Below are 55,376 nucleotides of genomic sequence, written 5' to 3'. Positions count from 1 at the left end.
GACGACGGGGTCGGCGGCGGAGCCGGAACCGGGTGCGGGGCGCGGGGCGACATCCTGTGACTGCACGTTCAGCAGAACGAGCGAATCGTTGGTTGGTCACCGCCGCCCGGACGAATCAGGCCTCCGGTTCGACCAGGGCGCGCGCGTAGTTGGCCATCGACCGCTGGTAGCGCGGCAGATGGGGGGCGAGCGCGCCCAGGACCAGGGAGAGCCCCTCGCGGTCCCGGCCGAGGCTGGACAGGCACAGCGCGAGCGTGGCGCGTACCGCGTCGTCCAACTCGTCGGACGGGCCGTCCAGTTCGGGCGTGAGCAGTTTGACGCCCTCCTCCGCCTGCCCGATGTTCCGCAGGGAGCTCGACAGTTGGATCTTGGCGCGCCGCCCCTTGTACCCGTGCAGCCCCTTCGCGAGCGCCTCCCGGTACAGCGGGACCGCCTTGTCGGAGTGCCCGGTCGAGTCCCAGGCGCAGGCCCGCTCGAAGGGGCCGTCCGGGCTGTCGTCCGGCAGCTCGGCCACGAGCGCGTCGATCACGGCGCGGAACTCGGCCGCCCGCTCCTCGGGATATTCGTCGAAGGTCGCCCAGGCGGCGTCGACCCGCTTCTCCCAGTCATCGTTCACCGGCACACTTTCGCACAGCCGTACCCGTGATGACACGAGGATTTGAGCGTCCCGGGCCCCGCAGCCGTATGGGGGGAGACGGACCCCCGCCGGGGCCCGTCCGACGTGACCCCGTGACCGGAGGAACAGATGAGGTTGACCCGACCGATGCTCGCGCTGACCGGCGCGGCCGCGGTGCTGGCGCTGGCGGGCTGCGGATCCGGCGGTGACGCGAAGGCCGCCGCGGTGCCGCCGGCGGCCACCGGCAGCCTGGAGCACCTGGCGGCCGAGGTGAAGTGCACGCCCGACATCCAGATCGACGCCGACGAACTGCGTCAGGCCGTGTGCAAGAAGGCCAAGGACGCCGACGGCAAGTTCATCCTCGCCACCTTCGCCACCGACCGCGGCCAGCGCGAGTGGATCAACGGCGCCAAGGACTACGGCGGTCACTTCCTGGTCGGCCGCAAGTGGGTCGCCGTCGGTGACACCACCCAGACGGTGACCGTGCTGCGCAAGACGCTGGGCGGGGACATCGAGGAGGGCACGGACCACTCGAAGATGGGTGCCACGCACTCGGCCCACTGAGGACGCGGACACACGAAAGCCGGCGGTGAGCATTGCTCACCGCCGGCTTTCTCAGTGCGTCACTGGCAGCGCTTGCCGGTGTTGATGCAGTTGACCATCTTGTTCATCGTGTTCTGGGAGAAGAAGTTGATGAAGTCGTTGTGGTCGGTGATCGGCTTGTGCAGGTTCTCCGGGAAGGTGTCCACCGCGTAGGGGTTGACGACCGTGCCGTTCTGCAGCTTCGGGGCCGGGACGTTGTAGACGAGCCGGACCTGGAGCTGGGGGATCGCCTTGAAGCCGTTGGCGCAGGTGCCGTCCGCCTGGACGAAGGACACGTGGGTGCGGTGGTTGGCGCTGTCGATGTTCTGACCGTCCCAGCAGCTCTGGAAGTTGGTCGTGCGCACCACCTGGCTGCCCTGCGGGCAGATCGGGTACTTGTCGTGCAGCTGCACCTTGTTCTCGAAGCCGGTGCAGGACCAGTTCACGTTGGCGTTGGCGTTGCCGTTGACGAAGGCCTTCGCGTCACCGGTGATGATGCGCAGGGCGGTCGGCATCGCGACGACGTTGCCCTTCTTGTTGCCGACGAACTTCAGCTGGGCCTGGGCCGGCTGGAGGATCTTGCCGACGTTGCCCTCCTTGCCGCCGCCGTCGTTGTTCTGGTCGAAGTCCTGCTGACCGTTCTGCAGACGCAGCACCGGCCAGAAGTACGAGGACTTGTCGCCCTGGTTCTGGCAGGTGGTCGAGGCTCCCGCCAGCTCCTGGTCGCTGGCGAAGGCGTCGTTGTTCTGGTTGCCGACGTAGTCGTGCAGATGGTGGGCGCCGTTGGCGACACCCGGGGCCACGATCACGTTGTCCGTGTTGTGGTTGTCGTTCCCGTTGGTGCCGCACTTGGTGGTGAAGGTGCCCCGCGAGCCCGAGTTGCCGTTGGCCTTCAGGCCGTTCTGGCCCACGCCGAGCTGGGCGTTGCCCTGGACCTTGGTGATGTCCACGAAGTCGGCCGCGACCGGGCCGTTGCCGCCCTGTCCGCCGTTGCCCTGCTGCTGGCCGCCGTTCTGCTGGCCGCCCTGCTGCTGGCCGCCCTGCTGCTGACCGCCCTGCTGCTGACCGCCCTGCTGCTGACCGCCGTTCTGCTGCTGGCCGCCCTGCTGTTGACCACCTTGCTGCTGGCCGCCCTGCTGCTGGCCACCGGCCTGACCGGCGTTCGTCTGCGCGGTCTGCGTCGTGCAGGCGGCCAGCTGGCTGAGCGAGGTGTTGAACTGGCCCCCGACCCGCTGGATGTCGATGCGGATCCGGTCGATCGTGGCCGCCCGCTTCTCCTTCAGGGGACCGACGATGGCGTTCTGGACGAAGCCGGAGTCGTTCGCCTGGGCCTGTCGCGTCGAGGCGAGCCGGGCGTAGGCCTCGGTGATCTGCTTGTCGAGGTTGGCCAGTTCCGTGGCCACCCCCTGACGCGCGTTCTGAGGCACGTTCGTCAGCTTCTGACCGACGTCGGGGCACGAGATGGTGGCCACCTGCGCCGCGGCGGCCTTGGTCTGGTTCTGCGACCAGCCGTTGTTGTTGGACTCGTGCGCCGAAGCGTAGAAGTTCGCCCAGATAAGCCCGCCCCCGCCGAGCGCTAGGGCCGCCGACGCGGCTATGGCCTTCGTGGCCATCGACGAGCGGCGTTTACGTGTATTGCGTCCCATGGAACTCCTCTGACTTCCTTTTTCGGGGCTATCGAGGCGCCCGACAGGAGTGAAGCGGCGCCATTCCATACGCATGGCGCCCCACGGGTGTTCAGCCGTCCCACAAACAAATCAGAGGTTTGCCGTGACCTTGGGCAGCAACAGCCCGCTGAGCAGCGGGAGTTACAGAAAATAAGGGTCCGCTCACCGGCCCCGGTCCAGGAACGCGAGCACCGCCAGAACGCGGCGATTGTCGTCGTCCGACACCTCAAGGCCCAGTTTGGCGAAGATGTTGGCGGTGTGCTTGGCGATCGCCCGTTCCGTGACGACGAGCTTGGCGGCGATCGCCGCGTTCGACCGCCCCTGCGCCATCAGTTCGAGCACCTCCCGCTCCCGGGGCGTGATCCGGGCGAGCGGCTGGTCGTCGGCCGCCCGCCGGGCCAGCAGCTGCTGGATCACCTGCGGGTCCATCGCCGTACCGCCCGCCGCGACGCGCCGCACGGCGTCCACGAACTGCTCGGCGTCGAACACCCGGTCCTTGAGCAGATACCCCACCCCGCCACTGCCGTCGGCGAGCAGCTCGCGCGCGTACAACTGCTCCACGTGCTGCGAGAGCACCAGCACCGGCAGCCCGGGTCTGTCCCGCCGGGCGTGCAGCGCGCACTGGAGCCCCTCGTCGGTGTGCGTCGGCGGCAGCCGTACGTCGACCACGGCGACGTCCGGTTCCAGCTCGGCCAGCGCCCGGGTCAGTTCGGGCCCGCTCTCGACGGCCGCGGCGATCTCGAAGCCGTGGGCCTCCAGCAGCCGTACGAGACCGTCGCGCAGGAGGAAGAGGTCTTCGGCGAGGACTACGCGCAAGGGATCTCCATGGTCACCATGGTGGGGCCGCCCACGGGTGAGCTGACGGCCAGGACGCCGTCGAATGTACCCAGCCGCCGCTCCACCCCGGCCAGCCCCGAACCGGCCCCGATCACCGCGCCGCCCCGGCCGTTGTCGGTGACGCTGATCCGCAGCGTCCCCGTCCCTTCCTTCACGTGGTGCAGGTCGATCCAGATCCGGTCGGCGCCCGAGTGCTTGACCGCGTTGGTGAGCGCCTCGCTGACGGCGAAGTAGGCGGCGGACTCCACCGGGGCGTCCGCACGGCCCGGCAGGTCCACGCTCACCTCCGTCGGGACCGGCATCCGCAGCGCCAACGCCCGCACCGCGTCGCCCAGTCCGCGCTCGGCGAGCACCGGCGGGTGGATGCCGCGCACCAGGTCGCGCAGTTCGGTGAGCGCGTCCATGGAGGACTGGCGGGCCTGCGCGAGGAGCCGTCTGGCCTGCTCGGGGTCCTTGTCGAGGAGCATCTCGACGGTGCCCAGATCCATGCCCATGGCGACCAGACGGGCCTGCGCCCCGTCGTGCAGGTCCCGCTCGATACGGCGCAGTTCGGCCGCGGAGGTGTCCACCGCGTCCCGCCGGCTCTCGGTGAGGACGCGGACGCGCTCGGCCAACTCGCCCTGGCCGGCGCCGAGTACGGTCCGGGTGAGCCGGAAGTGGAGGGTCAGCAGACGGGGCGCGAGCGGGGCGAGGGCCAGCAGGGCGACGGCCAGGGCGCCGGCGGCGAGCGCGGAGCTCTGGTCGGCGACGCGCACGAATCCGTACCAGTAGCCGCCCGACGAGGCGAGCGGGCGCCACAGACCGGCCGCGATCGCGAGCCCCTCCAGCGGGTACAGGACGAGCACCGCCGGCAGCAGGGCGGTCACGAACCCCGCCGTCATGTCCACCGGCAGCCACCGCAGATCCCGCCAGGTCGCCGGATCGCGCAGCATCCCGAAGGTGCGCGTCCAGGGGTTGGCGCCGCGCGGCACCGGCCGGTACGCCGACGGGATCCGTACCCCGCCCCACCGGGCCGCGAGCACTCGCCGCCAGTCCGCGAAGGCGCGTACCCCGGTCAGTACCCACGGGGTCGTGACCAGCCCGATCCCGATCGGCACCAGCGCGAGGGACACCACGGCGAGGACGAAGCCGACCACCGCCCCCGGCAGCGTCACCAGCGCCAGCCCGAACCCCCGCACGGCCGCGAGCCCGACGGCCCGTGCCCTCGTACCGATACTGCCGCTGCGCGTCCCGATGCTCATGCCGTCAGTCTGGTCGAGGGGGCGCCGGGGGTCACGGGGCCTGACCGGCCGGCCGGGGGTGGTGCCGGATACACCCTTTGCATACGAGGCGCGCGCCGCACGGACGCCGTGTCTCCCTGTCGACTTTCACCCCGCCCGTCGCGCTCACACAGTGAATCGCGCCACAGCATCACCAGGTAACACGGGGTTCACATTCGAGCAATGACCGGGAAATCGCCTGTTGACAGGCTCGCGGGCACCAGGAGGCGGCGTTTCAGTGCCGCAGCGCCGCAGCACCCGCAGTGCGTAGACACATCCCCGAAGGAAGTGGCCCGTGACCTTCAAGGCTGAGTACATCTGGATCGACGGCACCCAGCCGACGGCCAAGCTCCGTTCCAAGACGAAGATCCTGGCAGACTCAGAAAAGGGTGCCAAGGGTGCGGAGCTTCCGATCTGGGGCTTCGACGGGTCCTCCACGAACCAGGCCGAGGGCCACTCCTCGGACCGTGTCCTCAAGCCGGTCTTCTCCTGCCCCGACCCGATCCGCGGCGGCGACGACATCCTCGTCCTGTGCGAGGTCCTCAACATCGACATGACGCCGCACGAGTCCAACACCCGTGCCGCGCTGACCGAGGTCGCGGAGAAGTTCGCCGCCCAGGAGCCGATCTTCGGCATCGAGCAGGAGTACACGTTCTTCAAGGACGGCTACCCGCTCGGCTTCCCCAAGGGCGGCTTCCCGGCCCCGCAGGGCGGCTACTACTGCGGTGTCGGCGCGGACGAGATCTTCGGCCGTGACGTCGTCGAGGCGCACCTGGAGAACTGCCTGAAGGCGGGCCTCGCGATCTCCGGCATCAACGCCGAGGTCATGCCCGGCCAGTGGGAGTTCCAGGTCGGCCCGGTCTCCCCGCTGGAGGTCTCCGACCACCTGTGGGTGGCCCGCTGGCTGCTCTACCGCACCGCCGAGGACTTCGGCATCGCCGCGACCCTGGACCCGAAGCCGGTGAAGGGCGACTGGAACGGCGCGGGCGCGCACACCAACTTCTCCACCAAGGCGATGCGCGAGAACTACGACGCGATCATCACCGCCGCCGAGTCGCTGGGCGAGGGCTCCAAGCCGCTCGACCACGTCAAGAACTACGGCGCCGGCATCGACGACCGCCTGACCGGCCTGCACGAGACCGCCCCGTGGAACGAGTACTCCTACGGCGTCTCCAACCGCGGCGCCTCGGTCCGCATCCCGTGGCAGGTCGAGAAGGACGGCAAGGGCTACATCGAGGACCGCCGCCCCAACGCCAACGTCGACCCGTACGTGGTGACGCGGCTGCTCGTCGACACCTGCTGCTCCGCGCTGGAGAAGGCCGGCCAGGTCTGATCCCCCGCACTGCTCCCCGAGGGGCGTCCACCGGCCACGGTGGACGCCCCTCGGCGCTGTGTCACACCGATTTCACGCCACGGAAGCGTCCGACCGGTGAGAGGAGACTGCTGCCGCGGCCCGGTGTCTGCTTCAATGGGCTCATGGCCAGCTACCAGAAGATCACCGCGACGGGTCGCCATGACCTCGAGCCCTTCTGGCCCTCCCGTCAGCACCACGACTTCGACCGGGTGTGTTGCCGCGCGACGAACGCGCCGGCCCTCTAAAGCCGTACACCCCGGCCTTCGGCCAGCGCGCAGACGTACGTCTCCCGACGCCCCTCTCGCGCGAAAGAGCTGACCTCATGGCGACCACTCGTTCCCTCTCCACCGCCACCCTGCCCGCCCCGTCCGAGAACGGCGCACGCCACCGCCTGCGAGCCGTCGGCCCGGACGAGGTCCCGCACGTGGCGGAGTTCCTCCCCCCGGGCGCCACCTGGCTGCCCGCACCCCAGCACACCCTGCCCACCCTGCCGGGCCAGCCCCCGATGATCGGCTACCTGGTGCTCGTCCCGGCCGACCAGCACCCGCCCTTCGCACCGGAACCGAAGGCCGCGGACGCCGGCGACGCCCTCGTGCGGATCGACACCGTGCAGCGCACCGCCGAAGTGAGCGGCAGGCAACTCGACCTCACCTACCTGGAGTTCGAGCTCCTCGCCCATCTGGTCCAGCACCCCCACCGGGTGCACACCCGCGACCAGCTGGTCACCACGGTCTGGGGCTACGGCCATGTCGGCGACGGCCGTACCGTCGACGTGCACATCGCCCGGCTGCGCCGCAAGCTGGGCGCGGAGTTCCGGGGTGCGATCCAGACCGTGCGGCGGGTCGGCTACAAGTACACGCCGCCGACCGCCGACTGACCGTCTGCCCTCGGCAGATCCGCCTTCCCCGGCGGCGCCCGGGCGGGCACAGTCACCGGCATGAGACTTCTCCTGCTGGGTGGTACGCAGTTCGTCGGCCGGGCCGTCGCCGAGGCGGCCCTGGCCCACGGCTGGGATGTGACCGTCTTCCACCGGGGACGGCACGCGCCGGTGGCCGGGGTGCGGTCGCTGCACGGCGACCGCACCGCGCCCGACGGGCTCACGGCGCTGGCCGCGGGCGGCCCGTGGGACCTGGTGGTCGACACCTGGTCGGCCGCGCCCCGAGCGGTCCGGGACACGGCACGGCTGCTGCGGGACCGGGCCGACCGGTACGCGTACGTGTCGAGCTGCTCGGTGTACGCCTGGCCGCAGCCGGCCGGGTACACCGAGGACGCGCCCGTGGTCGAGGGCGCCTCGGCCGACGCCGGCCGGACGGACTACGCCCGGGACAAGCGAGGCGGTGAACTGGCCGTCCTGGACGCGTTCGGCACCGAACGCTCCCTCCTGGCCCGGGCGGGGCTGATCCTCGGTCCGTACGAGAACATCGGCCGCCTGCCGTGGTGGCTGGGTCGTGTCGCCCGCGGCGGCCCGGTCCTCGCGCCCGGCCCACGGGACCTGCCCCTCCAGTACGTCGACGTCCGCGATCTGGCCCGGTGGGTCCTGGAGGCTTCCGCGGCGGGGCGCCACGGCCCCTACAACCTGGCCGGCGCACCGGGCCACACCACGACGGGCGAACTCCTCGACGCCTGCGTGGCCGTGACCGGCTCGCACGCCGAACTGCGCTGGACCGACCCGGACGTCGTCCTCGGGGCGGGCATCGCCCCCTGGACCGGTCTGCCGGTGTGGGTGCCGCCGGGCACCGACCTGCACAGCACCCTGCACGGCGCCGACACCTCCCGGGCCGCCGACGCGGGCCTGCGCTCCCGTCCGGTCACCGCGACGGTGGCCGACACCTGGAACTGGCTGCGGGACATCGGCGGGAAGGCACCGCAACGCCCGGACCGGCCGGTGGTGGGCATCGACCCGGAGACGGAGGCGAAGGCCCTGGCGGCCGGAACGCACGGCTGAGCGACGGGAGTTCAGCCGGGCGGGGCGGCCACCCCGGTGGCTGCCCCGCCCGTTCCCGCCGGGGCCTCGACGCCGACCGTGGCCCCCCTACGGTCGCCGTCCCGCCCCCCGCCGGATGCGCCGCCTGTTCCTCCTGGACCCGGCCCCCGCGCCGGGTTCAAGGCGGCGTATCGGCCGGTCCTGCCGCCCGTGGCCGCGGGCAGCAGGACCTGTGACACGTACGAGTCGATGTTCCGAACGGCCTCACCCCACCTTCTCGATCACGGCCCGGCGGATGAGGAACTTGCCGGGCTCCCGTACCTGTTCGAAGGCCGCGTTGTTGAGCAGGGCACAGCTGCCGGAGACCGAAGTGACCTCCACTGTCGTGGACTTGTTGTTGTCCAGGTTGGTGACCTTCAGCTTCGTGCCGAGCGGGAACTGGTTGCTGGACGCGGCGGGCGCGCCGCCCTCGCCGGACAGCGTGACGGTCGAGCCGTTGCACACCTGCTGTCCGGAGGCGGCGTTCCCCGCGGGCGGGGCCTGGGACGCGGCGGGCGCCGACGGGGACGCGGCGGGCGCGGACGGGGGAGCGGCCGGTGAGGCCTGCCCGGTGGCGGCCTGGGAGCCCTGAGCCGACTCCCCGACCACGCAACCGGACGCCTCCTGCTGCACCTTGATCTGCGCGATCACCGCTTCCCGGTTGGCGATCCTGGCCGCCGACTGCGCGTCGGGTGCGGCCCGTTGGCCCTCGATGAACCGCTGGTTGTTGCCGAGCGCGGTGGCGAGGCCCTGGCAGACCGTCGACTCCGCCGCCGTCTGCGGGCTCTGCGAGGCGTTCGAGGTGCCGGCCATCGCGAAGGCCCCGCCTCCCGCCACCGCCGCCGCGCTCACCAGCAGCGCGACCTTCTTCTTCGTACCGAGCGTTCTCCTGCGCGACATCCGCGCCTCCTGAGAGGTAGGGGAGCGTACGCCGCTATGTACGAGATACCGAACGAACTTGCTCAGCGGTCACGGGAGTCAAGTGACGTAACCTGCGTCACACCTGGCTATTTCCTGGACAGGGCGTCCTGCACGGCGTCGTCGGTGCGGGCGACCAGCGCCGAGCCGTCGTCCGCGGTGATGATGGGCCGCTGGATGAGCTTGGGGCGGGCGGCGAGCGCGGCGATCCAGCGCTCACGCGAACTGTCGTCCCGCGCCCACTCCTTGAGGCCGAGCTCTTTGGCGTCGGCCTCCTGGGTGCGGGTGATGTCCCACGGTTCGAGGCCGAGCCGGTCCAGCACCTCGCGGATCTCGTCCTCGCTCGGAACGTCCTCCAGATAACGGCGGACGGTGTACTCGGCACCCTCCGCGTCGAGCAGGCCGATCGCACTGCGGCACTTCGAACAGGCCGGGTTGATCCAGATCTCCATGGCACTCACGGTACGCGAAAACCCGTCTTCCACCTGCGTCCCAGCACCCCCGAAAGCCCTTGTGGCCAGGGGCTTTTGTCAGTGGCGGGCGGTAGAATAAAACCAGTGTTCGAGGGCGTCGCCGGGTCCCCGGTGACCGTCCTTACCGCGACAGGAGGATGCCTGTGCCCGCTGCCGCACTGAAGCCGAAGCCGTTGCCGACCCAGTCCACCGCGAAACACCCCGTGCTGCTCGACCTGCCGTACGCCCCCGTGGAGAAGCGCCCGTTGCCGCCGGGCCGTCCCCGCGAGTGGTATGTCACCCACAACCGCCGCCTCAAGGCGATGCGGCTCGCGATCGCCCTGCTCGACTCCGGCGTCTACATGCCGAACCAGGCCCGCAACGAGACGATCCGGGACACGGCGGAGACGATCGGCGTCCACCCGCCGTCGGACACCACGTGCCACATGGTGCGGGCGCTGATGCGGTACTCGCGGTAGACCGCGGCGCCGGGCGCCCCTCGCACGAGGGGCGCCCGGTGTCCGGTCAGCCCGCCGGTTCGGCCAGTTCCTTCTCCAGCGGTGTCCGGAACCGCGGCCGCACCCGGGTCGCACCCACCCAGCCCCGCAACCGGGCGGCCTCCGCCGCGATGGCCGCCTCCGCCTCGCGCCCCACACCCTCGGTGTCCAGCAGCCGCCAGACGATCTCCCCGTCCGGCCGCTGCCCCCAACCGCCCACCACCCGGCCGTTCCACCACACCGTCGGCCCCACGTTGCCGCTGCGGTCGAACAGGGCGGGCCTGAGGGCGGGCGCCAGATACCAGTCCCGCTGCTGCCAGCCCATCGCCGTCGGATCGAGCCCGGGAAGCAGCGCGGCCCACGGCTCCACGGCCTCCGCGACCGGGGCTTCGTCGCCCTCGACCACATGGGCCCGGCCCTCGTCGACGGACACCGCGACCGCCCGGATCGCCGTCAGCGCGCGGCGCACGTCGGTCACCTTCCAGCCCGTCCACCACTTCAGGTCCGCCTCCGTGGCCGGCCCGCACACCGCGAGCCAGCGCCGCAGCAACTCCGCCTGCGCCTCGGCCACATCCAGCTCGGGATGCGGCGGCGCCACCGCCCAGCGGAACTGCGAGGACATCCAGGTGCCGAGCGGCCGGCCCCGGACCACCTTGCCCTCCACCCCGAGCACCCTCAGCAGACGACTCGAGACGGTGTGGACGCCCTCGTAGCTCTTCCCGGCCGCGTACGCGAACTGCTCCCGCAGCCGCGGCTCGTCCTCGGCGAGCTCCGTCGCCGTGGCCTGCCCGCGCCGGGCGAGCGCGGCCAGTGCCGACTCCTCGACCTCCTTCAGCCAGGTCGCGTCCGGGGCGCCGGCCCTCGCCATGTCCTTGATGAGCGAGGCCCGTTCGCGTGCGGCCACCGTGAGGCCGGTCGAGGCGTGCACGACCGCGGTGAGCTCGGCCGGGAACGCGAACACCGTGTGCCGCATCCCGTGCATCCGCACCAGGGAGCGGTCCTCGTACAACGCCCGCTCGGTCTCGGCGACGGTCCCGGTGGGATCCGTGAGCCGCGCGCCGACGGCCAGATACACGGTCGCGGGGTCGGACCCGTGCAGCGCGACCAGTGCGCCGGCCACCTCCTCGGGACTGCCCACCCGCGCCCCGACCGCCAGCTGCTGCCGCAGCGCCAGCCGAGCCCGCCGCTCATCCACCCCGATGTACCGCTCCCCAGCACCCATGGGCCCATCTTGACGCAGGCCACTGACAACGCCCCACAGGGACGCGGGACTGCCTCGATGCCCGGCTCCACCGCGGGCGGCGATGTGTCGTCGCCGTGCATGTCACCCGATCGCCGTACCCGGCATGCGCGCCCTGCCCCTGCGGCCCTTCACTGCGAAGAGGAGGTGAAGGGCACCGGCGACCAGGAGGCGGGCGTGACGCAGAGACACCGCTCATGAACACCGCCGGCACTCCACAGGACCGCGGACGCGCGGCCCGCAGCCGCGTCGCCCGCTCCGCCCACGGCGGCTGGATCCCCTCCGCCGACCGCCCCGACCCCGTCGCCGTACTGGAACGACAGGGCCGCGACCGTCTCACGGAGCTGCTGCCGATCCGGTACGGCAGGATGTCGGCCTCCCCCCTCGCCTTCCTGCGCGGCGCGGCCGCGGTGATGGCCGCCGATCTCGCCGCCCAGCCCCACACCGGCCTCACCGTGCAGCTCTGCGGCGACGCCCACCTGCTCAACTTCGGTCTCTACGCCTCCCCGGAGGGCTCCCTGCTCTTCGGCCTCGACGACTTCGACGAGACCTTCCCCGGCCCCTTCGAGTGGGACGTCAAACGGCTCGCCGCGAGCGTCGCCGTGGCCGCCCGCGAGAACGGGCACAGCGAGCCCAAGGCCCACCGGGCCGCGGGGGAGGCGGTCACCGCGTACCGCACGGCCATGCGCCGGCTGGCGGGCATGGGCGAGCTGGAGGTCTGGTACGCGGGCGTCGACGCCGACAGCCTGCTGCCCCTCGTCCACTCGTCCGGCCACCGCCGGCGCGTGGAGTCCAGCCTCAGCCGGGCCCGCCGCCGCACCAGCCTCCAGGCGCTCGGCAAGCTCACGGAGGTCGTCGACGGGCGCCGCCGCATCATCCACGACCCGCCGCTCCTCCAACCGGCCGGCAACCCCGACACGGCCGGTCTGCGCAAGATCTTCAGCGACTACCGCTCCACGCTCTCCGAAGAACGCCGACTGCTCCTGGACCGCTACCGCTTCGTCGACGCGGCCCGCAAGGTCGTCGGCGTCGGCAGTGTCGGCCTGCGCTGCTTCATCGTGCTGCTGGCCGGGCGGGACGCCGACGACCTGCTGTTCCTGCAGATCAAGGAGGCGCGGACGGCCGTACTGGAGGAGCACCTGCCGCACGGCCCGTACGTCCATCCCGGCCGCCGTGTGGTCGTGGGCCAGCGGCTGCTCCAGGCGGAGAGCGACATCTTCCTGGGCTGGATGAGCGGGCCGCAGGGGAGGGCCTACTACTGGCGCCGGCTGCGGGACACGAAGGGGGCCGTGGACGTCGCCGGCATGTCCCCGGCGGACCTCAGGGCCTACGCCCGCCTGTGCGGCACCACGCTGGCCCGCGCCCACGCCCGCTCCGGCGACCGGATCGCCATCGCCGCGTACCTGGGCGGCGCGGACACCTTCGACCGGGCGGTCGCCGACTTCGCCCTCGCCTACGCCGCCCGGACCACGTCCGACCACACGGCCCTGTGCGCCGCGATCGCCGCGGGCGTGATCACGGCGGCGCCGGGCGAGTGAACCCGGGCGCCTCTCACCCGCCCCGCTCCGTCAACTCCTCTGCCTACGACTCCAGTCACCCGCTCAGCACCTGCGACGTCAGCCCGGTCCTCCCGGGTTCGTACCACGAGCCGGCGTCCGCCGTGCGCCTCGTACCGCTGCCGGAGTCTCCGTCCGGTCGACCACACCACCCATCCGCAACCCGTGACCCGCCCGCTCCGAGAGACCGCCGCCGCACCCGCAGCACAGGCGCTCACCGGCGTATCCCTGCGTCAAATGCCCGGGCGTCCGTGAACCACAGGCGGGGCGAAAAGCCGCGCGCAGGGCTGGCATCAGCACGCCTGTCCGGGGCTAGTCTTCTACACCACACCCACGCACACGGAGGCCCGTCATGGGCACCATTGTCCTTTCCGGGACCGTCGTCCTGGTGATCCTGGGGTTCGGGAACCACACCTGGTGGCTTCTCGCCGTAGCCCTGCTCTTCGTGTACATGCAGTACGGCCGGGGCGGTGCCTCGGCGTCCTCCTCGGGCGGTTCGTCGGGCGGTTCGTCCGGCGGTGGTTCGGGTGCCGTGCCCGGCAGCTACCGGGCCTACCGCGACCGCCGGGACAAGCAGGCCAAGTGGGACCGCCGTTACCGCCGCGAGCGTCCTCTGGAGTCCCGTCGGCAGGCGCGGGAGAGAAAGGGCTAGGGCTCAGAGACCGGGGGCGCCCCACAGGGGGAACCAGCGGTTCAGGTCCTGCTCGATCCGCAGGTCGTTCGTGAGCGCGGCCTTCACCCGCAGTTCCAGCGCGTTGTCGCGCCGCTGTTCCGCGCCGGGCAGCGGAGCGAAGGGGTAGAAGGTGCCGCGCTTGTAGAGGTACACCAGCGCGAGGGAACGGCCCTCGGGGTCCCGGAACCCGGCGAGCGAGCACAGCAGTTGCGGCCCGAAGCCGTTGACCTCCATCGAACTGTTCACCGCGTGCAGGTCGTTGACCAGTTGCGGCAGCTGCTCCGGGACCCGCTCGGAGACCAGCCAGGAGTAGCCGAAGCCGTCCCTGACGAGTTCCACGGGCGGGCCGTCCCGGTCGGCGTCCGCGTCCAGCAGGGCCTGGACCTCCCGGTGCGTCTGCTCGAAGGCCGCGCCCTCGACCGTGGCCAAGCACACCGCACCGCGGCCGGTCGGCGTGAAGGAGACGGCCGCCTCCAGGGTGACGGCCGCCGACGGCAGCGCGAAGAGCTGGTCGAGATCGGGCGCGACGGGCTTCGTGCGCCCGAGCAGGATGTCCAGCAGCCCCATCCTCAGCCCGCCTTCCCGGGCTCCGCGGGCTCACCCAACTCCGTGGAGATCCGCCCCAGTTGCTCCAGCCGCTGGTCCAGGGACGGGTGGGTGGAGAAGAACCGCTCGATGCCGGGCTCCTTGCCGGTGGCGGGGGTGAAGTAGAAGGCGTTGAAGGCCTGGGCGGCGCGCAGGTCCTTGGTGGGGATGCGGGCGATCTCCCCGGAGACCTTGGTGAGCGCGGAGGCCAGGGCCGAGGGCCGGCCGGTGAGGAGGGCCGCGGCCCGGTCCGCCGCCAGCTCACGGTACCGGGACAGTGCCCTGATCAGCACGAAGCTGAGCGCGTACACGGCCGCCGAGACACCCATCACGGCGGCGAAGACCACGACGGTGTTCTGGTCCTTCCGCCCGCCGAACAGCTGGCTGTAGAACGCGAACCGCACGATCAGCCCGGCGATCACCCCGAGGAAGGACGCGATGGTGATCACGGCGACGTCCTTGTGCGCCACGTGCGACAACTCGTGCGCCAGCACGCCCTCCAGCTCGGCGGGCTCCAGCCGGTCGAGCAGCCCGGTCGTCACGCACACCACGGCGTTGTCCGGGTTGCGGCCGGTGGCGAACGCGTTCGGCATGCCCATCGTGGAGACCGCGACCACGGGCTTGGGCATGTCCGCGAGGGCGCACAACCGGTCGACCACGGCATGCAGTTCGGGATACTCCTCGGGCCCCACGACCCGCCCGCGCATCGCGAACATCGCGATCTTGTCGGAGAACCAGAACTGCGCCACGAACATCACGGCGAGCAGCCCCACCACCAGCACCCAGGACTTCAGCACCACGATCAACGCGACGACGAACGCCACGTACAGCAGCCCGAGCAGGAACATCGTGACCGTCATCCGCACGGTCAGGCGCCGGTCGCTCCGGAAACGACTCCGCATCTCCACCACCCCGCAGTCAGGCACTCGCCCCACCTTCAGTGTGCACCCGCCCCCACCCATGAGGCGGCCCCGATCGGCCCTAGGACCAGCAAAACTCAGGCCTTGATCCCGGCCTCCCACTTGAGCCGTTTCAGCGTGGACGTGGGGAAGAGGCGTGCCCGTTCCAGCAGCTCCCCGACCTCCGCGGACCCTCGCGGCACATCGGCCGTGGGACGCCAACGCTCCACGGACTGCCGGGCCCAGTACCGCAGCCGGTCGTCCGGCTCGTCGAGCAGCGCGACCGCCGCCCGCAGCCGTACGAGCCCTTCATGCGCGTTGAGCAGCCGGAACGCCGAGACCCGAACCTGTCGGGGCTGCTCCGCGGCCAGCCGCCGCATCAGCCACCGCTCGTCCAGCATCCGGGCGGACGGCAGCAGCGCGAGGGCCGCCTCACGTACGACACCGGGCGCGGGGTCGTCGAGCAGCTCCCGCATCCGCGCCACGTCCGTCGCGTCCAGCGCCCGCAGCCCGCCCACGGCCCGGGCCCGCACCGCCGCCACCGCATGCGAGGTGAGCGCCCACAACAGTCCGGCATCGGCCCGTACCCCGCACTCCGCGAGCCCGCTCACCGCCCCGGCCGGCAGCGCGAGATCACCCCTCCCGCAACGCTCCCGGTACCAGGCGTGCGGATCGCCTCCAGCCTGCCGCAGGACATACCGGGCACAGGCCCGCACCACCCCGGCCCGGTCGCCGAGAAAGCCTTCCGCCTCCGCACTCCGCCCGGCCCGCCGCAACGCGGTGACCCCAGCGGCCCGGGGCTGCGCCCCGCGGGCACCGAGCAGCGGTGCGAGTACGCCGTCGCGGGCGGGGCCGGCCTGCCCGTCCGCGTCCAGCTGCGCGAGCCCCGCGAGGGCCGCGTCCGCGCACAGGGACTGGATGACCGTGTCGGTCTCCCGGGCGGCGGCGCGGGCGAGTTCGGCTGGGGACAGGTACCCCTCCTCGACGGCCAGGCGGTAGGCGTACCGCCGGGTGGTCCGGTCGGGGTCGGTGTACAGCGGCGCGAATGTCTCCCGGGGCGCGGCGAGCAGCAGGCGGGTGGCCAGATCGGTGACGAAGTCCCCCCGGCCCCGGCGCCCGACGCGGAGGATCAGTGTCATCAGCCGTACCGCGGACTCGGCGTCGAGCCGCTCCACCAGCAGCCGCCGGGCACGCTCACGCACCGGCGGTGCCCAGTCGGAGCACCGCACGACCATCAGCGGGAGCAGCTCGGGACGCGCGGCGGCCTGCTCCAGCGCCGCCGCCCGGATCCTGCCCTGCCGGTGGCACAGACCCAGCGCGAGCCACCCCTCGGTGAGCGGCCGGGCCCCGGAGTCGCCGGTGAGGGCCTCCGCCAGTGCCCGTCCGGCCTCGGCCTCCCAAGCCGGCAGCCACTGGTATCCGTCCGTACTCCAGGCCGCCTCCCGTACCCCGGCGTCCAGCGCGGTCCAGGCGGCCGGGTCGGCCGTGTCCATCACCTCCCGCAGCGCTGCCCCTTCAGCGAGGCGCACCGCCGCCGCTGCCCCGTTCCCGCTGTCCCCGCCCATGCCCGCTCCCGGCCTCGATGTGTCCGGAGATCTTAGGTGCAACCAGGGGAAGGGCCCCGCGATTTAGCTGCTCGACCCTTAGGGGCCGGAGCTAGTAAGACGCCCGGAAGTTCACGTACCCGAGCAGCACGATGATCACCGCCACGCTCCCGAGCACGATCGCCGTCGAGCGCCAGGAGGAGCGGCGGGGTGTCCTCGGCTCGGGGTCGGCGCGGAAGGGCTGGGGTCGCGGGGGGTTCTCCTTCCAGCGGGCGGCGAGCATACGGGCCCGCGCCGAGGGCTCCTTGTGCACCGCCCCGTCGGCCCACTTGATGTCGAACTCCCGCTCGGTGTCGTCCTGTTCGGACATCCCCACAGCCCCCAGCCCGTCTCCTCGAACAGTCGTGCCAGAAACGATACGACGACGACGCGTCGATCACACGTCGAAGGAGGGGAGGGGCGGCACCGCAGCCGTGCCGGGGGCGGCGTTCATCGGCGCGGGCCGTCCTGTGCCGCAGCTCCCTTGTGACCGACTTCCAGCCGTGGGGCCCGGACGCGGCGTGCCAGCCTCCGTCCCCACGCCTGCCCCGGTGCCTCCACACACCGGTAGGTCAGCACGCTGACGGGCAGCAGCACGGCGTAGAACACGATCTCCAGCACGAGGTTGTCCCGCTCCCAGCGCCCGAGCGTGCCGTCGGACACCGCGGCAGCACCGGGTGCACCAGGTACACGGAGTAGCTGATCGTTCCCAGTCCGATCAGCCACCACGGCAGCCGCCGGTGCCGGACCGCCAGCCCGACGCCGAACGTGGCGACGGCCAGCAGGAACGCCACGATCCAACCGCGCCGGGTGAAGTGGGAGCCCCCGCCGTACTGATACGCGCTTCCCACGGCACAGACCACCACCACGGCGGCGGCGCCGGCCGCGCTCCGCCAGCTGCTCTCACCGCGTTCGGCCCGGTAGACGGCGGTACCGAGGAACATCACGGCAAGGATCGTGAGCCCCTCCCACACGGGGACCGTCCCGTTGCACATGACCAGGACCAGCGCCAGCAGACCGCCCAGTACCGCTCCGCACACCCGGACCGCGGGTGATCCCGCGCTCGCGCAGCCGATGGCGGCGGCCATGGTGAGCGCGGCCACGGCCACCAGCGGGGCGACTCCCACGGCCCCGGACAGAGCGGAGACGGGCAGCGCGACCCCGGCCGCCACGCTGACGGCGCCGAGCGCCGCCAAGCCCACGGCGTAGGTGGCCGACCACTGGTGGCGGCGGACCGAGAACAGGGCGACGACCAGCAGGTAGAAGGCCATCTCGTACGAGAGCGTCCACAGGACGAGGAGGAGGTTGGGCGTGCCCAGCAATTCCTGGAACAACGTGACATGGGCGACGGCGACCGCGGTGACGCTCTCCCCGCCGAAGTCACGGATCTGTGCGATGCCCAGCAGGTGGGCCACGAGGAGGGCCACGACCACGGTCGCCCACAGCGGGTAGATGCGGAAGATCCGCCCGATCCAGAAACCCCGGATGCTTCCCCGACGTTCGAGCGAGGCGGGGATGATGTAGCCGCTCACCAGGAAGAACACCATGATGCCGTACCGGCTGGTGTTGAACTCCCACATCAGCTCCTGCCGGAACTCGGCCATGAAGGAGTACGAGGAGTGGTCGAAGACCACGACGAGCGCCGCGATGCCGCGCAGTGCGTCCAGCCACCCCAGGCGTGAGGGACGAACGGACCCGGCAGCCGTGAGCGACTGCGAAGGCGCGGAGGGTGCTCGCACCTCTGCCGGAGAGGTCGGGGCCACTGCCTAACAGGCCGACGGCCGTGTCCTTCCGGTGAGGAAGGGCACGGCCGTCGGACCGCTCTCGGCCCAGGCGAGCGGAAAACCGCTCTGACCTGGGGCGATGTCACACGTCGAAGTACAGCTCGAACTCGTGCGGGTGCGGACGCAGCTGCAGCGGGGCGATCTCGTTCGTCCGCTTGAAGTCGATCCACGTCTCGATCAGGTCCGGCGTGAAGACGTCGCCCTGGAGGAGGAACTCGTGGTCCGCCTCGAGGGAGTCGAGGACCGCCGGGAGCGAGGTCGGGACCTGGGCGACGTTCGCGTGCTCCTCGGGAGCCAGCTCGTACAGGTCCTTGTCGATCGGCTCGGCCGGCTCGATCTTGTTCTTGATGCCGTCGAGGCCCGCCAGGAGGAGCGCGGAGAAGGCCAGGTACGGGTTGCCGGAGGAGTCGGGCGCACGGAACTCGACGCGCTTGGCCTTCGGGTTGGAGCCCGTGATCGGGATACGCATGGCCGCGGAGCGGTTGCGCTGCGAGTAGACGAGGTTGATCGGCGCCTCGAAGCCCGGCACCAGACGGTGGTAGGAGTTCACCGTCGGGTTGGTGAAGGCCAGCAGCGACGGGGCGTGCTTGAGGATGCCGCCGATGTAGTAGCGGGCGGTGTCCGACAGGCCCGCGTAACCGGCCTCGTCGTAGAAGAGCGGGGAGCCGCCGGCCCACAGGGACTGGTGGACGTGCATGCCCGAGCCGTTGTCACCGAAGATCGGCTTCGGCATGAAGGTCGCGGTCTTGCCGTTGCGCCAGGCCACGTTCTTCACGATGTACTTGAAGAGCTGGAGGTCGTCGGCCGCGGCGAGCAGCGTGTTGAACTTGTAGTTGATCTCGGCCTGGCCGGCGGTGCCCACCTCGTGGTGCTGGCGCTCGACCTGGAGGCCGGACTTGGCCAGCTCCAGGGAGATCTCGGCACGCAGGTCGGCGAAGTGGTCGACCGGCGGGACCGGGAAGTAGCCGCCCTTGTAGCGGACCTTGTAACCGCGGTTGTCCTCCAGTGCACCGGTGTTCCAGGCGCCCGCCTCGGAGTCGATGTGGTAGAAGGACTCGTTCGACGAGGTGGCGAAGCGCACCGAGTCGAAGACGTAGAACTCCGCCTCGGGGCCGAAGTAGGCGGTGTCGGCGATGCCCGTCGACGCGAGGTAGGCCTCGGCCTTCTTCGCCACGTTCCGCGGGTCACGGCTGTACTGCTCGCCGGTGATCGGGTCGTGGATGAAGAAGTTGATGTTCAGCGTCTTGTCGCGGCGGAAGGGGTCGACCCGGGCGGTCGACAGGTCCGCGCGCAGCGCCATGTCGGACTCGTGGATGGCCTGGAAGCCGCGGATCGACGAGCCGTCGAAGGCGAGCTCCTCGTCCGGGTCGAACGCCTCGACGGGCAGCGTGAAGTGCTGCATGACGCCCGGCAGGTCGCAGAAACGGACGTCGACGAACTTGACGTCCTCGTCCGCGATGAACTTCTTGGCCTCGTCGGCGTTCTGGAACATCCAGCTCCTCCTACTCCCGACCGTTCCTGGACCGGGGTGGTAGTTCGTTCGTGCGGCCAGTGCGGTGGCACACGCTGTCCTCGACCCTAGGGACGGGTGGTTTCTCGGGCGTGACCCATTTGTTTCGCACAAGTTAACCGGACATCGTGGGTCCGCCCCCACCTGTCCGTATCCCGAAACGCTGGCAGTACCGTGGACGCGTGGACAAGAGGGATGCAATCGGATCGTGGCTCTCCGGCCCCCGCGCGGCCGCCGAGGATGCCGGTGTCGACTTCGGATACCGCGGACAGCAGCTCGGTCTGCCCGAGGAGGGACCGGGCTCGATCGCGCGCCCCGGACGGCGGCTGGGCGCACTCGCCGTGGACTGGGCGATGAGCGTCCTGATTGCATCCCAGCTCATCACGCAGAGCTATGGCGACCCCGCGACCTCGAACTGGGCCCTGCTGGTGTTCTTCCTGATGGGCGCCCTCACCGTCGGCACCATCGGCTTTACCCCGGGCAAGCGTCTGTTCGGCCTGCGCGTGGTCACCCTCGAGACGGGCCGCGTCAGCCCCCTGCGCGCCCTGCTGCGCACGGTCCTGCTCTGCCTCGCCGTCCCGGCCCTGATCTGGGACCGCGACGGCCGGGGCCTGCACGACCGGCTGGCGAAGACCGTGGAAGTCCGCATCTGACGAGGCCCCTCGTCCTTGTCGGGTCCCTGGGGTGACGGCCACGTCGTCTCCTGGCCCGGCGACCGGTTCGCGGGCAGAGCGGCCCGGAGCGACTGCTGAGGCCGCATGTCCCCCACGACGACGAGGGCGCCCGGAGTGATCCGGGCGCCCTCGTCGTCGTGGAGGAGAAGTCAGCGGGCCTTGCCGCCGCCCTTCGGCAGCTTCATGCCCTTCGGCATCGGGCCCTTCGGCAACGGCATGTTGCTCATCAGGTCGCCCATCGCCCGCAGCCGGTCGTTGGTGGCGGTCACCTGGGGGCCGGTCAGCACGCGGGGCAGCTTCAGCATCGTGGTCCGCACCTTCTTCAGGGGGACCTGGCCCTCGCCCGTGCCGACGACGATGTCGTGCACCGGCACGTCCGCGACGATCCGGTTCATCTTCCGCTTCTCGGCGGCCAGCAGGCCCTTGACCCGGTTCGGGTTGCCCTCGGCGACCAGGACGATGCCGGCCTTGCCGACGGCCCGGTGCACCACGTCCTGGCTGCGGTTCATCGCCACCGCGGGGGTCGTCGTCCAGCCCCGGCCGATGTTGTCCAGTACGGCCGCGGCGGCACCCGGCTGTCCTTCCATCTGCCCGAACGCGGCCCGCTCGGCCCGGCGCCCGAACACGATCGCCGTCCCGAGGAAGGCGAGCAGGAAGCCCAGGATGCCGAGGTAGACCGGGTGGCCGATCAGGAAACCGATGGCGAGAAAGACGCCGAGGATGAGGAGGAAGACACCCGCGAGTACCAGGCCGATCTTCTTGTCGGCCTTGCGGGTCATCTTGTACGTCAGGGCGATCTGCTTCAGTCGCCCGGTGTTCGCGGCATCCGCCGCACTGTCACTTCTCGCCATGCCCAGAAGTCTACGTGGCGCCGAAGGAGCCGACGACGGCAGTGCCCGCCCCGTGAAGGGGAGGCCTCAGGAGCTGACGGTGAAGGTCTGGTCCAGGACGCGCTGCGCCTCGACCCGGTCCTTGGCGCGGCGGCGGTCCTCCAGGACGGAGGTCCAGGCGTTGCGGCGGGCGGTGCGCTGACCGCCGCTCAGGAGCACGGACTCGACGGCACGGAGTGCATCGGTGAACGACGGGATCGCGGTGGCGCGAACGGGCGCGGCCTGCATGATGAGGTCCCCCCTCGGGAGCGGCGGCTCTGGTGAATGGTGCACGGGCTGTACAGCCAGGGTCACTGAATGGTGTTACCAGGGCGTGACCGACCGGTCAAACGCCCATGAAGCCTCGGTGCTTCGCCCCGAAACGCAGTCGCGGCCCCGATCACCCCCCTATCTGCGGGGATGTCCGGGACCGCGTCAATCGGCCACTACCGAGCGGTAGTTGCTTGTGCTGGGATTCACACGTTTAGCGTGACACTCCGTGCCATCCGAGGGTGGTCACACGGCCTGCGAGGCGACGTACGCGCCACGCTTCTCGACGGCCATCTGGTAGAGCCGGCCCGCCCGGTAGGACGACCGGACCAGGGGTCCGGACATCACGCCGGAGAAGCCGATCTGCTCGGCCTCCTCCTTGAGCTCCACGAACTCCTGCGGCTTGACCCAGCGCTCCACGGGGTGGTGCCGCACCGACGGCCGCAGGTACTGGGTGATGGTGACGAGCTCGCAGCCGGCGTCGTGCAGCTGCTGGAGCGCTTCGCTGACCTCCTCGCGGGTCTCGCCCATGCCGAGGATCAGGTTGGACTTGGTCACCAGGCCGAAGTCGCGGGCGTCGGTGATGACCTTCAGGGAGCGCTCGTAGCGGAAGCCGGGACGGATGCGCTTGAAGATCCGCGGGACCGTCTCGACGTTGTGCGCGAAGACCTCGGGGCGGGACTCGAAGACCTGCTGGAGCAGCTCCGGCACGGCGTTGAAGTCGGGGGCCAGCAGCTCGACCTTGGTGCGGCCGGCCTCACGGGAGGACGTCTGCTCGTGGATCTGGCGGACCGTCTCGGCGTACAGCCAGGCGCCGCCGTCCTCCAGGTCGTCGCGGGCGACGCCGGTGATGGTGGCGTAGTTCAGGTCCATGGTGACCACGGACTCGCCGACGCGGCGCGGCTCGTCGCGGTCGAGCGCCTCGGGCTTGCCGGTGTCGATCTGGCAGAAGTCGCAGCGCCGGGTGCACTGGTCGCCGCCGATGAGGAAGGTCGCCTCGCGGTCCTCCCAGCACTCGTAGATGTTGGGACAGCCGGCTTCCTGGCACACCGTGTGCAGGCCCTCGCTCTTCACGAGCTTCTGCATGGCGGTGTACTCGGGACCCATTTTCGCCCGGGTCTTGATCCACTCGGGCTTGCGCTCGATGGGGGTCTGGGCGTTGCGGACCTCCAGGCGCAGCATCTTGCGTCCGTCGGGTGCGACTGCGGACACGACCGGCTCCCTAGCGTTGATTCTTCGGCGTGCTCAAGGGTACGCCCGTGGATTTGAAAGCCCACCGCCTGTCTCAGGCCGCAGGTGTCTTCTCGATCACCCTCGGCTTGAGGTCCGCGTTCTCCAGTACGTCCTTCAGGTGGCGCTCGACGACCGGCAGGACCTCGTCGATGGTCACGTCCCGGCCGAGCTCGGCCGCGAGGGAGGCGACGCCCGCGTCCCGGATGCCGCACGGGATGATCCGGTCGAACCACTTGTTGTCCGGGTTCACGTTGAGCGCGAAGCCGTGCATGGTGACGCCCTTGGCGACGCGGATGCCGATGGCCGCGATCTTGCGGTCCTCGCGGCGCTGGCCGGCGTTGGAGGGAGCGTACTCCGGGCCGTTCAGGCGCGGGTCGAACTCCTCGTCCGTGAGCCGGGGGTCGAAGTCGAGGGAGAGCCCGCCGAGGGAGGGGCGCTGTTCGACCGGGTCGCCGAGCACCCACACCCCGCTGCGGCCCTCGACCCGGGTGGTCTCCAGGCCGAACTCCGCGCAGGTGCGGATCAGGGCCTCCTCCAGGCGCCGTACGTGCGCCACCACGTCCACCGGGCGCGGAAGCTTCTGGATCGGGTAGCCCACCAGCTGGCCCGGTCCGTGCCAGGTGATCTTGCCGCCGCGGTCCACGTCGATGACGGGGGTGCCGTCGAGGGGGCGTTCGTTGTCCGCGGTGCGCCGGCCCGCCGTGTAGACGGGAGGGTGTTCGAGCAGCAGGACCGTGTCGGGGATCTCGTCCTCGAACCGCGCCGCGTGCACCCGGCGCTGCTCGTCCCAGGCCACCTGGTACTCGACCGCGTCCGCACCGAACCCCATGCGGACGAACCGCAACCCACTCACGGCAAGCGCCTCCCTAGAAGGTCGTAAGGCACGAAGGGTGCCTACGCCACTGTACGTCCGGCCCGCGGACGTCAGCCCTGGGGGCAATCCTCACACGATCGGATGAACGAACGTCGAAGTGTGCGACCGCCTGCTTACTCTCCGCTACATTCACGCCGTTCGCAGAGGCCATAAGGGCAGCTCACAGGCAATCCGGGCACCACGTGACCACGTGACGGCCCGAAAGGCAGGAGACCGCACCGCAGATGACGGAACGACCCGCGCAGCGCACTCCCAACCGACAGCTCGCCGCGCTCATCGCAGAAGCGGGGTTCTCCAACGCGGGTCTCGCCCGACGCGTGGACCAGCTCGGTCTCGAACACGGGCTGGATCTCAGATACGACAAGACCTCCGTGACCCGGTGGCTGCGCGGGCAGCAGCCCCGGGGCACCACGCCCGCCCTCATCGCCGAGGTCTTCACCCGCCGGCTCGGACGCCGGCTCTCCGCGCAGGACCTCGGCCTCGACGCCTGCGCACCCGTCTACGCGGGGCTGGAGTTCGCCGCAGGCCCCGAGGAGGCCGTCGACATCGTCAGCGGCCTGTGGCGCAAGGACTCCGGCAGCCACGCCGAGCTCCGCAAGATCGCCTTCACCCCGGCCGGACTGGTCGTGCCCAGCCGCGACTGGCTGATCGGCCGCCCCGACGACCGGGTCGCCCGGGGCGAACCGCCCCTCCGGGTCCCTCCCCAGGGGCGCCCGGTGGTGCCCCGGCAGCGCGGCCAGGCCGAGCGCGGGCCCGGCCAGAAGGTCACCGGGGGCGACATCGCCGCGCTCGCCTCGGTCGGGGACCTCTTCCGCACCCTCGACGACCAGTACGGCGGCGGCCACGCCCGGCAGGCCCTGGTCCGCTACCTGGAGCACGAGTGCGAGCCGATGCTGCGCGGCACGTACGGCGAGACGACGGGACGCCGGCTGTTCGCCGCGGCCGCCGACCTGACCCGCCTCGCCGGCTGGACGTCGTACGACATCGCGGCGCACGGGCTCGCCCAGCGGTACTTCGTGCAGGCGCTGCGGCTCGCCCAGGCGGCGGGGGACCGGGCGTACGGGGCGTACGTCCTGGTCACGATGAGCCGGCAGGCCGTGTATCTGGGGCACGGCCGGGAGGCGATCCAGCTCGCGCGGGTGGCCCAGCAGGGCGTCGGCACGAGTGCTCCGCCGGTGGTGCAGGCGCTGTTGCACTCCGCCGAGGCGCGGGGGCACGGGGTGCTGGGGGAGGTGCGGGCCTGCACGGCGTCGCTGGTCCGCGCGGAGCGGGCCCTGGAGGCGGCCCGCCCCGGCGACGAAGTCCCGCACTGGGCGCGGTTCTTCGACGAGGCGCAGCTCGCGGACGAGTTCGGGCACTGTCACCGCGATCTGCAGCAGTTCCGGGCGGCGGCTCAACACGCCGAGCGCTCGCTCCAGTTGCGGGCGCCCGCGTATGCGCGCAGTCGGCTGTTCTGCCGCGTGGTGCTGGCCTCCGCGAGGCTCGGGCTGGGGGAGTTGGACCAGGCGTGCTCGCTCGCCGCGGAGGCGGCCGGGCAGGCCGCGGAGATGCGGTCGGTGCGGGCGGTGGAGTACGTGCGGGACTTCGAGCGGCGGCTGGAGCCGTACAAGGATGCGGCGCCGGTGCGGAGTTATCGGGACAAGGTGTCTGCGCTTGGGTAAGGCCGCCTCGCCGTGACTCCGGTCCGTCGGATGCCGCGTACCGGCCCGTTGTGGCTTGTCGCGCCCACGCGGCGGAGCCGCAAATCGATACAGCCCCGCGCCCCTGAAGGGCGCGGGGGGTGGCCGTCAGGCTGCCTGGGCTGTTGGAGCCGGGTCTGCTCGGTGCAGGGAACCCGACGCGCCCAGGTCCTTCAGGATGGCCGTCGTCGCCCGGTGGGCCGAGTGCAGGGCGCCCTGGACCGTGCTGGTGTCGCGGTGGTCGCCGCAGACGTACAGGCCGGCCAGGAGGCGGACCGGGCGGCGCAGGTCGTGAGGGGCGGGCATGGCCGGGACCGCCTCCCGGGTGTGGTGGACGGCCAGCGTCTCCCAGCGGTGCGTCGACGTGCCGTAGAGGCGGGCCAGATGGGTGCGGACCGCGGTGTCCAGGTCCGATGGGGGCTCGCCCAGGACCGTCGAGGAGATCAGGGCCCGGCCGGCGGGGGACCGGCTGGGGTCGACCTCGCTCATCACCGCCGTGTGGGCCACCGGGCCGCCCCGGTCGGCGTCCAGCAGCAGTGCGGAGCCCGTGCGGGGCGGGTCGTCCGTCGTGTGGTGGACGACCGTCACCGGGTGGAAGTCCGGCACCCGCAGTCCCGGCAGCAGCCGCGCCGCGGCCCGCGCGTCCGTCGCCAGCAGCACCGCCCGGCACCGGATCTCGCCGTGCTCGGCCGTGGTCACCGAGGTGGTCGCGACGGACGTGACCCGCACCCCCGTGTGGACGGTCCCCGTCGGCAGCGTCTGCGCGAGCAGCTCGGGCAGGGTCTCCGCGCCCCCCTCCGGCACACACAGCCGTCCAGCCGCGAAGGACCGCAGCGCGAGGTCGGCGCACCGGCTGGACGTCGTGAGCGCGGGGTCGCACAACAGCGCGGCGAGCAGCGGGCGCAGGAAACCGTCGATGGTGCGCGCGGGCAGTCCCCGGGCCGCGAGCGCCTTTCCGGCGGGCAGTTCCGGGCGGGCGAGGAGGCGTTCGACGGGCACATGGGCGAGCCGGGTGAGCGCGGCGCCGAGCCGGGCCTGGTCGACGGCACCGCCCAGCGGGGCGGCGCCACGGGTGCTGCGCGGCACGCTCCCCTGGCCGGCACCGGGCAGCACCCGGAACGCGGCCCTTCGGGACGCCCCCACCAGCCCCGGCCCGGGCACGCCCCGGGGGGCGCTCGCCAGGGCGCGCACCGCGCGCAGTGCGCCCCTTGCGCTACGGGCGCCCGCCGGAGCGTCCACCCGGTGGTGGCGCCCGTCCCCGTGCAACAGGACCCCCGGCGCGAACGGGCGCAGTACGAGCCCGTCGAGGCCGGGGGTCAGGCGCAGTTCGGGATACGCCGTGGACAGCAGCTGTCCGATCCGGTCGAGCCGGAAGCCGTCCACCTTCTCGGTCGACATGCGGCCGCCCACACCGGGGGCGGCCTCCAACACCGCGACGGTCACTCCTTGGCTGGTCAGCCGATGCGCCGCGGAGAGCCCGGCAACCCCGGCTCCCACGATCACGACGTCCGCCTGGTACGCGGGCTCAAGCACGTGCCCCTCCTCGAGGTTGCGCGGCCGGTGGAGACGTCATGCCCCCAACAGGCTCCGGGGATACCCGAGTTCGGGTCGAGAGTAGGGCCGTGATCGGTCAGGAACAGTCGCGCATCGACAGAGCACGGTCGCACACAGGTCGCATCTCGTCACGGACGGCCACGGACGGCCACGGGCGGTCGGCGAAACCCTCACGCCGCTCGGATCGCCCCCTCGATGTCCGGGAACGCGAACGTGAACCCCGACTCCAGCAACCGCGCCGGCCGCACCCGCACGCTGCCGAGCACGTCCCCGGCCATCTCGCCGAGAACGGCCCGCAGGACCGGCTCGGGGACGGTGAAGAGCGTCGGCCGGTGCAGCACACGGCCCATGGCCTCGGTGATCTCACGGTTCGTCAGGGGCTCGGGGGCGGTCAAATTGAAGGGCCCGGACAGCCCGTCGGTCTCCAGCAGATGGCGGATCGCGGCCACCTCGTCGTGCAGCGCGATGAACGACCAGTACTGGCCCCCGTCGCCCATCCGCCCGCCGAGCCCCGCCTGGAACAGCGGGAACAGCTTGCCCCAGGCCCCGCCCCCGCGGGCCACCACCAGGCCGGTGCGGGTGAACGCGGTCCGGACACCGGCCTGGTGGGCCGGAGCGGCGGCCGCCTCCCACTCCACGCACAGCTCCGGCAGGAAGCCCTGACCGGCGGGCGAGTCCTCGTCGACGACACGGTCGCCGGTCTCGCCGTAGTAGCCCATGGCACTGCCGTTCACGAAGACCTTCGGCGGCTCGTCCAGGGAGGCGAGGGCCCGGGCGAGGGCGGCCGTGCCGTTCACCCGGCTGTCGTGGATCCGCTTCTTGTACGCCTCCGTCCAGCGCCGCGAACCCACCCCCGCCCCGGCGAGGTTGACCACGGCGTCGCACCCGGCGAGCCCGGCCGTGTCGACCCGCCCGGCCTCGGGGTCCCAGCGGACCTCACCGTCGTCCCGGGGCTGTCGGCGCACCAGACGCACCACCTCGTGCCCGTCCGCGGTCAGGGACCGCACCAGGGCCGAGCCGATCAGTCCGGACGCCCCGGCCACCGCGATTCTTGAAAGTTGCATGACCTCATCCTGCCTGGTGGGTGCGTAAGAGCGATGTCTGGTTCCGGTACCCCCGCCGTAGGCTGGCGCTCATGTCCCCGCTGTCCATACGCCTCGCCCTGCCCGACGACGAAGAGGAACTCGCCCGTCTCGACCGCGCCGAGTGGTCGTCCCTGCACGAGGTCCTGCCCGAGCAGCGGCCGCCCTACCGGCCGTTCTTCGACGAGCGTCACCTCCCCGACGACTGCCTGGTCGCCGAGGCCGACCGCCGCATCCTCGGGTTCATCCGTCTCGGTTTCCCGAACGGGCTGGAGGCGAACGCCCATGTGCGCCAGATCCAGGGGTTCGTCGTCAGCAGCGAGGCCCGCGGCCGCGGTGTCGGGCGGGCCCTGATCCGCGCGATCACCGAGGAGGCCCGCCGCCGGGGCGCCCGCCGCCTCACCCTGCGCGTCCTCGGCCACAACACGCCCGCCCGCCGGCTCTACGAGTCCGAGGGCTTCGCGGTCGAGGGGATCCTGCCCGAGGAGTGGCTGCTGGCGGGGGAGTACGTCGACGACGTGATCATGGGCCGCCGTCTCTGAGGACCTGGTCGGCCGCGGCGGTCGTACGGCGTCTGCGCACGACGAGGAAGAGCGCCACGGCCGCCACGAGCAGCGAGATCAGGAAGAACACGGGCACGAAAGCCTCCGGGGTGCCATGCGGGACCGTGGCCCCATCATCGGGGAGGCGGCCCCGCTACGACGTGACCAGCTCGCCCGTGTCCACCGGAGACGTGGCGTCCGCCGCCTTCTCGGCGTCGCCCGCGACCTCGTCCGCGGTCAGGACGTACCCCGTCTCGTCGTCGGAGGTGGAGCGGGCGAAGACCACGCCGTAGACCTTGCCGGAGGTGGTCAGCAGGGGGCCGCCGGAGTTCCCGGGACGGACCGTGGAGCGGATCGAGTAGATCTCTCGGGTGACGGTGGCGTCGCTGTAGATGTTCTGCCCGGTCGCCTTCACCCGGTTCGCCACGGTGGCCGCCTGGAGGTTCAGGTCGCCGTCCTGCGGATAGCCCGCGACCACCGCGGAGTCGCCCCGTGAGGCGCCGTCGTCGAAGCGGAGCACCGGCGCGCGCAGGTCCGGGACGTACAGCACGGCCACGTCCCGGTCCGGATCGAACAGCACCACCCGTGCCTCGTACGGCTGCCCGACCCCGCCGACCCGGACGCTGGGCTCGTCGATGCCGGCCACCACGTGGGCGTTGGTCATCACGTGCTGCGGCGCGTACACGAAGCCGCTGCCCTCGCGGCCCTGGGTGCCGGAGGCGCCCTCGATCTTGACGGTGCTGAGCTTGGCGGCGTTGGTGGCGGCGGCCGTGACGCTGTCGCCGGTGGGCCTCGCGACCTCGGCCGTCGACTCGTTCTCGAACGGGTTGAAGACCTGCGGGAAGCCCGCCTCGGTGAGCGCGGAGGTGGCCCGGGAGAACCAGGACGGCGTGGTCTCCGGCATGGTGTCCTGGACGGCGCCGAGCAGCGCGGAGTCCCGGATGGCGCCGGTGACCAGCGGGGACGAGGAGGCACCGAGCACGCTGGCGGCGACCCACGCGACGATCAGCACGGCCACGGAGTTGGCGGCGGCCCCGCCGACGCCGTCGGCGACCCGCAGCGGGCCCTGGTCCAGCTCCCTGCGCAGCCTGAGCGCCAGACGCCCCGCCAGCTCGTGCCCCACGGCGGCCGGGACCAGCACCGTGAGCACCGCGGTCACCGTCGCGGCCGTGCTCCCCGGCGTCACCAGGTCCATCATCCACGGCAGCACCCACACGCCCACGACCGCGCCGCCGACGAACCCGGCGAACGAGACACAGCCGGCCACCAGGCCGCGCCGGTAGCCGGAGGCCGCGTAGGCGGCGATCACCAGTAACAGCAGGATGTCGAGCACGTCCACGGAGCCGCCCTTCTCTCTCGGAACCTTCAGTACGCAGGCGAGGCGTCCGGTGATCAGCCGGCACACGCGCGGTGCACCTGGAAAAACGTCGCGGACCAGGACGATGGTTCCACCGGGTGGCACAGCACACATCGCGGGCGCGGCGGTTCCGTCCGACAGTGGGACCATGCGTGTCCGAAGAGCCCGGGGGATGCGAAGGCGGCGGCCGACCCGAATACGCCCAGCGAGCCTGACAGCCCGCACCCTGCTCAACCACCTACGCCCTGCTCCCGAGGCGGAGGCTCGCGGCGGGCCTGCGGGGGCCCCGAGTGGGTCTGCCCGGCCTGCGGCAGCTGCCGAGGCGGAGCCCGCCGGCGGGTCCGGTACGTGGGCCGGAGGCGCCGAACGTCTCAGCTCAGGGTCGCTTGATGCCACGGCCGGGGTGGGGACGTCTTCCGGTTCCGCGGCCCCCCCCCACCCCACAGCCCCCACCCCCTCGGCTCCGGCCACCTCTGCGGTCGCCGCCGACGGCGGCAAGCCCCCACAAGGGCCACCCGCACCCGACCACGAGACCCGCACGGGTGGTGCGGGTGGGAACACCCCTGCCGGAGGCGAAGCCGAGGCCGCAGACCCCGGACCCCCCGCCCGGACGCCACGACGTCTGCCGCGAGCTGTGTTCCTTCTGCTGGCGTGCCTGCCCGCGTTGGCGGTCGTGGTCGCCCTGGTGCTGTGTGTCAGAGGGATCGAGCGGGCGGTCGACGGCAGGGTGGCCGGGGCCGCAGCCATGGTGCGGCAGGGCAGCGTGTCCGCAAGGGCCGCGAAACCGCACATCGTGCCGAGATCGGCGTGGGCCGGCGTCGGCGAGGCGAGCGCCGCCGTACGCAACCCGCCGCCCCCGCGCTACGACGACAAGGTGATCGCGGTCTTCGTGCACCACACCGACTCGCCCAACGACTACGACTGCGCCGAAGCGCCCCGCATCATCCGCTACCTCGCCGCAGGCCAGACCGGCGCCCGGGACTGGGACGACATCGGCTACAACTTCCTCGTCGACCGCTGCGGCACCATCTACGAGGGCCGTGCGGGCGGCGTCGGCCGCCCCGTCACCGGCGCCCACACCTTCGGCTTCAACCACCGCACGGCCGGCATCGCCGCCCTCGGCACCTTCACCGCGGGCGTCCCCGTACCCCGGGCCATGACCGACGCCATCGCCGCCCTGGCCGCCTGGAAACTCGGTCTCGCCGGCGTCGACCCGCGCGGCACCGCCCGTCTCACCTCCAGCAACAGCCTCAGCCGCTACCCCGCCGGCACCACCGCCACGCTGCCCGCCCTCGCGGCCCACGGCGACGCCTACATGACGACCTGCCCCGGCGCCGCCCTGAAGGCCCTGCTGCCGCAGATCAGGCAGAAGGCGGCCCACCTCCAGGGCCGTACATGACCGGACGGGCCCCCGGCCGCGTCGCGTCACCTGCGCCCGAGATACACCCCCAACGCCCGCTGCAACACCCGCCCCTGGAGCCCCACCGGCCGTTCCCACTCGCCGAGGTACTCCACGACCCGGCCCCCCGCCCCCGTCTTGAAGTGCAGCCGGCCCAGCAACCGGTCCTCGGTGAGGGAGGGCGTCACGGAACGCAGGTCGTACGTCGCGGCCCCGGCCGCCCGCGCGTCGCACAGCATCCGCCACAGCAGCGCGCTGCTGGGCCGCACCTCCCGCCCCCGGCGACCGGAGGCGGCGTAGGAGTGCCAGACACGGGAACCGACGTTGATCATCAGCGCGGCGGAGAGGACCTCGCCGTCGTACTCGGCGAGATACAGCCGCAACCGGTCGGAGTCCTCGGCGTTCAGCGCCTCCCACATGCGCCGGAAGTAGACCGGCGGGCGGGCCCGGAAGCCGTCGCGGGCGGCGGTCGCCGCGTAGAGGCGGTAGAAGTCGGGCAGATCGGCGGCCGTCCCCCAGGAGACCCGCACGCCGGCCGCCTCGGCCGTGCGCAGGGACTGCTCGAAGTGCGGGGCGAGAGCCCCGCGCAGTTCGTCCACCGAGCGGCCCGCCAGCGGGATGTGACAGCCGTACCGCGGCTGCCCGGGGCCGAAGCCGCTGTCCTCGTCCGCCGCGCACCGCCGCCACCCGAGCCCGCGCAGCCTTTCGGCGGCGTCCAGCGCGAACCCGTCCACGCCGGCCGCGGGCAGCTCGCGCACATGGCCTACGCCGGGGTCGGCGATGCCCGCCGTCACCGTCCCGGCGTCCCAGTGCCGGACGACGACGGGCGGCCCGATCCGCACCGAGAACGCCCCGCGCTTCTCCAGGTGTGCGACCAGGGGGTCCAGCAGGCGCTCCGGGCGCGGGGACAGCCAGTCGATCGTGGGCCCGTCCGGGAGGTAGGCGAGACAGCGCCGGGTGCCCGGCAGCGGCCGGTACAGGACCAGAGCAGCCGCGATCCTCGCCTCGCCCTCGAACCAGCCGACGCTCTCCGCGAGCCAGTCGGGCTTCACCTCGGCCCACTCGGGGATCTGCAGATGGCTCGCGTCGGGGTGCAGCCGCAGGTGGGCGAGATGGTCCTCGCGCGTGATCTCGCGCACATACGGGCTGGTCATGGGCGGGGTGCTCCTGTCCGGGGCGGCCACGGTACGCCGGGGGTTACTGCGGGGGTCAAGAGCCGGAGACCTCACAGGTTTCTCGCAGGCGGCTCAAGGACCCCACCGAAACAGCCGCCCTATCGTCATGCACACGCACTGACCGGAGGTGGGGAAGAAATGAACAGCAGCCACACGGACACCACGGAGAAGACCGGCGGCTGGGCCCGGACCGCCCGCGGCCCCTGGGCGGTCGTCTGCACCGTCGCGGCCGTCGTGCTCGGCCCGGCCGCCGTCACCGCGTCCGCGCTCGACCAGGCCAACGCGGCCCCGATGCACCACACGGTGAGGGCCGACCAGACGCAGGCGTACATCCCGACGGACACCACCCGGCGCCGGACCACGGCGGCGGCCTGAGAAGGGGAAGCGGCCCGGGAGCTGTCCGAGACAGGGAGCTGTCCGAGACGGGGAGCGGACTGACGGGGGCTCAGCCCCTGAACCGCTCCCACAGTTTGGGATACCGCTCCGCCAGCACCCGGTCGCTCTCCAGGTCGACCGGCGCGCCGAGCGGCTCGGAGGGCGCGGGCGGGATGCCCAGGTCGGGAGCGACGGTACCGGTGAGCTGCTCGTAGGCCTCGTCGGCCGCGTAGCCCAGTTCCTCGCCGTCGCCGTCGATCTCCTCGTCGAAGTCGGCCAGCAGGTCGGCGAGCGAGTCGGGATCGTGCACCGCGCCCTCGTACACCTCGCGGCCCTGGCCGATCAGCCAGCACCGGAAGAAGTCGAAGGCGTCGTCGCTCGCCCCGTCCAGCAGGATCCAGGCGGCGCCCCACAGGTCCCACGTGTACGCCCGGTTGAAGCGGGCCTCGAAGTGACGGGCGAAGTCGAGGACCATCTCCGGGTCCAGCGCCAGCAGCCGGTCCACGAGCAGGTCGGCCTGTTCCTCGGGGTCGCCGTCGGCGGCCTCACGGGTGGCGTCCACCAGCTCCCAGAACTCCGTCTCGTCCATCACGGGTCCAGCATCGGGCCTGGACGGGTGGGGCGCACGTGGAGTGCGGCGGATTGTTATGTCCCGTACAGGCGGCCCAGCCGTCTCGCGTCCTCGGTGAAACGCGCCCGCAGACTCTCCGGAGCCAGCACCTCCACCTCGGGACCGAGCCCCGCCAGCTGCGCATGGGCGACCTGCTCGGACTCCACGGGGAGCGTCACGGTCAGCCAGCCGTCCTCGTGCACCGCTCCGGCCGCCGCCAGCGCCTCCCGCGCGGACACCGGATCGACGACGTACGGAAGGCGCCGCACCCCGTCCCCGGACAGCCGTACGACCACCTCGGCGTGCAGGATGGAACGCGCGAACCGCTCGGCCTGCTCCGCCCAGAACCCGGGCAGGTCGAACTCCTCGTCTCGCTCGAAGCGCGCCTCGCCCGCCGTCACCACCGTGAAGCGGTCGATCCGGTACACCCGGAAGGAACCCTTGTCGGGCACACGGGCGCACAGGTACCAGACGCCCGCCTTGAGCACGAGCCCGTACGGCTCCAGCTCCCGCTCCACCTCTCCCTCCCGGCCGCGGTAGCGCACGGCGACCCGTCTGTCGTCCCACACCGCGTCGGCAACGGCGGGCAGCAGGTCGGGCGCCTTCGGTTCGGTGAACCAGTTCGGCGCGTCCAGGTGGAAGCGCTGGGCCGCGGTACGGGAGGCGTCCCGCAGGGAGGGCAGCAGGGCCGCCGAGACCTTCAGCCGGGCGGCGGAGGCGGCGTCCTCCAGCCCCATCTCACGCAGCGCCCCCGGCACCCCGGACAGGAACAGCGCCTCGGCCTCACCACGGGCCAGCCCGGTCAACCGGGTCCGGTACCCGCCGATCAGCCGGTACCCGCCGGCCCGCCCCCGGTCCGCGTACACCGGGACCCCCGCCTCCGACAGCGCCTGCGCGTCCCGGGTCACCGTCCGCTCCGACACCTCCAGCTCCCGCGCCAGCTCGGCGGCGGTCATGGAGGGCCGGGACTGGAGCAGGAGCACCATCTTGATGAGCCGGGCAGCACGCATACGGCCATGATGCCGGGGCCCACTGACAGCGAAGGGGCACGGCAGCCGCCGTACCCCTTCACCGCGAGCGTCGAAGCTCAGACCCTCACAGTCCGTACTTCTCCCGCGCTTCCTTCACGGCCGTCGCCTTGACCTCGCCGCGGCGGGCCAGCTGGGCCAGGGCCGCGACCACGACCGACTCGGCGTCGACGCCGAAGTGGCGGCGGGCGCCCTCGCGGGTGTCGGAGAGGCCGAAGCCGTCCGCGCCCAGCGAGGACCAGTCCTGCTCGACCCACTGCGCGATCTGGTCGGGAACCTGGCGCATGTAGTCGGAGACGGCGAGCACCGGGCCCTCGGCACCGTGCAGCGCCTGGCGGACGTAGGGGACCCGCTCCTCGCCGCGCAGCAGGCCGGCGTCGGCCTCCAGCGCGTCACGGCGCAGCTCCGTCCAGGACGTCGCGGACCACACGTCGGCGGCCACGCCCCACTCCTCGGCCAGCATCTGCTGCGCCTTCAGCACCCAGTGGATCGCCGTGCCGGAGCCCAGGAGCTGGATGCGGGGGGCGTTCGCGACCGGGGACAGGCCCGCGGACTCCGCCGTGTTGAAGCGGTACAGGCCCTTGACGATGCCCTCGTCGACACCGAGTCCGGACGGCTTGGCGGGCTGCGGCAGCGGCTCGTTGTAGACCGTCAGGTAGTAGAAGACGTTCTGGTCCTCGCCGGGCGCCGCCTCGCCGTACATGCGGCGGATGCCGTCGCGCACGATCGTGGCGACCTCGTAGGCGAACGCCGGGTCGTACGTCAGCGCGGCCGGGTTCGTCGCCGCGATGACCGGGGAGTGACCGTCGGCGTGCTGGAGGCCCTCGCCCGTCAGCGTGGTACGGCCCGCCGTGGCGCCGACGAGGAAGCCGCGGCCGAGCTGGTCGCCGAGCTGCCACATCTGGTCGGCGGTGCGCTGCCAGCCGAACATCGAGTAGAAGATGTAGAACGGGATCATCGCCTCGCCGTGCGTCGCGTACGACGTCGAAGCGGCGATGAAGTCGGCCATCGAACCGGCCTCGGTGATCCCCTCGTTGAGGATCTGGCCGTTCTGGGCCTCCTTGTAGTACATGAGCTGGTCGCGGTCGACCGGCTCGTACGTCTGGCCCTTGGGCGAGTAGATGCCCAGCGACGGGAAGAGGCTCTCCATGCCGAAGGTGCGCGCCTCGTCGGGGACGATCGGCACCCAGCGCTTACCCGTCTCCTTGTCGCGCACCAGGTCCTTGATCAGGCGGACGAAGGCCATGGTGGTCGCGACGTTCTGGGAGCCGGAGCCCTTGTCGAAGGAGGCGAACGCCTTCTCCGCGGGGGCCGGCAGCGGGGCCACCGGGTGGACGCGGCGGGCCGGGGCCGGGCCGCCGAGGGCCGCGCGGCGCTCCTGGAGGTAGCGGACCTCGGGGGAGTCGGCGCCGGGGTGGCCGTAGGGGACGACACCGTCGACGAAGTCGCTGTCCTTGATGGGCAGTTCAAGAAGATCACGCATGGTCTTGAACTCGTCCACCGACAGCTTCTTCATCTGGTGGTTGGCGTTCTTCGACGCGAAGCCCTCGCCGAGCGTGTGGCCCTTGACCGTCTGGGCCAGGATCACGGTCGGCGCGCCCTTGAACTCGACGGCGGCCTTGTAGGCGGCGTACACCTTGCGGGCCTCGTGGCCACCGCGGGAGAGGTGGAAGCACTCCAGGATCTTGTCGTCGGACAGCAGTTTCGCCATCTCGACGAGCGCCGGGTCCTTGCCGAAGAAGTCCTGGCGGATGTAGGCGGCGTCGCGCGTCTGGTACGTCTGCACCTGCGCGTCCGGTACCTCGCGGAGCCGTCGTACCAGTGCGCCCGTGGTGTCGAGCTGGAAGAGCTCGTCCCAGGCGTTGCCCCACAGCGACTTGACCACGTTCCAGCCGGCGCCGCGGAACTGGGCCTCCAGCTCCTGCACGATCTTGAAGTTCGCGCGGACCGGGCCGTCGAGGCGCTGGAGGTTGCAGTTGATGACGAAGGTCAGGTTGTCCAGACCCTCGCGGGAGGCGAGCGCGAGTGCCGCGGTCGACTCCGGCTCGTCCATCTCGCCGTCGCCGAGGAAGGCCCAGACGTGGGACTCGGAGACGTCCTTGATGCCGCGGGCCGTCAGGTAGCGGTTGAAGCGCGCCTGGTAGATCGCGGAGAGCGGGCCGAGACCCATGGAGACCGTCGGGAACTCCCACAGCCAGGGCAGGCGGCGGGGGTGCGGGTACGACGGGAGGCCGTTGCCGCCCGACTCACGGCGGAAGTTGTCCAGGTGGGACTCGTCCAGCCGGCCGTCGAGGAAGGCGCGGGCGTAGATGCCGGGGGAGGCGTGGCCCTGGATGTAGAGCTGGTCGCCGGACCCGTCGGCCTCCTTGCCCTTGAAGAAGTGGTTGAAGCCGGTCTCGTAGAGCCAGGCCGCGGAGGCGAAGGTGGCGATGTGGCCGCCGACGCCGTACTTGGAGCCGCGGGTGACCATCGCGGCCGCGTTCCAGCGGTTCCACGCGGTGATCTTCCGCTCCATCTCCTCGTCACCGGGCACGGACGGCTCGGCGGCGGTGGGGATGGTGTTGACGTAGTCCGTTTCGAGGAGCTTCGGCAGCGCGATGCCGTTGCCCTCCGCCCTCTCCAGCGTGCGGCGCATCAGGTACGCGGCACGGTGCGGGCCGGCCGCCTTGGCGACCGCGTCCAGGGAGGCCTGCCATTCGGCGGTCTCCTCGGGGTCCCGGTCGGGGAGCTGGTCGAGCTCACTCGGCTGGATGGCGTTGGGGTCGGTCATGTCGCCGCCTTCCTCAGTCGAAGGGGGTTCCCTCATCGGTAAGGGTTCGGGGGTGCCCTTTGTCTTTGGCAGGACAGGGCGGAGGGCCCCGGTAAGGGCCCGTCGGCGACTCTAACTCGCTGATCGATGATCGATCAAAGGGTTGAGGGGCAAAACTTCTGGATGACGAGAAAGTAGGCACGGGGTGTCTCCCGGAAAGACACCGGGTGCCTTGTTTTCGAAGGTTTTCGCAGGTGAGCGCTGGTGTGCTCGACTGCGTCAGGCCCGCGGCGCGCACCCCAGCACGTGGGCCTTCACGATCTCCGGGATCCGCGGGTCCCGGCGCTTGAACGCCGCCACCAGCTCCTCGTGCTCCTCCGCGTACGACTGCTGGACCGTGCCCAGCCAGCGGATCGACAGCGCCGTGAAGACCTCGATGCCCAGACCCTCCCAGGTGTGCAGCAGCACCGAGTTGCCGGCCGCCCGCACCAGCTCGCGGTGGAAGCCGACCGTGTGCCGCACCTGGCTGGTGCCGTCGGAGGCCCGGTCCGCCTCGTACAGCGCGGCGACATGCGGCTCCAAGGCCGAGCAGTCCTGGGCCAGCCGCTCCGCCGCCAGCTCCGCCGCGATCGCCTCCAGACCGGCCCGGACGGGATAGCTCTCCTCCAGGTCGGCCGCCGTCAGATTCCGCACCCGTACGCCCTTGTTCGGCGCGGACTCGATCAGCCGCAGCGACTCCAGTTCCCGCAGCGCCTCCCGCACCGGTGTCTGGCTGACCTCCAGCTCGGTCGCGATCCGGCGCTCCACGATCCGCTCGCCCGGCTGCCAGCGCCCGCTGACGATCCCCTCCACGATGTGCTCGCGGATCTGTTCGCGCAGCGAGTGGACGACGGGCGCGGTCATGAGAGCTCCTTAAGGGCGTTTGACGTAAAGACAATAAGGCCGCGGGGCCGTCAGGGAGGGGCGCACGGGGGCGCTTTCATGCAGGTGAGACGAGGCTTACACGCTCCCAGCCGCACGACTTCTGTCAAGACGCGGAACTCCCCGGCCTCCAGGTGTGTCGCGTTGGTCAGGGGGTTCCCGCGCGGGGCACTCCATCGCACCACAGGGGGACGGCATGCACATCGGGGGACGACGGGGACTGGCCGTCACGGCCGTGATCGGCGCGATCGTCGGCGTGGCGGGCTGCGGACAGCCGTCCGCCCGGGCGACGGCGGAGACGGCACCGAGCAGCTCGCGAGCGATCACCGCCATGGCGGGCACGGCCCCGGGCAGGGGCGCCGCCTGCGTGTTCGTCAAACCGGACGGGGCCCAGAAGTTCGGGCACGTCGGCTGGGGCTTCAAGGTCCCGGGCACGGGCCGCTGGGTCTACGGCGCCGTGGAGAACCCGAGCGGCAGGCTGTACACCCCGCCGGGCGGCGACATCGGGGCCTGGCACGCGGAGGGCTCGTACGACCGCATGCTCAGCGAGATGGCGACGGACGCCCACTACCCGGGGACGTCCGAGCACCCGTACAGCCGTTACCGCTGCACCAAGTCCCCGACGTACGACGTGAACCGCGCCCGGGACATGATCCGTACGGTCGAGGTGCGCGGGTTCCTCGTCGGCGTGGACCCGAGGACCGGCAAGCTCACCTCGCGGGACTGCCTGGACGCGACGTACGACGTCCTCAAGGCGTACCGGACCCGGCACCTCACGCCCGCGCCCAGGCTCTCCGTCCCCAACGTGTGGGTGGAGGAGCTGTGGGGCTGGTCGGACCGGCAGCTCACGCCCAGGTGAGGAAAGGCCGGTGCCCCCGCCCGGAGACCGGACGGGGGCACCGCACGAACCAAGCGCCTTACAGGCCGAGCTCGACCTCGAACTCGCCCGCCTCCAGGATCGCCTTGACCGCGGTCAGGTAACGGGCCGCGTCGGCGCCGTCCACCAGACGGTGGTCGTAGGAGAGGGTCAGGTAGGTCATGTCGCGGATGCCGATGACCGTGCCCTCCTCGGTCTCGATGACGGCCGGACGCTTGACCGTGGCACCGATGCCGAGGATCGCGACCTGGCCCGGCGGCACGATGATCGTGTCGAAGAGCGCGCCGCGCGAACCGGTGTTGGAGATGGTGAAGGTCGCGCCGGACAGCTCGTCGGGCGTGATCTTGTTCGCGCGGACCTTGCCCGCGAGCTCCGCCGTGGCCTTGGCGATGCCGGCGATGTTGAGGTCGCCCGCGTGCTTGATGACCGGGGTCATCAGGCCCTTCTCGGAGTCCACCGCGATACCGATGTTCTCGGTGTCGAAGTAGGTGATCGTGCCTTCGCCCTCGTTGATCTTGGCGTTGATCGGCGCGTGCGCCTTCAGCGCCTGGGCGGCCGCCTTGACGAAGAACGGCATCGGGGAGAGCTTGACGCCCTCACGGGCCGCGAACGCGTCCTTGGCGCGGGCGCGCAGCTTCATCAGACGGGTGACGTCGACCTCGACGACCGAGGACAGCTGCGCCTGCTCGTGCAGCGCCTTGACCATGTTGTCGCCGATGACCTTGCGGATGCGCGGCATCTTGACGGTCTGGCCACGGAGGGGAGAGGCCTCCAGAGACGGCGCCTTCTTGGCGGCGGCCGGGGCGGCAGCGGCGGCCGGAGCCGGAGCGGCCGCGGCGGCCTTCGCGGCCTCGGCGGCGGCGATGACGTCCTGCTTGCGGATACGGCCACCGACACCGGTGCCCTTGACGCCGGCCAGGTCCACGCCGTTCTCCGCGGCGAGCTTGCGCACCAGCGGGGTCACGTAGGCGCCGTCGTCACCGGAGGTCGCGGCCGGAGCCGGGGCCGGGGTGACCGGGGCGGGCGCCGGGGCCGGAGCGGCGGGCGCCGGGTCGGGCGCCGGAGCCGTCTGCTGCTGCGGGGCCGGAGCCGAAGGAGCCTGCGGGTCCGGGGCCGGGGCCGGAGCGGGCGCGGGAGCCGCGGGGGCGGGCGCCGGAGCCGGGGCGGGGGCCTCGGCGGCCGGGGCCGGGGCGGCGGGAGCCTGAGCGGCGGCCGGAGCCGCGCCCGGGGCGCCGATGACGGCGAGCTTGGCGCCGACCTCGGCGGTCTCGTCCTCGCCGACCACGATCTCCAGCAGCACACCGGCGGCCGGGGAGGGGATCTCGGTGTCGACCTTGTCGGTGGAGACCTCGAGCAGGGGCTCGTCCTCCGCGACCTCCTCGCCGACCTCCTTGAGCCACCGGGTGACGGTGCCCTCGGTGACGGACTCGCCCAGCGCGGGCAGGACGACGTCCGTGCCCTCGGCGGAGCCGCCGCCGGAAGCGGCCTCGGCGGTGGGAGCGGGCGCCGGGGCGGCCTGCTCGGTGGACGGAGCGGCCGCGGCCGGCTCCGGGGCGGGCTCGGCGACCGGCTCGGCGGCCGGAGCCGGAGCGGCGGCCGGGGCGCCGGTGCCGTCGTCGATCACGGCCAGCTCGGCGCCGACCTCGACCGTCTCGTCCTCGGCGACCTTGATGGACGCGAGGACGCCGGCGGCGGGGGAGGGGATCTCGGTGTCGACCTTGTCGGTCGAGACCTCGAGCAGCGGCTCGTCGGCCTCTACACGCTCACCCTCGGCCTTCAGCCAGCGGGTGACGGTGCCCTCGGTGACGCTCTCGCCGAGCGCCGGAAGGGTTACGGAAACCGCCATGGTTTCGGTTGCTCCTTACGAATTGCGGAAGTCTGTGTCGTCGCTTCGTCGACCGAGGGTCAGTCGTGCGAGTGGAGCGGCTTGCCGGCCAGGGCCAGGTGGGCCTCGCCGAGCGCCTCGCTCTGCGTCGGGTGGGCGTGGATGAGCTGGGCGACCTCGGCCGGCAGCGCTTCCCAGTTGTAGATCAGCTGGGCCTCGCCGACCTGCTCGCCCATGCGGTCGCCGACCATGTGGACGCCGACCACGGCACCGTCCTTCACCTGGACGAGCTTGATCTCGCCCGCGGTGTTCAGGATCTTGCTCTTGCCGTTGCCCGCCAGGTTGTACTTCAGAGCGACGACCTTGTCCGCGCCGTAGATCTCCTTGGCCTTGGCCTCGGTGATGCCCACGGAGGCGACCTCGGGGTGGCAGTACGTCACCCGCGGCACGCCGTCGTAGTCGATCGGGACGGTCTTGAGACCGGCCAGACGCTCCGCCACCAGGATGCCCTCGGCGAAGCCGACGTGCGCGAGCTGGAGCGTGGGCACCAGGTCACCGACGGCGGAGATGGTCGGGACGTTGGTGCGCATGTACTCGTCGACCAGGACGTAGCCGCGGTCCATCGCGACGCCCTGCTCCTCGTAGCCGAGACCGGCGGAGACGGGCCCGCGGCCGACGGCCACCAGCAGCAGCTCGGCCTCGAACTCCTTGCCGTCGGCGAGGGTGACCTTGACGCCGTCCTGGGTGTACTCGGCCTTCTGGAAGAAGGTGCCCAGGTTGAACTTGATCCCGCGCTTGCGGAACGCGCGCTCGAGAAGCTTGGAGGAGTTCTCGTCCTCGAGCGGGGCGAGGTGCTTGAGGCCCTCGATGATGGTGATGTCCGTCCCGAAGGACTTCCAGGCGGAGGCGAACTCGACGCCGATGACACCGCCACCGAGGACGATCGCGGACTTGGGGACCCGGTCCAGCACGAGGGCGTGGTCCGAGGAGATGATCCGGTTGCCGTCGATCTCCAGGCCCGGCAGCGACTTCGGCACGGAGCCGGTCGCGAGCAGGATGTGGCGGCCCTGGATGCGCTGGCCGTTGACATCGACGGAGGTCGGCGACGACAGCCGGCCCTCACCCTCGATGTAGTGCACCTTCCGGGAGGCGACGAGCCCCTGGAGGCCCTTGTACAGACCGGCGATCACGCCGTCCTTGTACTTGTGCACCCCGGCGATGTCGATGCCCTCGAAGGTGGTCTTCACGCCGAACTGCTCGCTCTCGCGGGCCTGGTCGGCGATCTCGCCCGCGTGCAGCAGGGCCTTGGTGGGGATGCACCCCCGGTGCAGGCAGGTACCGCCGACCTTGTCCTTCTCGATCAGGGCGACGTCAAGCCCCAGCTGCGCCCCGCGCAGGGCCGCGGCGTAACCGCCACTACCACCGCCGAGGATCACTAGGTCGAAAACGGTGCTGGCGTCGTTCGCCACGTCACGTCCTCCATGCATGTGCGCCGTACGCCGGTCTCCAGTGACCGCGCGGCGCGGCTGGTGTCCGGCCGCTCTTTCTTCGGCCCTGTGGTGGGGGCCCTGTCCTGCCGAGCCCCATCTTCGCACTTGTCAGCACCGAACGAGACGCCGGGCCGGGGTGTGAGACACCACACGCTCACATGAGAAAGGAGGACGTGGTGAGACTTCTGAGCAGGGGGCACGGTGACCCACTCAGGGGCGCGGGGCTGTATCGATCTGCGGCTCCGCCGCGCGGGCGCGACCAGCGACGGGCTCGCAGGGGGACTGAGGCCGAGGTCAGACACCCTGGGGGCGCGGGGAACTGCGCGACCAGCCCCCACGCCCCTGCACACGCCGTACGACCGCTGGAACCGTGCTAGTGGGCGGACATCAGCCCAGGTCACCCGACGCCGTCAGCTCGGCCAGCCGCACCAGCGTGCGCACGGCCGACCCCGTCCCGCCCTTCGGCGTGTACCCGAACGGCCCCCCGTCGTTGAACGCCGGCCCCGCGATGTCGAGGTGCGCCCACGGGATGCCCTCGCCCACGAACTCCCGCAGGAAGAGCCCGGCGACCAGCCCGCCGCCCATCCGCTCACCCATGTTCGCGATGTCGGCCGTGGGGGAGTCCATCCCCTTGCGCAGGTGCTCCGGCAGCGGCATCGGCCACGCCGGCTCCCCGACCTCCTCGGCGGCCTCGTGCACCGCCGTACGGAAGGAGTCGTCGTTGGCCATGATCCCGAAGGTCCGGCTGCCGAGCGCGAGCATCATCGCCCCGGTCAGCGTCGCCACGTCCACGATCGCGTCCGGCTTCTCCGCCGACGCCGCCCACAGGGCGTCCGCCAGCACCAGCCGGCCCTCGGCGTCGGTGTTGAGCACCTCCACCGTCTTGCCGCTGTACATCCGCAGCACGTCACCGGGGCGCGTGGCGGACCCCGACGGCATGTTCTCGGCGAGCGCCAGCCAGCCGGTCACGTTGACCTCGAGGCCGAGCCGCGCCGCCGAGACCACGGCCGCGAACACCGCCGCCGCCCCGCTCATGTCGCACTTCATGGTCTCGTTGTGGCCCGCCGGCTTCAGCGAGATACCGCCCGAGTCGTAGGTGATGCCCTTGCCGACCAGCGCGAGGTGCTTCTTCGCCTTGGACGAGGTGTACGACAGCTTCACCAGCCGCGGCCCCGACGCCGACCCGGCGCCCACGCCGAGGATGCCGCCGTAGCCGCCCTTCTCCAGGGCCTTCACGTCGAGCACCTGCACCTTGAGGCCGTGCTCCTTGCCCGCCGCCTGCACGATCGCGGCGAAGGCCTCGGGGTTGAGGTCGTTGGGCGGGGTGTTGATCAGGTCACGCGCGCGGTTGAGCTCCTCGGAGACCGCGACGGCCCGGGCCAGCGCGGCCTTGTACGCGGCGTCCCGGGGCTTGCCGCCGAGCAGCGCGGCCTCGGCCAGCGGCGCCTTGCCGTTCCTGGCCTTGGGGTTCTTGCCGTTCTCCTTGTACGCGTCGAAGGAGTACGCCCCGAGCAGCACGCCCTCGGCGACCGCGCCGAGGTCGGCGGCGTCGCCGACCGGCAGCGCGAAGGCGGCCTTCTTCGCGCCGGTCAGCGCGCGGGCGGCGACACCGGCTGCCTTGCGCAGTGCCTCCGCGGCGAAGGAGGAGTCCTTCTCGGGCTCCGCGCCCAGGCCGACCGCCACCACGAGAGGGGCCTTGAGGCCGGAGGCCGCGGGCAGCTTCGTCACCTCGCCCTCGGCGCCGGAGGCACCGAGGGTGTCCAGGACACCGGCGAGCCCGCCGTCGTAGGCCTTGTCCACGGCCTCGGCGCCCGGTGCCACGATCGGGCCCTTCGCGCCCTTGGCGACACCGATCACGATTGCGTCGGCCCGCAGGCCGGGCGCCGCGGAGGTGCTGAGAGTGAGAGCAGTCACGGTGGTGAATTCTCGCTTCCGATGTGAAGTTGCTTGCGTCGAGAGGGTGGGTCGACCGGGCCCGACGGCCGACCCTATTTCGTGTCCGAATGCGGATCCCGATCGGGGCCTTCACCCCTGTCGGCGACCACCCGGGAAGAGCCTACGCTCGGGTCGGCCGCCGATCATTCCGCATGCCCTGGAGCCCGTCCCTTGAAGCGCCCTTTCCTTCTCGTCGCCCTGCTCCTGCTGACAGCGGGGTGCTCGGCCACCACCGACTCCGAGACCGGTGACTCCCGCTGGCAGCCCCGCCCCGGCACCGCCTGGCAGTGGCAGCTGACCGGCCGGGTCGACACCTCCGTCGACGCGCCGGTCTACGACATCGACGGCTTCGACCAGTCCGCGGCGGTGGTGTCCACCCTGCACGACAAGGGCCGCAAGGTCATCTGCTACCTCTCCACCGGCGCCTGGGAGGACTGGCGGCCCGACGCCGACGCGTTCCCCGAGTCGGTGATCGGACGCGGCAACGGCTGGGAGGGCGAACGCTGGCTCGACATCCGCGCCACGGACGTCCTCGAACCCCTGATGGCGGAACGTTTCGACATGTGCCGCGACAAGGGCTTCGACGCGGTGGAGCCGGACAACATGGACGGCTACAAGAACCGCACGGGCTTCGAGCTCACGGCGGCCGACCAGCTGCGCTACAACCGGCTGATCGCGAAGCTGGCCCACGAGCGGGGCATGTCGGTCGGCCTGAAGAACGACCTCGACCAGATCCCGCAACTGGTGGGTGACTTCGACTTCGCGGTCAACGAGCAGTGCGCGCAGTACGGCGAGTGCGGGGACATGCGGCCGTTCATCAAGGCCGGCAAGGCGGTCTTCCACGTCGAGTACGAACTCCCCACCAGCCGCTTCTGCGCCGAGTCCCGACGGCTGAAGCTGAGCTCGATGCTGAAGAAGTACGAACTCGGGGTGTGGCGCGAGGCCTGCTAGAAGTTCATCGACAGCACCACCAGCGCGGTGGTCGCCGCCGTCTCCGCCAGCCCTCCGAACACGTCCCCGGTCACCCCGCCGAAGCGGCGCGTGCAGTGGCGCAGGAGAAGCTCGGCCACCCCCACGGCCGCGGCGACGGCGAGCACCGCGCGGACGACGTCGTACGACCCGAGGAGCGCCCCCGTCCCGGCCGCCCCCAGCGTCACGATCGCGGCCGCCAGTACCGCGCCGCGGACCGGGACGACCCCCGCCACCGCGGCCCCGAGCCCCTCCGGCCGGGCCGGCGGGACTCCGGTACGGGCCGCGAGTGTCAGGGCCAGGCGTGCGGCGGTCGCCGAGATCACGGCCGCCGCCGCACCCCGGGCCCACGAGTCGCCGTACGTCTGCGACAGGGCGGCCACCTGGGCGAGGAGCACGAGGACGAGGGCGATCACGCCGAACGGGCCGATGTCCGACTGTTTCATGATCCGCAGGGCGTCCTCGGCGGGCTTGCCGCTGCCCAGGCCGTCGGCGGTGTCCGCGAGGCCGTCGAGGTGCAGGCCCCGGGTCAGGACCGCCGGCACGGCCACGCCGGCGACCGCGGCGAGCAGGGCGGAGCCGCCCAGGGCCAGGAGCAGGAGGCCCACCGCCGCCGACGCGCACCCCAGGGCCACCCCGACCAGCGGAGCGCACAGCATTCCGCCGCGTGCCGCCTCCCGGTCCCAGCGGGTCACCCTCACGGGGAGCACGCTGAGCGTGCCGAAGGCGAAGCGGAGGCCGTCGAGCGGGGGCGGGGTCATGGACACGTCGGCAGGGTAGCCCGGACGCCGCAGCCGCCGGGCGGCCCGTCCCCCGCGCCCGGACACTGGGCCCATGGGCCACTGGCTGCACCGCAACATCGTCGAACCCGGGAAGCTGCCGCTGCTCCTCGCCCTGACCGCGTTCGTGCTGACCTTCCTGATCACCCGGGTGGTCACCCGGCTCATCCGGGCGGGCAAGGGCCCCTTCGGCAACGTCAGTTCCGGCGGCGTGCACATCCACCACGTGGTGCCGGGGGTGGTCCTCACCGTCATCGGCGGCTTCGGCGCGGTGGCCAGTGGGCGGCACGGTTTCGGGGCGGGGCTGTGCGCGGTGGTCTTCGGGACGGGCGCGGGTCTGGTGCTGGACGAGTTCGCGCTGATCCTGCACCTCGACGACGTGTACTGGAGCGAGGAGGGCCGCAAGAGCGTCGAGGTCGTCGTCCTCACCGTGGCGCTGGTCGGTCTGGTGCTCGCGGGGTTCTCGCCGTTCGGTGTCGACGACGTGACCCAGGACGAGGCGCAGGACCGCGGCGGTGTCATCTCCAGTGTGGTGGTCAACTTCCTCTTCGCGATGCTCGTCCTGCTCAAGGGCAAGGCCCGCATGGCGATCTTCAGCGTGATCGTCCCGCTCGTCGGACTCATCGGCCTGATCCGTCTGGCCCGCCCCGGCTCCCCCTGGGCCCGCCGCTTCTACACCCGCCGCCCCCGCGCCAGGGCCCGGGCCCTGCTGCGCGCCTACCGCCACGACAAACGCTGGTCGGGTCCCCGCCGCAGGTTCCAGGACCTGATCGCCGGCAAACCGGACCCGGTACGACCACTCGGCCGCTGAGGGGGGCGCAGACACCGGCCGATCGTGGGCGTGACAGTCTCTCCGACCCATGGGGCCCGTCAGGGGAGGGGGCAACCGCGGTGGTCGGGTGAGGCGGTGTCAGGGGCGCGGCGGGGGGCTTCCGGTGCCGGTCCCGGCCCGCTGGCCGGAGTGCAGGCGGCGGGCCGCCGAGAAGGCGTACAGGGCGAGCATCGTCGCGATCGCCGCCACGTGTTCCTTGCCGGCGAGGTTCTCCTTCACCAGGACCTCGATCACCATCGCCGCGATCACGGCGGCCGCGGTGACCCGGGCGCCGTGGCGCAGGCACAGGAAGACGGCGAGGCCCACCACCGCCGCCGACGGGCCGGTGTCGACGACGTGCGCGTCCGAGGCGGGCAGGCCGAGCGGACTGTCGGGGCCCAGCCAGATGCCCACGCGCGCGTACAGCGTCCCGGCGAGCGTGGCCGCGTACGCCAGCGTGAGCGTCCGCAGGCGGCCCAGACAGATCTCCGCGATCCCGAACACGAGCAGGATCTGTGCCAGCGCGCCCCACACCGGCAGGTCCAGGGCGGGCACGAACAGGGACAGGGGAGTGCGGAGCAGGGCAAGCCAGAGCGGGTCCGCGGCGCGCACGGCACCGACGTCCTGGACGAAGCCGTACCCCCACGACCGGTTGTGCACGAAGTGCAGGACCGCCGTCAGGCACACGGCCAGCAGGGCCAGGGGGGCCGCCCGCCACCCCTTCCGGAGCAACGGGCCGCGCACGGTGTCGTACAGCGGCCCCCACTCCGCGCGGGCCCATCGGGCGACCCTCTTCATCCCCTGGTCCTCATCTGTGCGTACTGAGGTGCTCCCGGCGCCGCAGCCAGCCCGGCAGCCCCGGCACCTCCAGGAACCCCTCCGCGCGCGCCGAGGCGATGCCGATGCGCGGCAGGTCCGCGCTCTTCTCGAAGAGCAGGAACCGCGGCTCCCAGATGGGCCGGTACTTGGCGTTGGCCCGGTACAGGGACTCGATCTGCCACCAGCGGGAGAAGAAGCTGAGCAGCGACCGCCACAGCCGCAGCACCGGCCCGGCGCCAAGACGTGCACCACGTTCGAAGACCGAGCGGAACATCGCGAAGTTGAGCGAGACCTGGGTGATCTCGATCTCCCGGGCCCGGTTCAGCAGCTCGATGACCATGAACTCCATGAGGCCGTTGTCCGCGTCGCGGTCCCGGCGCATGAGGTCGAGGGAGAGCCCGTGCGGCCCCCACGGCACGAAGGAGAGCACCGCCTTCAGCTCCCCCTCGGCATCGGAGCACTCCAGCGCCACGCACCGGCCGTCCTCCGGATCCCCGAGCCGTCCAAGGGCCATGCTGAACCCGCGCTCGGTGGCCCCGTCCCGCCAGTCGTCGGCCCGCCGCACGAGCGCTTCCATCTCCTCGGCGGGGATGTCCTCGTGACGCCGGATCCGTACCGTGTACCCGGCCCGCCGAACCCGGTTGTACGCCTGCCGGACGGTCCGCATCGCCCGCCCCTCCAGCGTGAACTCGGCGACCTCGACGATCGCCTCGTCACCCAGTTCCAGCGCGTTCAGGCCGTGCCGCGCGTACACCGTCCCCGCGTCCTCGCCCGCGCCCATCACCGCCGGCAGCCACCCGTGCGCCCGCGCCTCCGCCAGCCACGGTTCGATCGCCCCGGGCCAGGCCTCCGGGTCGCCGATCGGGTCACCGGAGGCCAGCGAGACCCCGCTGACGACCCGGTAGGTCACGGCCGCCTTGCCGGTCGGCGACCACACCACGCTCTTCTCCCTGCGCAGCGCGAAGTACCCGAGCGAGTCCCGCTCGCCGTGCTTGTCCAGAAGCTCCCGCAGGCGCCGCTCGTCGTCCTCGGTGAGCGGGTCGACCGCGCGCCGGGAGCGGAAGGCGGCGTAGAGGACGGCGAGGACGAGGACCGTGCTGAGCACGTTGATGGCGACGTTGACCCAGTTCGGGGTCAGGATCCCGTCGAAGCGGGAGTCGTCGGCGGCGACCGACACCAGCCGCAGCGTGCCGTACCACCAGCGCTGCCCGAAGGACGAGGACCGCGAGGCCGTGTTGGTGACGGTCACCAGGAGCGCGGCCAGCAGGGAGCACACCAGCAGTCCGCCCACGGCCACGGCGGCCGCGAGCCGCGGGTTGGACCGGTCGCCCTTGGCGTAGAACTCCCGCCGCCCGGCCAGCAGGGCCGCCACGAAGGCGGCGGTGAGGAACAGGGAGATCCAGTTCTGCGCGTACCGCCGGATCTCCGGGAACGCCATCGCGAGGACGAACAGCGCGAGGAACGCCCCCGACAGCACCAGGTTCAGGATCCACGCCGCCCGCTTGCGCCGCCGCATGGTGATGGCGAGGAAGGCCGTGAACACCCCGGAGGCGAAGCCCGCCGTGAGCAGGTACGGCGTGAAGTAGTCCTGCTGGTTGTGCCGCCGCACGTCCTGCCCCAGCGACACCCACACCGCGCTGAGGAAGTTGACGAACGCGACGACCCGCAGATACCAGACGGCGAAACCGGCGGCCCGCCGCGAGGTGGTGGTGGACGGTCGACCGGTACCGGAGTTCAGGACATCTCCCATGAAAAGGGATCATGCCCCTCTTCCGGGCCGCGGCGGCGCTCAGCCACGACGGCGCATCCCGGCGGTGCCCGACCGGCCGAACCCCCTACTCCGCCTTCTCCGCCGGCTCGTCGGAGGAGACGGCGGGCCGCTCCGGCAGCTCGGCGGCCAGCGCGGCCGCGGCCTGCACCAGCGGCAGCGCGAGGAGTCCGCCCGCACCCTCCCCGACCGTCACCCCGTGGTCGAGCAGCGGTTCCAGGGCCATCCGGTCCAGCGCCTTCGTCTGCCCCGGCTCACCGCTGTTCTGCCCGGCCAGCCACCAGTCCGGCGCCCGGAACGCGATCCGCTGGCCCACCAGCGCGCAGGCGGCCACGACCACGCCGTCCAGCACGACGGGCAGCTTGCGCACCGCGCTCTGCAGGAGGAACCCGGTGATGGCCGCGAGGTCGGCCCCGCCCACCGCCGCCAGCAGCTGCAACTGGTCCCCGAGCACCGGCCGGGCCCGCCGCAGCGCGTCCCGGATCGCCGCGCACTTGCGCATCCACGCCAGGTCGTCGATCCCGGTCCCGCCGCGCCCGGTCACGACGGATGCGTCGGTGCCGCACAGTGCGGCGACCAGCACCCCGGCCGCCGTGGTCCCGCCCACGCTCACATCGCCGAGCACCACGAGATCCGTACCGGAGTCGGCCTCCTCGTCGGCCACCGCCATCCCGGCCCGGAAGGCGGCCTCCGCCTCCGCGGGGGTCAGCGCGTCCTCGACGTCGATGCGACCGCTGCCGCGCCGCACCCGGTGCCGTACGACGTCCTCGGGCAGCTCGGCCGGATCGCAGTCCAGCGCCATGTCGACGATCCGCACCGGCACCCCGAGGCGCCGCGCGAGGACCGACACCGGACGACCGCCCTCCAGGACCTCCCGCACCAGCTCCGAGGCGCTGCCCGCGGCCCGCCCCGAGACGCCCAGTTCGGCGATCCCGTGGTCACCGGCGAACAGCACCACCCGCGGCCGTTCGACCGGCCGTACCGGTACGGCCGACTGCGCCGCGGCCAGCCACTCGCCCAGGTCGTCGAGGCGGCCCAAGGCCCCGGGCGGCACGATCTGACGCTCCCGGCGCGCCTCGGCGTCGCGGCGCACCCCGCCGTCGGGGCGCTCGATCAGATCGGAGAAGTCGTCGAGATTAAGCGAGCTCATTCGCCGAACAGTACCGGCCCTGATCGAACACGGGGGCGCCACGGGGCCAGGACGTCATTGCACCCGGGAGAGGGATCCCATACGTTCCGTTTTGGAACGAATTGCCGTGCGTCACCGGGAGGTCCCATGCCCGCACCAACCACCCCTTCCGTACGGCGCCTTCGCTCCACCGCCCGCGCGATGCTGCCGTTCCCCGAACCCGAGAGCTGGCTGGACGTGGACACGGGCGACGCCGACTTCCCGGAGGTGGCCAGAGCGTTCTTCCCCTACACGGCCTTCGACGGCCTGGACACCACCCCCCGCGTCCTGCACGCCCAGGCGGTCGAGCGCCTGGAGGAGGGCTACCTGGGCCGTCTGACGGACCCGCCGATCGCCACCCGCCTGCGCGCCCGCTACGACGTGGTGAGCCTGCTGAACCCGCACGCGGACCCCGCCGAACTCGCCGCGGCCCTCGCCGTCCTGCGCCCCGGCGGCCACCTCCTGGTGGAGTCCCCCGCCGATCCCCGCGCCGAACTGAAGGCCCGGGGCTGCGTCATCGTCACGACGGCCCGCAGATCCGCGCACGTCCCGGCCCGTCTGACGGCTCGTCTGCCCGCCACCCTGCCCGGCCCGCCGGCCCGTGCCGCGAGAGCGCTGGACCACGCCCTGGCCCTCCTCCTCGCCGGCACCCGCCTCGCGAAGGCCTACCGGGTGATCGCCCGCAAGCGGCCGTCAGCCCCGTAGGACCATCGCCTGGCCCGCCACCACCAGCACCACCTGCTCGCACTCGCCCGCGAACGCCGCGTTCAGCCGCCCCAGCTCGTCCCGGTACCGGCGCCCGGACGCGGTGGCCGGCACGATGCCCGACCCCACCTCGTTCGACACCGCCACCACGGTCCGCCGGGTCTCCCGCACCGCCTCCGCCAACTCCCGCACCCGCGACCGCAGTTCGCGCTCCCCGCCGTCGGCCCACTCCGCGTCGTCCCACGCCCCCACGGCGTCCATCGCGTCCGTCAGCCACAGCGACAGACAGTCGATCAGCAGCGGTGCCCCGTCGTCCTTCAGCAGCGGCACCAGGTCACAGGTCTCCGCCGTACGCCACGACCCCGGCCGCCGCTCCCGGTGGGCAGCCACCCGGGAGGCCCACTCGGTGTCCCCGTTGCGCGACCCTCCGGTGGCCACGTACAGCACGTCGGGGAACGCCTCCAGGCGCCGCTCGGCCTCCACCGACTTCCCGGACCGCGCCCCGCCCAGCACCAGCGTCCGCCGCGGCACGTCCGGCACGTCCTCATAGGCCCCGACGGCCAGCGTCGTCCCGTCGGGCACCGCCCGTGCCCCGGCGGCGGCCAGCCTGCGCCGCACCTCGGCGCCGGGCGGCACGTCGTGGTCCAGGTGCACGGCGACGACGTCGGTCGTGGGCTGCACCGCCCCCACGGCCCGCAGCCGGGCGATCGCGTCCGGCCGCCGCACGACATCGGCCAGCACCATGTCGTACGGCTCCACGGCCCCGGCCCCCCTCTCCAGCCCGGCGGGCGCGCCCCCGGGCGGCAGATACAGCACCCGCTGCCCCTCGGGCCCGGTGACGGCGTACCCGGTTCCCGGCGCGTCCATCGCCACGGCCCGCACCCGATGCCCCGTCAGCAACGTCAACTCCCGCCCGTCCGGCACCCGCCCCGGCTGCGGGAGCCCGGCGGGCACCTCGACGGGGGGCCCGTCATGGGGGTGCGACAGCAGCACCTGCCGTACGCCGCCGAGCGAGTGCCCGGCCCGGGCGGCGGCGAAGGCGGCCCCGGGGGTCAGGTCGAGGAGCAGGGTCTCGTCGACGAGCACGGCGGTCGCGGCCCGCGCGTCGGCGCCGAGCGCGGTGGCGCAGGCGGCACAGGGGCAGAAGGGCCGGGGGAGACCGGCGGGGGCGCCGGTGCCGAGCAATGTCAGTTCCACGAGACCGATTCTCGCCGGTCGTTGTCGATCCAGCGCGCGCAGAGGCGCATTCACGGGGCGCGGGGTACCGCGCGGGCAACCCCCGCCGGCCCGCGGTCCGCGAACTACCGCTTAGGGTGCTCTTCGTAACGGATCACACACGGGAGGCTCACATGGCGACATGGACCTGGCGATTCGAGAAGGCCGACGGCGCGGAGACCGAGCCAGCCGTAGAGCCGGAGGAGTTCACCACCCAGGGCGACGCCGAGTCCTGGCTCGGTGAGTACTGGAAGCCCCTGCTCGCCGGCGGCGCGGAACAGGTGCGCCTGTTCGAGGACGCCACCGAGATCTACGGTCCGATGAGCCTGAAGGCGGCAGAGGAAGCCTGACCGGGCGGGGCGAGGGCCGCGACGGAGCCCTCGCCCGTCCCCCTACTGCTCGCCCAGCGTCACGTCCACCGTCTTCGCGCTGCCGTCCCGGGTGATGGTCACGGAGGTCTTCTGACCCGGCTTGTCGGCGGCCAGCGCCTCGGAGAGCGACGTGATCGTGGTGATCGAGGTGTCACCCAACTGTGTGATGACGTCACCGGGTTCGATGCCGGCCTTGTCCGCGGCGCCGCCGCTCCTGACCTCGACGACCGCCACCCCGGCGGGCTGCATGCTGTCGTCGACGACCGTCCGGCCCGTGATGCCGAGCGCGGCCCGGCCCGAGTCGGTGACCTTGCCGTCCTTGATGATCTGGTCGGCGACCGTCCGCACCATCGACGCGGGGATCGCGAACCCGATCCCGGGCGCCGCGCTGTTCCCGAGGCTGGGGTCGATCGCGGCGAGCGTCGGGATGCCGATGACGCGGCTGTCCAGGTCGACGAGGGCGCCACCGCTGTTGCCCGGGTTGATGGCCGCGGAGGTCTGCACCATGTTCGGGATGGTCACTCCGGCCTCGCCGTCGCCGCCTCCCTCGCTGACGGTCCGTCCGGTCGCCGAGACGATTCCCTGCGTCACGCTGGACGACAGCCCGAGCGGCGATCCCATGGCCAGCACGATCTGCCCGACCCGCACCTTGGCGGAGTCCCCGAAGGCCGCCGCCCGCAGCCCGTCCGGCACTTTGTCCAGCTTGACGACGGCGAGATCCTGCTCGGGGTAGGAGTACACGAGCCTCGCGGTCAGCGGGCTCTCGCTGTTGGCCGTCGTCACCTCGAGGGTCTTCGCGTCCCCGACGACGTGCGCGTTGGTGACGATGTGCCCCTTGCCGTCGTACACCACCCCGGACCCCAGATCGCCGCCGGCCTGGATCTGCACGACGGACGGCAGAACGTCCTTGATCACCTTCTGGTAGTCGCTCTGCAGGTCGCCGCCGTCGGCGGCGGGCGCGACCGCCTGCGCGGCCTGTGCGGTCGACGCCTTCCCGCGCCCGGAGGAACCGGACCCCGAGGAACCGGAGCCGGAGCACCCGGACAGGAGCGCCAGGGAACACACGAGCGCCGCCGACGGCAGCCACAGAGCACGGGTACACGAAGCAGTCATGCCCCGAGTCTCACGGCGGGGCGAACCTGCGGGCCTGCGCTGTTCGCCCGAACGGGCTCAGCCCCGCACCCCGCACAGGTGCAGCAGCGCGGCGACCCCGCGGTACGGATCGGTCCGCCCGGCCCGCTCCTCGCAGGCCAGCAGGGCCTCCACATCGGCCGGCGCCCCGGTGTCGTCGGCCGCCGTGTCCGTGAACACCCGCACCCCGTACCAGGCCTGGAGCGGCGCCCCGATGCCGGCGAGCGTCGCGGTCAGCGTGCTCAGCCGGTCGGCCCGCACATCGAGACCCAGCCGGTTGCGGTACGCGGTGGTGTCGAAGGCGTCCAGCGCGGCCGCCCAGTCCCCGGCCAGCCCCGGCCGCATCGCCAGCGCGTCACCGTTGCGCACGAGCAGCGACAGCAGTCCGCCCGGTGCCAGCATCCGCGCCAGCCCGGCCAGCAGCGGGTCCGGCTCCTCGACGTACATGAGCACGCCGTGGCACAGCACCACGTCGAAGCTGCCCGGCAGGAAGTGCACCCCGGTGTCCCGGCCGTCGCCCTCGATGATCCGCATCCGCTCCCGGATGCCCTCGGGCTCGGCGGACAGGGACTCCCGGGCCGCCGCGAGCATGGTGGAGTCCTGTTCGAGCCCGGTCACCTGATGGCCGGCCCGGGCCAGCCGCAGCGCCTGCGTGCCCTGGCCCATCCCCACGTCGAGCACCCGCAGCCGCTGCCCGACCGGATACCGCCCGACTATCTGCTCGTCGAGCTGCCGGGCCACCAGCTCCTGTCGTACGACATTCCGCAGCCCGCCCAGCCTTCCCAGCCAGGCATCGGCCGCACCCCCGGAGAAAGACGTCGTACTCAGGGCCGCTCTCCGCGCTTGACCTGCGGCTTCGGCAGCCGGAGGCGACGCATCTGGAGGGAGCGCATGAGGGCGTAGGCGACCGCGCCCTTGCGGTTCTGGTCCGGGAAGCGCTCGGCGAGCCGCTTCTTCAGACGGAAACCGGTGAGGATCGAGTCGAGCACGATGAGCACGATCACGACGAGCCACAGCAGCAGCGCGATGCTCTGGAGCGCGCCCACCTGCACCACGCTCAGCACGAGGATGACCACGGCCATCGGCAGGAAGAACTCCGCCACGTTGAACCGCGCGTCGATGAAGTCGCGGGCGAACTTGCGCACCG

55 protein-coding genes (2 of these 55 only partly in view) are annotated in these 55,376 nt (G+C 72.0%); 18 read left to right on the top strand and 37 right to left on the bottom strand.

What is annotated here, in order from left to right; translation table 11 throughout:
* Positions 1-66, bottom strand: the 5' portion of a protein-coding gene (locus tag M2163_RS17210) for a hypothetical protein (protein ID WP_280894371.1). 1,860 nt of this gene lie to the left of the window's left edge; the window shows 66 of its 1,926 coding nt (coding positions 1-66); the start codon lies at positions 64-66; its stop codon lies off the left edge, out of view.
* Positions 67-115: 49 nt separating this feature from the next.
* Positions 116-616 (bottom strand): tetratricopeptide repeat protein, encoded by a 501-nt coding sequence (locus M2163_RS17205; protein WP_280894370.1) that lies wholly within the window; start codon positions 614-616, stop codon positions 116-118.
* A gap of 129 nt (positions 617-745) precedes the next feature.
* On the opposite strand from M2163_RS17205, the gene M2163_RS17200 reads away from it, so the two are divergent.
* Positions 746-1,180, top strand: coding sequence for a hypothetical protein (locus M2163_RS17200; protein WP_280851903.1), 435 nt, complete (start codon positions 746-748; stop codon positions 1,178-1,180).
* 59 nt (positions 1,181-1,239) lie between these two features.
* Here the strand turns inward: M2163_RS17200 and M2163_RS17195 are convergent, their stop codons facing one another.
* The 3 genes from M2163_RS17195 to M2163_RS17185 form a co-directional block, all read right to left on the bottom strand.
* Entirely contained in the window at positions 1,240-2,844 is a 1,605-nt protein-coding gene (locus tag M2163_RS17195) for a DUF1996 domain-containing protein (RefSeq protein ID WP_280894369.1), read from the bottom strand.
* Between the two features lie 183 nt (positions 2,845-3,027).
* Positions 3,028-3,681 carry a response regulator transcription factor gene (locus tag M2163_RS17190; protein WP_280851904.1) on the bottom strand — a complete coding sequence of 218 codons (654 nt, stop codon included), beginning with the start codon at positions 3,679-3,681 and terminating at the stop codon, positions 3,028-3,030.
* Positions 3,672-4,943, bottom strand: coding sequence for a sensor histidine kinase (locus tag M2163_RS17185; RefSeq protein WP_280851905.1), 1,272 nt, complete (start codon positions 4,941-4,943; stop codon positions 3,672-3,674). The genes M2163_RS17190 and M2163_RS17185 overlap by 10 nt, the downstream gene beginning before the upstream one ends.
* A 313-nt stretch (positions 4,944-5,256) precedes the next feature.
* On the opposite strand from M2163_RS17185, the gene glnII reads away from it, so the two are divergent.
* The 4 genes from glnII (at position 5,257) to M2163_RS17165 (ending at position 8,260) form a co-directional block, all read left to right on the top strand.
* Complete coding sequence (gene glnII / locus M2163_RS17180) at positions 5,257-6,294, top strand: glutamine synthetase (protein WP_280894368.1); 1,038 nt, start codon at positions 5,257-5,259, stop codon at positions 6,292-6,294.
* Positions 6,295-6,437: 143 nt separating this feature from the next.
* Entirely contained in the window at positions 6,438-6,560 is a 123-nt protein-coding gene (locus tag M2163_RS17175; protein WP_086724564.1) for a hypothetical protein, read from the top strand.
* Positions 6,561-6,637: 77 nt separating this feature from the next.
* Positions 6,638-7,192 (top strand): winged helix-turn-helix domain-containing protein, encoded by a 555-nt coding sequence (locus tag M2163_RS17170; protein WP_280851907.1) that lies wholly within the window; start codon positions 6,638-6,640, stop codon positions 7,190-7,192.
* Positions 7,193-7,252: 60 nt separating this feature from the next.
* Positions 7,253-8,260, top strand: coding sequence for an NAD-dependent epimerase/dehydratase family protein (locus M2163_RS17165; RefSeq protein WP_280851908.1), 1,008 nt, complete (start codon positions 7,253-7,255; stop codon positions 8,258-8,260).
* A gap of 243 nt (positions 8,261-8,503) precedes the next feature.
* Here the strand turns inward: M2163_RS17165 and M2163_RS17160 are convergent, their stop codons facing one another.
* Entirely contained in the window at positions 8,504-9,178 is a 675-nt protein-coding gene (locus M2163_RS17160) for a hypothetical protein (RefSeq protein WP_280851909.1), read from the bottom strand.
* Positions 9,179-9,285: 107 nt separating this feature from the next.
* Positions 9,286-9,648 (bottom strand): arsenate reductase family protein, encoded by a 363-nt coding sequence (locus M2163_RS17155; RefSeq protein ID WP_280894367.1) that lies wholly within the window; start codon positions 9,646-9,648, stop codon positions 9,286-9,288.
* 164 nt (positions 9,649-9,812) lie between these two features.
* On the opposite strand from M2163_RS17155, the gene M2163_RS17150 reads away from it, so the two are divergent.
* Positions 9,813-10,127 carry a hypothetical protein gene (locus M2163_RS17150; RefSeq protein ID WP_062024911.1) on the top strand — a complete coding sequence of 105 codons (315 nt, stop codon included), beginning with the start codon at positions 9,813-9,815 and terminating at the stop codon, positions 10,125-10,127.
* Between the two features lie 46 nt (positions 10,128-10,173).
* Here M2163_RS17150 and M2163_RS17145 read toward each other — a convergent pair whose 3' ends face one another.
* Positions 10,174-11,367: a winged helix DNA-binding domain-containing protein gene (locus tag M2163_RS17145; RefSeq protein ID WP_280894366.1), complete on the bottom strand. Its 1,194-nt coding sequence runs from the start codon at positions 11,365-11,367 to the stop codon at positions 10,174-10,176.
* Between the two features lie 215 nt (positions 11,368-11,582).
* Between M2163_RS17145 and M2163_RS17140 the strand changes: the two genes are divergently transcribed.
* Together M2163_RS17140 and M2163_RS17135 are read left to right on the top strand one after the other, a co-directional pair.
* Positions 11,583-12,923 carry a DUF2252 domain-containing protein gene (locus M2163_RS17140; protein WP_280851912.1) on the top strand — a complete coding sequence of 447 codons (1,341 nt, stop codon included), beginning with the start codon at positions 11,583-11,585 and terminating at the stop codon, positions 12,921-12,923.
* A 370-nt stretch (positions 12,924-13,293) separates the two neighbouring features.
* A complete protein-coding gene (locus tag M2163_RS17135) occupies positions 13,294-13,593 on the top strand; it encodes a hypothetical protein (RefSeq protein ID WP_280894365.1) in 300 nt (99 codons plus the stop codon).
* Between the two features lie 3 nt (positions 13,594-13,596).
* Here M2163_RS17135 and M2163_RS17130 read toward each other — a convergent pair whose 3' ends face one another.
* From M2163_RS17130 to glnA, 6 genes are all read right to left on the bottom strand, one after another.
* Positions 13,597-14,181 carry a hypothetical protein gene (locus tag M2163_RS17130; protein WP_280894364.1) on the bottom strand — a complete coding sequence of 195 codons (585 nt, stop codon included), beginning with the start codon at positions 14,179-14,181 and terminating at the stop codon, positions 13,597-13,599.
* Between the two features lie 2 nt (positions 14,182-14,183).
* On the bottom strand, positions 14,184-15,101 hold the full coding sequence (gene htpX, locus M2163_RS17125; RefSeq protein ID WP_280851915.1) for a zinc metalloprotease HtpX: 918 nt from the start codon (positions 15,099-15,101) through the stop codon (positions 14,184-14,186).
* A gap of 95 nt (positions 15,102-15,196) precedes the next feature.
* Positions 15,197-16,663: a hypothetical protein gene (locus M2163_RS17120; RefSeq protein ID WP_280894363.1), complete on the bottom strand. Its 1,467-nt coding sequence runs from the start codon at positions 16,661-16,663 to the stop codon at positions 15,197-15,199.
* Between the two features lie 91 nt (positions 16,664-16,754).
* A complete protein-coding gene (locus M2163_RS17115; RefSeq protein WP_280894362.1) occupies positions 16,755-17,012 on the bottom strand; it encodes a hypothetical protein in 258 nt (85 codons plus the stop codon).
* Positions 17,013-17,253: 241 nt separating this feature from the next.
* Positions 17,254-18,420 (bottom strand): acyltransferase, encoded by a 1,167-nt coding sequence (locus M2163_RS17110; RefSeq protein WP_348541380.1) that lies wholly within the window; start codon positions 18,418-18,420, stop codon positions 17,254-17,256.
* Between the two features lie 127 nt (positions 18,421-18,547).
* Positions 18,548-19,957 (bottom strand): type I glutamate--ammonia ligase, encoded by a 1,410-nt coding sequence (gene glnA, locus M2163_RS17105; RefSeq protein WP_280851918.1) that lies wholly within the window; start codon positions 19,955-19,957, stop codon positions 18,548-18,550.
* A 200-nt stretch (positions 19,958-20,157) separates the two neighbouring features.
* Between glnA and M2163_RS17100 the strand changes: the two genes are divergently transcribed.
* Positions 20,158-20,628, top strand: coding sequence for an RDD family protein (locus tag M2163_RS17100; protein ID WP_280851919.1), 471 nt, complete (start codon positions 20,158-20,160; stop codon positions 20,626-20,628).
* Positions 20,629-20,798: 170 nt separating this feature from the next.
* Here M2163_RS17100 and M2163_RS17095 read toward each other — a convergent pair whose 3' ends face one another.
* From M2163_RS17095 to lipB, 4 genes are all read right to left on the bottom strand, one after another.
* On the bottom strand, positions 20,799-21,500 hold the full coding sequence (locus M2163_RS17095) for a DUF4191 domain-containing protein (RefSeq protein ID WP_280851920.1): 702 nt from the start codon (positions 21,498-21,500) through the stop codon (positions 20,799-20,801).
* 66 nt (positions 21,501-21,566) lie between these two features.
* On the bottom strand, positions 21,567-21,767 hold the full coding sequence (locus tag M2163_RS17090) for a hypothetical protein (RefSeq protein ID WP_280851921.1): 201 nt from the start codon (positions 21,765-21,767) through the stop codon (positions 21,567-21,569).
* A gap of 267 nt (positions 21,768-22,034) precedes the next feature.
* Positions 22,035-23,000 carry a lipoyl synthase gene (lipA, locus tag M2163_RS17085; protein ID WP_280851922.1) on the bottom strand — a complete coding sequence of 322 codons (966 nt, stop codon included), beginning with the start codon at positions 22,998-23,000 and terminating at the stop codon, positions 22,035-22,037.
* A gap of 73 nt (positions 23,001-23,073) precedes the next feature.
* The gene (lipB, locus tag M2163_RS17080; protein WP_280894361.1) at positions 23,074-23,874 is read right to left on the bottom strand and encodes a lipoyl(octanoyl) transferase LipB; all 801 of its coding nucleotides are present in this window, start codon (positions 23,872-23,874) and stop codon (positions 23,074-23,076) included.
* A gap of 245 nt (positions 23,875-24,119) precedes the next feature.
* On the opposite strand from lipB, the gene M2163_RS17075 reads away from it, so the two are divergent.
* The gene (locus M2163_RS17075) at positions 24,120-25,556 is read left to right on the top strand and encodes a regulator (protein ID WP_280894360.1); all 1,437 of its coding nucleotides are present in this window, start codon (positions 24,120-24,122) and stop codon (positions 25,554-25,556) included.
* Positions 25,557-25,682: 126 nt separating this feature from the next.
* Here M2163_RS17075 and M2163_RS17070 read toward each other — a convergent pair whose 3' ends face one another.
* Both M2163_RS17070 and M2163_RS17065 read right to left on the bottom strand, forming a co-directional pair.
* Complete coding sequence (locus M2163_RS17070) at positions 25,683-27,107, bottom strand: NAD(P)/FAD-dependent oxidoreductase (protein ID WP_280894359.1); 1,425 nt, start codon at positions 27,105-27,107, stop codon at positions 25,683-25,685.
* A gap of 191 nt (positions 27,108-27,298) precedes the next feature.
* Entirely contained in the window at positions 27,299-28,192 is an 894-nt protein-coding gene (locus M2163_RS17065) for a TIGR01777 family oxidoreductase (RefSeq protein WP_280851926.1), read from the bottom strand.
* Between the two features lie 71 nt (positions 28,193-28,263).
* Here M2163_RS17065 and M2163_RS17060 point away from each other — a divergent pair, with 71 nt between their 5' ends.
* Positions 28,264-28,752: a GNAT family N-acetyltransferase gene (locus M2163_RS17060; protein ID WP_280851927.1), complete on the top strand. Its 489-nt coding sequence runs from the start codon at positions 28,264-28,266 to the stop codon at positions 28,750-28,752.
* A 154-nt stretch (positions 28,753-28,906) separates the two neighbouring features.
* Here the strand turns inward: M2163_RS17060 and M2163_RS17055 are convergent, their stop codons facing one another.
* Positions 28,907-30,091, bottom strand: a complete 1,185-nt coding sequence (locus M2163_RS17055; protein ID WP_280854220.1) for a MarP family serine protease — start codon at positions 30,089-30,091, stop codon at positions 28,907-28,909.
* A gap of 652 nt (positions 30,092-30,743) precedes the next feature.
* On the opposite strand from M2163_RS17055, the gene M2163_RS17050 reads away from it, so the two are divergent.
* Positions 30,744-31,508 carry a peptidoglycan recognition protein gene (locus M2163_RS17050; RefSeq protein WP_280851928.1) on the top strand — a complete coding sequence of 255 codons (765 nt, stop codon included), beginning with the start codon at positions 30,744-30,746 and terminating at the stop codon, positions 31,506-31,508.
* 26 nt (positions 31,509-31,534) lie between these two features.
* On the opposite strand, the gene M2163_RS17045 is transcribed toward M2163_RS17050, so the two are convergent.
* Positions 31,535-32,662 carry a peptidoglycan bridge formation glycyltransferase FemA/FemB family protein gene (locus M2163_RS17045; protein ID WP_280851929.1) on the bottom strand — a complete coding sequence of 376 codons (1,128 nt, stop codon included), beginning with the start codon at positions 32,660-32,662 and terminating at the stop codon, positions 31,535-31,537.
* A gap of 159 nt (positions 32,663-32,821) precedes the next feature.
* On the opposite strand from M2163_RS17045, the gene M2163_RS17040 reads away from it, so the two are divergent.
* Positions 32,822-33,058 (top strand): hypothetical protein, encoded by a 237-nt coding sequence (locus M2163_RS17040; protein ID WP_280851930.1) that lies wholly within the window; start codon positions 32,822-32,824, stop codon positions 33,056-33,058.
* Between the two features lie 70 nt (positions 33,059-33,128).
* On the opposite strand, the gene M2163_RS17035 is transcribed toward M2163_RS17040, so the two are convergent.
* The 4 genes from M2163_RS17035 to M2163_RS17020 all read right to left on the bottom strand — a co-directional run bounded on the left by M2163_RS17035 (position 33,129) and on the right by M2163_RS17020 (position 38,348).
* On the bottom strand, positions 33,129-33,647 hold the full coding sequence (locus tag M2163_RS17035; RefSeq protein WP_280897271.1) for a DUF4240 domain-containing protein: 519 nt from the start codon (positions 33,645-33,647) through the stop codon (positions 33,129-33,131).
* Positions 33,648-33,703: 56 nt separating this feature from the next.
* Positions 33,704-34,678: a YafY family protein gene (locus M2163_RS17030; RefSeq protein WP_280894358.1), complete on the bottom strand. Its 975-nt coding sequence runs from the start codon at positions 34,676-34,678 to the stop codon at positions 33,704-33,706.
* Between the two features lie 85 nt (positions 34,679-34,763).
* Positions 34,764-37,466 (bottom strand): pyruvate dehydrogenase (acetyl-transferring), homodimeric type, encoded by a 2,703-nt coding sequence (gene aceE / locus M2163_RS17025; RefSeq protein WP_280894357.1) that lies wholly within the window; start codon positions 37,464-37,466, stop codon positions 34,764-34,766.
* Between the two features lie 258 nt (positions 37,467-37,724).
* Positions 37,725-38,348, bottom strand: a complete 624-nt coding sequence (locus M2163_RS17020) for a GntR family transcriptional regulator (protein ID WP_280851933.1) — start codon at positions 38,346-38,348, stop codon at positions 37,725-37,727.
* A gap of 214 nt (positions 38,349-38,562) precedes the next feature.
* Between M2163_RS17020 and M2163_RS17015 the strand changes: the two genes are divergently transcribed.
* Entirely contained in the window at positions 38,563-39,225 is a 663-nt protein-coding gene (locus M2163_RS17015) for a hypothetical protein (RefSeq protein WP_280894356.1), read from the top strand.
* Between the two features lie 58 nt (positions 39,226-39,283).
* Here the strand turns inward: M2163_RS17015 and sucB are convergent, their stop codons facing one another.
* The 3 genes from sucB to M2163_RS17000 form a co-directional block, all read right to left on the bottom strand.
* Positions 39,284-41,089 (bottom strand): 2-oxoglutarate dehydrogenase, E2 component, dihydrolipoamide succinyltransferase, encoded by a 1,806-nt coding sequence (sucB, locus tag M2163_RS17010; protein ID WP_280894355.1) that lies wholly within the window; start codon positions 41,087-41,089, stop codon positions 39,284-39,286.
* A 59-nt stretch (positions 41,090-41,148) separates the two neighbouring features.
* Positions 41,149-42,537: a dihydrolipoyl dehydrogenase gene (lpdA, locus tag M2163_RS17005; protein WP_037719613.1), complete on the bottom strand. Its 1,389-nt coding sequence runs from the start codon at positions 42,535-42,537 to the stop codon at positions 41,149-41,151.
* Positions 42,538-42,945: 408 nt separating this feature from the next.
* Positions 42,946-44,472 carry a leucyl aminopeptidase gene (locus tag M2163_RS17000; protein WP_280851936.1) on the bottom strand — a complete coding sequence of 509 codons (1,527 nt, stop codon included), beginning with the start codon at positions 44,470-44,472 and terminating at the stop codon, positions 42,946-42,948.
* 192 nt (positions 44,473-44,664) lie between these two features.
* Here M2163_RS17000 and M2163_RS16995 point away from each other — a divergent pair, with 192 nt between their 5' ends.
* The gene (locus M2163_RS16995; protein ID WP_280894354.1) at positions 44,665-45,444 is read left to right on the top strand and encodes an endo alpha-1,4 polygalactosaminidase; all 780 of its coding nucleotides are present in this window, start codon (positions 44,665-44,667) and stop codon (positions 45,442-45,444) included.
* Here the strand turns inward: M2163_RS16995 and M2163_RS16990 are convergent.
* Positions 45,441-46,223, bottom strand: a complete 783-nt coding sequence (locus M2163_RS16990) for an adenosylcobinamide-GDP ribazoletransferase (RefSeq protein ID WP_280897270.1) — start codon at positions 46,221-46,223, stop codon at positions 45,441-45,443. The genes M2163_RS16995 and M2163_RS16990 overlap by 4 nt on opposite strands.
* Positions 46,224-46,296: 73 nt before the next feature.
* On the opposite strand from M2163_RS16990, the gene M2163_RS16985 reads away from it, so the two are divergent.
* The gene (locus M2163_RS16985; RefSeq protein ID WP_280851938.1) at positions 46,297-47,052 is read left to right on the top strand and encodes a hypothetical protein; all 756 of its coding nucleotides are present in this window, start codon (positions 46,297-46,299) and stop codon (positions 47,050-47,052) included.
* A 99-nt stretch (positions 47,053-47,151) separates the two neighbouring features.
* Here M2163_RS16985 and M2163_RS16980 read toward each other — a convergent pair whose 3' ends face one another.
* The 3 genes from M2163_RS16980 to cobT all read right to left on the bottom strand — a co-directional run bounded on the left by M2163_RS16980 (position 47,152) and on the right by cobT (position 50,789).
* Positions 47,152-47,850, bottom strand: a complete 699-nt coding sequence (locus M2163_RS16980) for a hypothetical protein (protein ID WP_280894353.1) — start codon at positions 47,848-47,850, stop codon at positions 47,152-47,154.
* Positions 47,851-47,860: 10 nt separating this feature from the next.
* A complete protein-coding gene (locus M2163_RS16975; RefSeq protein WP_280894352.1) occupies positions 47,861-49,621 on the bottom strand; it encodes a phosphatidylglycerol lysyltransferase domain-containing protein in 1,761 nt (586 codons plus the stop codon).
* Positions 49,622-49,706: 85 nt separating this feature from the next.
* A complete protein-coding gene (gene cobT, locus M2163_RS16970) occupies positions 49,707-50,789 on the bottom strand; it encodes a nicotinate-nucleotide--dimethylbenzimidazole phosphoribosyltransferase (protein WP_280894351.1) in 1,083 nt (360 codons plus the stop codon).
* A gap of 126 nt (positions 50,790-50,915) precedes the next feature.
* On the opposite strand from cobT, the gene M2163_RS16965 reads away from it, so the two are divergent.
* Positions 50,916-51,512 carry a MarR family transcriptional regulator gene (locus M2163_RS16965; protein ID WP_348541381.1) on the top strand — a complete coding sequence of 199 codons (597 nt, stop codon included), beginning with the start codon at positions 50,916-50,918 and terminating at the stop codon, positions 51,510-51,512.
* Here M2163_RS16965 and M2163_RS16960 read toward each other — a convergent pair.
* The gene (locus M2163_RS16960; RefSeq protein WP_280894350.1) at positions 51,501-52,709 is read right to left on the bottom strand and encodes a bifunctional adenosylcobinamide kinase/adenosylcobinamide-phosphate guanylyltransferase; all 1,209 of its coding nucleotides are present in this window, start codon (positions 52,707-52,709) and stop codon (positions 51,501-51,503) included. The two genes, M2163_RS16965 and M2163_RS16960, sit on opposite strands and share 12 nt — an antisense overlap.
* A 152-nt stretch (positions 52,710-52,861) precedes the next feature.
* Between M2163_RS16960 and M2163_RS16955 the strand changes: the two genes are divergently transcribed.
* Positions 52,862-53,077 carry a hypothetical protein gene (locus M2163_RS16955; RefSeq protein ID WP_037719591.1) on the top strand — a complete coding sequence of 72 codons (216 nt, stop codon included), beginning with the start codon at positions 52,862-52,864 and terminating at the stop codon, positions 53,075-53,077.
* A gap of 42 nt (positions 53,078-53,119) precedes the next feature.
* On the opposite strand, the gene M2163_RS16950 is transcribed toward M2163_RS16955, so the two are convergent.
* The 3 genes from M2163_RS16950 to M2163_RS16940 all read right to left on the bottom strand — a co-directional run.
* The gene (locus tag M2163_RS16950) at positions 53,120-54,211 is read right to left on the bottom strand and encodes a trypsin-like peptidase domain-containing protein (RefSeq protein WP_280851943.1); all 1,092 of its coding nucleotides are present in this window, start codon (positions 54,209-54,211) and stop codon (positions 53,120-53,122) included.
* 57 nt (positions 54,212-54,268) lie between these two features.
* Positions 54,269-54,970, bottom strand: coding sequence for a methyltransferase domain-containing protein (locus tag M2163_RS16945; protein ID WP_280851944.1), 702 nt, complete (start codon positions 54,968-54,970; stop codon positions 54,269-54,271).
* 83 nt (positions 54,971-55,053) lie between these two features.
* A protein-coding gene (locus M2163_RS16940; protein WP_280851945.1) for a DUF3043 domain-containing protein crosses the window boundary here: on the bottom strand, positions 55,054-55,376 show its end. It continues 355 nt past the right edge of the window; the window shows 323 of its 678 coding nt (coding positions 356-678); its start codon lies off the right edge, out of view — the gene reads right to left on this strand; the stop codon is at positions 55,054-55,056.

This window comes from Streptomyces sp. SAI-135 (assembly GCF_029893805.1).
GTDB lineage: Bacteria > Actinomycetota > Actinomycetes > Streptomycetales > Streptomycetaceae > Streptomyces.
This window is presented reverse-complemented; position numbering and strand designations above follow the sequence as displayed.

What these genes read in the sequence shown, in the direction of transcription:
- M2163_RS17200 (WP_280851903.1), top strand. Translation starts at nt 746, where the DNA reads ATGAGGTTGACCCGACCGATGCTCGCGCTGACCGGCGCGGCCGCGGTG.
- M2163_RS17195 (WP_280894369.1), bottom strand. Translation starts at nt 2,844, where the DNA reads ATGGGACGCAATACACGTAAACGCCGCTCGTCGATGGCCACGAAGGCC.
- M2163_RS17185 (WP_280851905.1), bottom strand. Translation starts at nt 4,943, where the DNA reads ATGAGCATCGGGACGCGCAGCGGCAGTATCGGTACGAGGGCACGGGCC.
- M2163_RS17175 (WP_086724564.1), top strand. Translation starts at nt 6,438, where the DNA reads ATGGCCAGCTACCAGAAGATCACCGCGACGGGTCGCCATGACCTCGAG.
- M2163_RS17170 (WP_280851907.1), top strand. Translation starts at nt 6,638, where the DNA reads ATGGCGACCACTCGTTCCCTCTCCACCGCCACCCTGCCCGCCCCGTCC.
- M2163_RS17165 (WP_280851908.1), top strand. Translation starts at nt 7,253, where the DNA reads ATGAGACTTCTCCTGCTGGGTGGTACGCAGTTCGTCGGCCGGGCCGTC.
- M2163_RS17160 (WP_280851909.1), bottom strand. Translation starts at nt 9,178, where the DNA reads ATGTCGCGCAGGAGAACGCTCGGTACGAAGAAGAAGGTCGCGCTGCTG.
- M2163_RS17155 (WP_280894367.1), bottom strand. Translation starts at nt 9,648, where the DNA reads ATGGAGATCTGGATCAACCCGGCCTGTTCGAAGTGCCGCAGTGCGATC.
- M2163_RS17145 (WP_280894366.1), bottom strand. Translation starts at nt 11,367, where the DNA reads ATGGGTGCTGGGGAGCGGTACATCGGGGTGGATGAGCGGCGGGCTCGG.
- M2163_RS17140 (WP_280851912.1), top strand. Translation starts at nt 11,583, where the DNA reads ATGAACACCGCCGGCACTCCACAGGACCGCGGACGCGCGGCCCGCAGC.
- M2163_RS17135 (WP_280894365.1), top strand. Translation starts at nt 13,294, where the DNA reads ATGGGCACCATTGTCCTTTCCGGGACCGTCGTCCTGGTGATCCTGGGG.
- M2163_RS17130 (WP_280894364.1), bottom strand. Translation starts at nt 14,181, where the DNA reads ATGGGGCTGCTGGACATCCTGCTCGGGCGCACGAAGCCCGTCGCGCCC.
- htpX (WP_280851915.1), bottom strand. Translation starts at nt 15,101, where the DNA reads ATGCGGAGTCGTTTCCGGAGCGACCGGCGCCTGACCGTGCGGATGACG.
- M2163_RS17120 (WP_280894363.1), bottom strand. Translation starts at nt 16,663, where the DNA reads ATGGGCGGGGACAGCGGGAACGGGGCAGCGGCGGCGGTGCGCCTCGCT.
- M2163_RS17115 (WP_280894362.1), bottom strand. Translation starts at nt 17,012, where the DNA reads ATGTCCGAACAGGACGACACCGAGCGGGAGTTCGACATCAAGTGGGCC.
- glnA (WP_280851918.1), bottom strand. Translation starts at nt 19,957, where the DNA reads ATGTTCCAGAACGCCGACGAGGCCAAGAAGTTCATCGCGGACGAGGAC.
- M2163_RS17095 (WP_280851920.1), bottom strand. Translation starts at nt 21,500, where the DNA reads ATGGCGAGAAGTGACAGTGCGGCGGATGCCGCGAACACCGGGCGACTG.
- M2163_RS17090 (WP_280851921.1), bottom strand. Translation starts at nt 21,767, where the DNA reads ATGCAGGCCGCGCCCGTTCGCGCCACCGCGATCCCGTCGTTCACCGAT.
- M2163_RS17075 (WP_280894360.1), top strand. Translation starts at nt 24,120, where the DNA reads ATGACGGAACGACCCGCGCAGCGCACTCCCAACCGACAGCTCGCCGCG.
- M2163_RS17065 (WP_280851926.1), bottom strand. Translation starts at nt 28,192, where the DNA reads ATGCAACTTTCAAGAATCGCGGTGGCCGGGGCGTCCGGACTGATCGGC.
- M2163_RS17060 (WP_280851927.1), top strand. Translation starts at nt 28,264, where the DNA reads ATGTCCCCGCTGTCCATACGCCTCGCCCTGCCCGACGACGAAGAGGAA.
- M2163_RS17045 (WP_280851929.1), bottom strand. Translation starts at nt 32,662, where the DNA reads ATGACCAGCCCGTATGTGCGCGAGATCACGCGCGAGGACCATCTCGCC.
- M2163_RS17040 (WP_280851930.1), top strand. Translation starts at nt 32,822, where the DNA reads ATGAACAGCAGCCACACGGACACCACGGAGAAGACCGGCGGCTGGGCC.
- M2163_RS17035 (WP_280897271.1), bottom strand. Translation starts at nt 33,647, where the DNA reads ATGGACGAGACGGAGTTCTGGGAGCTGGTGGACGCCACCCGTGAGGCC.
- M2163_RS17030 (WP_280894358.1), bottom strand. Translation starts at nt 34,678, where the DNA reads ATGCGTGCTGCCCGGCTCATCAAGATGGTGCTCCTGCTCCAGTCCCGG.
- aceE (WP_280894357.1), bottom strand. Translation starts at nt 37,466, where the DNA reads ATGACCGACCCCAACGCCATCCAGCCGAGTGAGCTCGACCAGCTCCCC.
- M2163_RS17020 (WP_280851933.1), bottom strand. Translation starts at nt 38,348, where the DNA reads ATGACCGCGCCCGTCGTCCACTCGCTGCGCGAACAGATCCGCGAGCAC.
- M2163_RS17015 (WP_280894356.1), top strand. Translation starts at nt 38,563, where the DNA reads ATGCACATCGGGGGACGACGGGGACTGGCCGTCACGGCCGTGATCGGC.
- sucB (WP_280894355.1), bottom strand. Translation starts at nt 41,089, where the DNA reads ATGGCGGTTTCCGTAACCCTTCCGGCGCTCGGCGAGAGCGTCACCGAG.
- M2163_RS16990 (WP_280897270.1), bottom strand. Translation starts at nt 46,223, where the DNA reads ATGACCCCGCCCCCGCTCGACGGCCTCCGCTTCGCCTTCGGCACGCTC.
- M2163_RS16985 (WP_280851938.1), top strand. Translation starts at nt 46,297, where the DNA reads ATGGGCCACTGGCTGCACCGCAACATCGTCGAACCCGGGAAGCTGCCG.
- M2163_RS16980 (WP_280894353.1), bottom strand. Translation starts at nt 47,850, where the DNA reads ATGAAGAGGGTCGCCCGATGGGCCCGCGCGGAGTGGGGGCCGCTGTAC.
- M2163_RS16975 (WP_280894352.1), bottom strand. Translation starts at nt 49,621, where the DNA reads ATGGGAGATGTCCTGAACTCCGGTACCGGTCGACCGTCCACCACCACC.
- cobT (WP_280894351.1), bottom strand. Translation starts at nt 50,789, where the DNA reads ATGAGCTCGCTTAATCTCGACGACTTCTCCGATCTGATCGAGCGCCCC.
- M2163_RS16965 (WP_348541381.1), top strand. Translation starts at nt 50,916, where the DNA reads ATGCCCGCACCAACCACCCCTTCCGTACGGCGCCTTCGCTCCACCGCC.
- M2163_RS16955 (WP_037719591.1), top strand. Translation starts at nt 52,862, where the DNA reads ATGGCGACATGGACCTGGCGATTCGAGAAGGCCGACGGCGCGGAGACC.
- M2163_RS16950 (WP_280851943.1), bottom strand. Translation starts at nt 54,211, where the DNA reads ATGACTGCTTCGTGTACCCGTGCTCTGTGGCTGCCGTCGGCGGCGCTC.